Source organism: Winogradskyella thalassocola (assembly GCF_900099995.1).
GTDB classification, from domain to species: Bacteria; Bacteroidota; Bacteroidia; order Flavobacteriales; family Flavobacteriaceae; genus Winogradskyella; species Winogradskyella thalassocola.
The window spans coordinates 57,672-115,342 of sequence record NZ_FNCZ01000002.1 but is presented as its reverse complement, the minus strand read 5'-3'; the positions used below and the strand labels follow the sequence as shown (position 1 = coordinate 115,342).

59 protein-coding genes and 1 riboswitch (1 of these 60 only partly in view) are annotated in these 57,671 nt (G+C 32.7%); of the genes, 28 read left to right on the top strand and 31 right to left on the bottom strand.

The window, feature by feature from the left end; genetic code table 11:
- Positions 1–33, top strand: the 3' portion of a protein-coding gene (locus BLT80_RS07485; protein WP_092467001.1) for an SIR2 family NAD-dependent protein deacylase. The gene continues 645 nt to the left of window position 1, outside the view; the window shows 33 of its 678 coding nt (coding positions 646–678); its start codon lies off the left edge, out of view; it ends in the stop codon at positions 31–33.
- Between the two features lie 58 nt (positions 34–91).
- Here BLT80_RS07485 and BLT80_RS07480 read toward each other — a convergent pair whose 3' ends face one another.
- Positions 92–610 carry a hypothetical protein gene (locus BLT80_RS07480; RefSeq protein WP_139181032.1) on the bottom strand — a complete coding sequence of 173 codons (519 nt, stop codon included), beginning with the start codon at positions 608–610 and terminating at the stop codon, positions 92–94.
- A 151-nt stretch (positions 611–761) separates the two neighbouring features.
- On the opposite strand from BLT80_RS07480, the gene BLT80_RS07475 reads away from it, so the two are divergent.
- The 5 genes from BLT80_RS07475 to BLT80_RS07455 all read left to right on the top strand — a co-directional run bounded on the left by BLT80_RS07475 (position 762) and on the right by BLT80_RS07455 (position 5,975).
- Positions 762–1,067 carry an ArsR/SmtB family transcription factor gene (locus BLT80_RS07475; RefSeq protein WP_092466999.1) on the top strand — a complete coding sequence of 102 codons (306 nt, stop codon included), beginning with the start codon at positions 762–764 and terminating at the stop codon, positions 1,065–1,067.
- Positions 1,068–1,119: 52 nt separating this feature from the next.
- On the top strand, positions 1,120–1,356 hold the full coding sequence (locus BLT80_RS07470) for a thioredoxin family protein (protein WP_092466998.1): 237 nt from the start codon (positions 1,120–1,122) through the stop codon (positions 1,354–1,356).
- Between the two features lie 11 nt (positions 1,357–1,367).
- Positions 1,368–1,775, top strand: a complete 408-nt coding sequence (locus BLT80_RS07465; RefSeq protein ID WP_092466997.1) for an OsmC family protein — start codon at positions 1,368–1,370, stop codon at positions 1,773–1,775.
- On the top strand, positions 1,768–2,742 hold the full coding sequence (locus BLT80_RS07460; protein ID WP_092466996.1) for a permease: 975 nt from the start codon (positions 1,768–1,770) through the stop codon (positions 2,740–2,742). The genes BLT80_RS07465 and BLT80_RS07460 overlap by 8 nt, the downstream gene beginning before the upstream one ends.
- A gap of 272 nt (positions 2,743–3,014) precedes the next feature.
- Positions 3,015–5,975 carry a T9SS type A sorting domain-containing protein gene (locus BLT80_RS07455; protein ID WP_092466995.1) on the top strand — a complete coding sequence of 987 codons (2,961 nt, stop codon included), beginning with the start codon at positions 3,015–3,017 and terminating at the stop codon, positions 5,973–5,975.
- A gap of 10 nt (positions 5,976–5,985) precedes the next feature.
- Here the strand turns inward: BLT80_RS07455 and BLT80_RS07450 are convergent, their stop codons facing one another.
- Together BLT80_RS07450 and BLT80_RS07445 are read right to left on the bottom strand one after the other, a co-directional pair.
- Positions 5,986–7,218: a glycosyltransferase gene (locus BLT80_RS07450; RefSeq protein ID WP_092466994.1), complete on the bottom strand. Its 1,233-nt coding sequence runs from the start codon at positions 7,216–7,218 to the stop codon at positions 5,986–5,988.
- A 49-nt stretch (positions 7,219–7,267) separates the two neighbouring features.
- On the bottom strand, positions 7,268–7,741 hold the full coding sequence (locus BLT80_RS07445; protein ID WP_092466993.1) for a heme-binding domain-containing protein: 474 nt from the start codon (positions 7,739–7,741) through the stop codon (positions 7,268–7,270).
- Between the two features lie 40 nt (positions 7,742–7,781).
- Between BLT80_RS07445 and BLT80_RS07440 the strand changes: the two genes are divergently transcribed.
- The 3 genes from BLT80_RS07440 to BLT80_RS07430 all read left to right on the top strand — a co-directional run bounded on the left by BLT80_RS07440 (position 7,782) and on the right by BLT80_RS07430 (position 10,037).
- Complete coding sequence (locus tag BLT80_RS07440) at positions 7,782–8,348, top strand: adenylosuccinate lyase (RefSeq protein ID WP_092466992.1); 567 nt, start codon at positions 7,782–7,784, stop codon at positions 8,346–8,348.
- A gap of 105 nt (positions 8,349–8,453) precedes the next feature.
- Positions 8,454–9,797, top strand: coding sequence for an adenylosuccinate lyase (purB, locus tag BLT80_RS07435; RefSeq protein WP_092466991.1), 1,344 nt, complete (start codon positions 8,454–8,456; stop codon positions 9,795–9,797).
- Positions 9,798–9,809: 12 nt separating this feature from the next.
- Positions 9,810–10,037: a hypothetical protein gene (locus tag BLT80_RS07430; protein WP_092466990.1), complete on the top strand. Its 228-nt coding sequence runs from the start codon at positions 9,810–9,812 to the stop codon at positions 10,035–10,037.
- 21 nt (positions 10,038–10,058) lie between these two features.
- On the opposite strand, the gene BLT80_RS07425 is transcribed toward BLT80_RS07430, so the two are convergent.
- The 4 genes from BLT80_RS07425 to BLT80_RS07410 all read right to left on the bottom strand — a co-directional run bounded on the left by BLT80_RS07425 (position 10,059) and on the right by BLT80_RS07410 (position 12,324).
- Entirely contained in the window at positions 10,059–10,604 is a 546-nt protein-coding gene (locus BLT80_RS07425) for a DUF4252 domain-containing protein (protein ID WP_092466989.1), read from the bottom strand.
- A 93-nt stretch (positions 10,605–10,697) separates the two neighbouring features.
- The gene (locus BLT80_RS07420) at positions 10,698–11,324 is read right to left on the bottom strand and encodes a DUF4252 domain-containing protein (RefSeq protein ID WP_245710174.1); all 627 of its coding nucleotides are present in this window, start codon (positions 11,322–11,324) and stop codon (positions 10,698–10,700) included.
- Between the two features lie 18 nt (positions 11,325–11,342).
- A complete protein-coding gene (locus BLT80_RS07415) occupies positions 11,343–11,828 on the bottom strand; it encodes a hypothetical protein (RefSeq protein WP_092466988.1) in 486 nt (161 codons plus the stop codon).
- Positions 11,815–12,324: an RNA polymerase sigma factor gene (locus BLT80_RS07410; RefSeq protein ID WP_040756722.1), complete on the bottom strand. Its 510-nt coding sequence runs from the start codon at positions 12,322–12,324 to the stop codon at positions 11,815–11,817. Before BLT80_RS07410 ends, BLT80_RS07415 begins: the two co-directional genes overlap by 14 nt.
- A 326-nt stretch (positions 12,325–12,650) precedes the next feature.
- Between BLT80_RS07410 and BLT80_RS07405 the strand changes: the two genes are divergently transcribed.
- Entirely contained in the window at positions 12,651–14,165 is a 1,515-nt protein-coding gene (locus BLT80_RS07405) for a S41 family peptidase (protein ID WP_092466987.1), read from the top strand.
- A 67-nt stretch (positions 14,166–14,232) separates the two neighbouring features.
- Here the strand turns inward: BLT80_RS07405 and BLT80_RS07400 are convergent, their stop codons facing one another.
- On the bottom strand, positions 14,233–15,282 hold the full coding sequence (locus BLT80_RS07400; protein WP_092466986.1) for a YncE family protein: 1,050 nt from the start codon (positions 15,280–15,282) through the stop codon (positions 14,233–14,235).
- A gap of 10 nt (positions 15,283–15,292) precedes the next feature.
- Positions 15,293–17,143 carry a TonB-dependent receptor plug domain-containing protein gene (locus tag BLT80_RS07395; protein WP_245710172.1) on the bottom strand — a complete coding sequence of 617 codons (1,851 nt, stop codon included), beginning with the start codon at positions 17,141–17,143 and terminating at the stop codon, positions 15,293–15,295.
- 29 nt (positions 17,144–17,172) lie between these two features.
- A riboswitch (cobalamin riboswitch) is annotated at positions 17,173–17,411 on the bottom strand.
- Between the two features lie 190 nt (positions 17,412–17,601).
- Between BLT80_RS07395 and BLT80_RS07390 the strand changes: the two genes are divergently transcribed.
- Genes BLT80_RS07390 through BLT80_RS07380 form a run of 3 tightly spaced genes read left to right on the top strand, consistent with a single transcriptional unit; the run spans position 17,602 to position 20,628 of the window.
- A complete protein-coding gene (locus BLT80_RS07390) occupies positions 17,602–18,747 on the top strand; it encodes an ABC transporter substrate-binding protein (protein WP_092466985.1) in 1,146 nt (381 codons plus the stop codon).
- Complete coding sequence (locus BLT80_RS07385) at positions 18,748–19,779, top strand: FecCD family ABC transporter permease (protein ID WP_092466984.1); 1,032 nt, start codon at positions 18,748–18,750, stop codon at positions 19,777–19,779.
- 54 nt (positions 19,780–19,833) lie between these two features.
- On the top strand, positions 19,834–20,628 hold the full coding sequence (locus BLT80_RS07380; protein WP_092466983.1) for an ABC transporter ATP-binding protein: 795 nt from the start codon (positions 19,834–19,836) through the stop codon (positions 20,626–20,628).
- A gap of 2 nt (positions 20,629–20,630) precedes the next feature.
- On the opposite strand, the gene BLT80_RS07375 is transcribed toward BLT80_RS07380, so the two are convergent.
- Positions 20,631–21,371: a hypothetical protein gene (locus BLT80_RS07375; protein WP_092466982.1), complete on the bottom strand. Its 741-nt coding sequence runs from the start codon at positions 21,369–21,371 to the stop codon at positions 20,631–20,633.
- 472 nt (positions 21,372–21,843) lie between these two features.
- Between BLT80_RS07375 and BLT80_RS07370 the strand changes: the two genes are divergently transcribed.
- The 5 genes from BLT80_RS07370 to BLT80_RS07350 all read left to right on the top strand — a co-directional run bounded on the left by BLT80_RS07370 (position 21,844) and on the right by BLT80_RS07350 (position 26,759).
- Positions 21,844–23,355 carry a reverse transcriptase domain-containing protein gene (locus BLT80_RS07370; protein WP_092466981.1) on the top strand — a complete coding sequence of 504 codons (1,512 nt, stop codon included), beginning with the start codon at positions 21,844–21,846 and terminating at the stop codon, positions 23,353–23,355.
- Between the two features lie 56 nt (positions 23,356–23,411).
- Positions 23,412–24,800 (top strand): DNA recombination protein RmuC, encoded by a 1,389-nt coding sequence (gene rmuC, locus BLT80_RS07365; RefSeq protein ID WP_092466980.1) that lies wholly within the window; start codon positions 23,412–23,414, stop codon positions 24,798–24,800.
- A 102-nt stretch (positions 24,801–24,902) separates the two neighbouring features.
- A complete protein-coding gene (locus BLT80_RS07360; protein ID WP_092466979.1) occupies positions 24,903–25,514 on the top strand; it encodes an HMG-box domain-containing protein in 612 nt (203 codons plus the stop codon).
- The gene (locus tag BLT80_RS07355) at positions 25,511–26,227 is read left to right on the top strand and encodes a DUF3307 domain-containing protein (protein ID WP_092466978.1); all 717 of its coding nucleotides are present in this window, start codon (positions 25,511–25,513) and stop codon (positions 26,225–26,227) included. Before BLT80_RS07360 ends, BLT80_RS07355 begins: the two co-directional genes overlap by 4 nt.
- On the top strand, positions 26,220–26,759 hold the full coding sequence (locus tag BLT80_RS07350) for an acyl-CoA thioesterase (protein WP_092466977.1): 540 nt from the start codon (positions 26,220–26,222) through the stop codon (positions 26,757–26,759). The genes BLT80_RS07355 and BLT80_RS07350 overlap by 8 nt, the downstream gene beginning before the upstream one ends.
- A 49-nt stretch (positions 26,760–26,808) precedes the next feature.
- Here BLT80_RS07350 and BLT80_RS07345 read toward each other — a convergent pair whose 3' ends face one another.
- The 3 genes from BLT80_RS07345 to rpmH form a co-directional block, all read right to left on the bottom strand.
- On the bottom strand, positions 26,809–27,159 hold the full coding sequence (locus BLT80_RS07345) for a T9SS type A sorting domain-containing protein (protein ID WP_139181031.1): 351 nt from the start codon (positions 27,157–27,159) through the stop codon (positions 26,809–26,811).
- 167 nt (positions 27,160–27,326) lie between these two features.
- Positions 27,327–30,182: a carbamoyl-phosphate synthase large subunit gene (gene carB, locus BLT80_RS07340; protein ID WP_092466975.1), complete on the bottom strand. Its 2,856-nt coding sequence runs from the start codon at positions 30,180–30,182 to the stop codon at positions 27,327–27,329.
- A 130-nt stretch (positions 30,183–30,312) separates the two neighbouring features.
- A complete protein-coding gene (gene rpmH, locus BLT80_RS07335) occupies positions 30,313–30,474 on the bottom strand; it encodes a 50S ribosomal protein L34 (RefSeq protein ID WP_091426250.1) in 162 nt (53 codons plus the stop codon).
- Between the two features lie 171 nt (positions 30,475–30,645).
- Between rpmH and BLT80_RS07330 the strand changes: the two genes are divergently transcribed.
- Positions 30,646–31,224, top strand: a complete 579-nt coding sequence (locus BLT80_RS07330; RefSeq protein WP_092466974.1) for a tetratricopeptide repeat protein — start codon at positions 30,646–30,648, stop codon at positions 31,222–31,224.
- 3 nt (positions 31,225–31,227) lie between these two features.
- On the opposite strand, the gene cls is transcribed toward BLT80_RS07330, so the two are convergent.
- The 3 genes from cls to BLT80_RS07315 form a co-directional block, all read right to left on the bottom strand.
- Complete coding sequence (gene cls / locus BLT80_RS07325) at positions 31,228–32,676, bottom strand: cardiolipin synthase (RefSeq protein ID WP_245710171.1); 1,449 nt, start codon at positions 32,674–32,676, stop codon at positions 31,228–31,230.
- A 3-nt stretch (positions 32,677–32,679) separates the two neighbouring features.
- Positions 32,680–33,633, bottom strand: coding sequence for a lytic transglycosylase domain-containing protein (locus BLT80_RS07320; protein ID WP_092466972.1), 954 nt, complete (start codon positions 33,631–33,633; stop codon positions 32,680–32,682).
- Positions 33,634–33,770: 137 nt separating this feature from the next.
- Positions 33,771–34,433 (bottom strand): alpha/beta hydrolase, encoded by a 663-nt coding sequence (locus BLT80_RS07315; RefSeq protein WP_092466971.1) that lies wholly within the window; start codon positions 34,431–34,433, stop codon positions 33,771–33,773.
- Between the two features lie 162 nt (positions 34,434–34,595).
- Here BLT80_RS07315 and BLT80_RS07310 point away from each other — a divergent pair, with 162 nt between their 5' ends.
- Entirely contained in the window at positions 34,596–34,892 is a 297-nt protein-coding gene (locus tag BLT80_RS07310; RefSeq protein WP_092466970.1) for an N-acetyltransferase, read from the top strand.
- 74 nt (positions 34,893–34,966) lie between these two features.
- Here BLT80_RS07310 and BLT80_RS07305 read toward each other — a convergent pair whose 3' ends face one another.
- Positions 34,967–35,470, bottom strand: coding sequence for a hypothetical protein (locus BLT80_RS07305; RefSeq protein ID WP_139181030.1), 504 nt, complete (start codon positions 35,468–35,470; stop codon positions 34,967–34,969).
- Positions 35,471–35,555: 85 nt separating this feature from the next.
- A complete protein-coding gene (gene mtaB / locus BLT80_RS07300) occupies positions 35,556–36,890 on the bottom strand; it encodes a tRNA (N(6)-L-threonylcarbamoyladenosine(37)-C(2))-methylthiotransferase MtaB (RefSeq protein WP_092466968.1) in 1,335 nt (444 codons plus the stop codon).
- Positions 36,891–36,935: 45 nt separating this feature from the next.
- Here mtaB and BLT80_RS07295 point away from each other — a divergent pair, with 45 nt between their 5' ends.
- Positions 36,936–38,585, top strand: a complete 1,650-nt coding sequence (locus BLT80_RS07295; protein WP_092466967.1) for an ABC transporter substrate-binding protein — start codon at positions 36,936–36,938, stop codon at positions 38,583–38,585.
- A 9-nt stretch (positions 38,586–38,594) separates the two neighbouring features.
- Here BLT80_RS07295 and BLT80_RS07290 read toward each other — a convergent pair whose 3' ends face one another.
- The 3 genes from BLT80_RS07290 to BLT80_RS07280 form a co-directional block, all read right to left on the bottom strand.
- Positions 38,595–39,506: a TolB family protein gene (locus BLT80_RS07290; RefSeq protein ID WP_092466966.1), complete on the bottom strand. Its 912-nt coding sequence runs from the start codon at positions 39,504–39,506 to the stop codon at positions 38,595–38,597.
- 4 nt (positions 39,507–39,510) lie between these two features.
- A complete protein-coding gene (locus tag BLT80_RS07285) occupies positions 39,511–40,686 on the bottom strand; it encodes a GlmU family protein (RefSeq protein ID WP_092466965.1) in 1,176 nt (391 codons plus the stop codon).
- Positions 40,687–40,834: 148 nt separating this feature from the next.
- Positions 40,835–41,086: a type B 50S ribosomal protein L31 gene (locus BLT80_RS07280; protein WP_092467308.1), complete on the bottom strand. Its 252-nt coding sequence runs from the start codon at positions 41,084–41,086 to the stop codon at positions 40,835–40,837.
- 159 nt (positions 41,087–41,245) lie between these two features.
- Between BLT80_RS07280 and BLT80_RS07275 the strand changes: the two genes are divergently transcribed.
- From BLT80_RS07275 to BLT80_RS07245, 7 genes are all read left to right on the top strand, one after another.
- Positions 41,246–41,779 carry a DUF4199 domain-containing protein gene (locus tag BLT80_RS07275; protein WP_092466964.1) on the top strand — a complete coding sequence of 178 codons (534 nt, stop codon included), beginning with the start codon at positions 41,246–41,248 and terminating at the stop codon, positions 41,777–41,779.
- Positions 41,780–41,823: 44 nt separating this feature from the next.
- Positions 41,824–42,774 (top strand): glycosyltransferase family 2 protein, encoded by a 951-nt coding sequence (locus BLT80_RS07270; protein ID WP_092466963.1) that lies wholly within the window; start codon positions 41,824–41,826, stop codon positions 42,772–42,774.
- A 76-nt stretch (positions 42,775–42,850) separates the two neighbouring features.
- Entirely contained in the window at positions 42,851–44,578 is a 1,728-nt protein-coding gene (locus BLT80_RS07265) for a phospho-sugar mutase (protein ID WP_175455564.1), read from the top strand.
- Between the two features lie 3 nt (positions 44,579–44,581).
- Entirely contained in the window at positions 44,582–46,408 is a 1,827-nt protein-coding gene (locus BLT80_RS07260; RefSeq protein ID WP_092466962.1) for an ABC transporter ATP-binding protein, read from the top strand.
- Positions 46,409–46,793: 385 nt separating this feature from the next.
- Positions 46,794–47,336: an RNA polymerase sigma factor gene (locus BLT80_RS07255; protein WP_092466961.1), complete on the top strand. Its 543-nt coding sequence runs from the start codon at positions 46,794–46,796 to the stop codon at positions 47,334–47,336.
- Positions 47,337–47,407: 71 nt separating this feature from the next.
- The gene (locus BLT80_RS07250; RefSeq protein WP_092466960.1) at positions 47,408–47,911 is read left to right on the top strand and encodes a hypothetical protein; all 504 of its coding nucleotides are present in this window, start codon (positions 47,408–47,410) and stop codon (positions 47,909–47,911) included.
- A 7-nt stretch (positions 47,912–47,918) separates the two neighbouring features.
- On the top strand, positions 47,919–48,350 hold the full coding sequence (locus tag BLT80_RS07245) for a Spy/CpxP family protein refolding chaperone (RefSeq protein WP_139181029.1): 432 nt from the start codon (positions 47,919–47,921) through the stop codon (positions 48,348–48,350).
- 48 nt (positions 48,351–48,398) lie between these two features.
- Here BLT80_RS07245 and BLT80_RS07240 read toward each other — a convergent pair whose 3' ends face one another.
- The 10 genes from BLT80_RS07240 to BLT80_RS07195 all read right to left on the bottom strand — a co-directional run bounded on the left by BLT80_RS07240 (position 48,399) and on the right by BLT80_RS07195 (position 57,633).
- Positions 48,399–49,463, bottom strand: coding sequence for a WD40/YVTN/BNR-like repeat-containing protein (locus BLT80_RS07240; RefSeq protein ID WP_092466958.1), 1,065 nt, complete (start codon positions 49,461–49,463; stop codon positions 48,399–48,401).
- Between the two features lie 94 nt (positions 49,464–49,557).
- Positions 49,558–50,226 carry an SCO family protein gene (locus tag BLT80_RS07235; RefSeq protein WP_092466957.1) on the bottom strand — a complete coding sequence of 223 codons (669 nt, stop codon included), beginning with the start codon at positions 50,224–50,226 and terminating at the stop codon, positions 49,558–49,560.
- On the bottom strand, positions 50,223–50,849 hold the full coding sequence (locus tag BLT80_RS07230; RefSeq protein ID WP_092466956.1) for a toxin-antitoxin system YwqK family antitoxin: 627 nt from the start codon (positions 50,847–50,849) through the stop codon (positions 50,223–50,225). Before BLT80_RS07230 ends, BLT80_RS07235 begins: the two co-directional genes overlap by 4 nt.
- Before the next feature lie 12 nt (positions 50,850–50,861).
- Positions 50,862–51,656: a YHYH protein gene (locus BLT80_RS07225; RefSeq protein WP_092466955.1), complete on the bottom strand. Its 795-nt coding sequence runs from the start codon at positions 51,654–51,656 to the stop codon at positions 50,862–50,864.
- 209 nt (positions 51,657–51,865) lie between these two features.
- A complete protein-coding gene (locus BLT80_RS07220; protein ID WP_139181028.1) occupies positions 51,866–52,444 on the bottom strand; it encodes a hypothetical protein in 579 nt (192 codons plus the stop codon).
- Positions 52,445–53,521, bottom strand: coding sequence for a YHYH protein (locus BLT80_RS07215; RefSeq protein ID WP_217630754.1), 1,077 nt, complete (start codon positions 53,519–53,521; stop codon positions 52,445–52,447). It lies immediately after the preceding gene.
- Positions 53,522–53,593: 72 nt separating this feature from the next.
- Positions 53,594–54,718, bottom strand: a complete 1,125-nt coding sequence (locus tag BLT80_RS07210) for a YHYH protein (protein ID WP_092466953.1) — start codon at positions 54,716–54,718, stop codon at positions 53,594–53,596.
- 23 nt (positions 54,719–54,741) lie between these two features.
- The gene (locus BLT80_RS07205; protein ID WP_175455563.1) at positions 54,742–55,263 is read right to left on the bottom strand and encodes an EF-hand domain-containing protein; all 522 of its coding nucleotides are present in this window, start codon (positions 55,261–55,263) and stop codon (positions 54,742–54,744) included.
- 65 nt (positions 55,264–55,328) lie between these two features.
- Positions 55,329–56,081 (bottom strand): DUF6090 family protein, encoded by a 753-nt coding sequence (locus BLT80_RS07200; RefSeq protein ID WP_092466951.1) that lies wholly within the window; start codon positions 56,079–56,081, stop codon positions 55,329–55,331.
- 115 nt (positions 56,082–56,196) lie between these two features.
- Positions 56,197–57,633, bottom strand: a complete 1,437-nt coding sequence (locus tag BLT80_RS07195; RefSeq protein ID WP_092466950.1) for a CotH kinase family protein — start codon at positions 57,631–57,633, stop codon at positions 56,197–56,199.
- Between the last annotated feature and the right edge of the window lie 38 nt (positions 57,634–57,671).

Genomic DNA, 57,671 nt, shown 5'->3' with positions numbered 1-57,671 from the left:
GGCACAAAAGAGCTATTAAGGATTTTATCCTAAAAAAAGAAAAGCCATTAATTCAAATTAATTCATGGCTTTTAACCTAACTCAACCATTATTATTCTTTAATATAAATTAAGGTTACATCTTCTGTAACATCATAATAATCTGTACCATTATACAATTCCATTTGAAAGAAATTTGGAATAAAAACGGTCAAAGTGTTTCCTGTGATGGTTCCAAAAACATCATTACCTTGTAGCTGTATGGTAACGGTATTTCCCGATTGAGACCAATTCGTTTCTACATCGAAACCTGTGAGACATTCAAAATCATAAGAATAATCTGTTGCACTGATCACATTAGGAGAAATAAAAGTTAAGGCACTTACGACTCTGGCTTCGCCTTCACTTTCAAAGCTTACAAAATCACCATCATAGCAAGGTGTTTCTTCAAATAAATCTCTCGTAGCCGTACCATCGGTGTTAAAATCAAAAGCAGTTTCAACACTTAGTGACGTTAGTAACCACGTTCCTTCAGGACCTAAATCGGAGTCCGAATTATCATCATCTGATGAGCAAGCCATAAAGCATAAAACACAAACAAAGACGACGACATTTTTAAGTTTTGTTCTCATAATAGTAATTTAATTTTTAGATTATACTATTGTATCGTGAAACTGATTAAATGTCATCAAAAAACAAGATGAATTATAAAAAAACTTAACGACATATCCACTTACATATTATGAAAATTTAAAAATCAATCGTATCTTTACGATAAGAGATATGAAAAGAACTTTAGAAACTATAGAATACAAGGAGAATACCGAAGCATTAGCTAAATTTGCTAAGGCTTTAGCTCATCCAACACGTATAGCCATATTGAAACATTTAGAAAGTCAATCGTGTTGTTTTACAGGTGACTTAGTAGATGTATTTCCTTTGGCGCAATCTACAGTTTCACAACATTTAAAAGAATTAAAAAACGCTGGTTTAATTCAAGGCGAATTAAAATCACCTAAAATAAAATACTGTATTAATCAGGAAAATTGGAACATTGCAAAATCACTATTTCAAAATTTTTTCGATTGATATTTTTTTAAAAAATCAAATCGCTTATTGGCGATAAACAAATTCTAATGTTATGAGTAAAGTAATTAAAATATTAGGTACTGGCTGTCCAAAATGTAAATCAATGACTAGTGTTGTTAAAGACGTCGTTTCAGAAAACAGCATTGATGCCACGATTGAAAAAGTTGAGGATATTATGGAAATTATGAAATTCAATGTCATGACGACTCCTGCTTTAGTCATCGATGATGTTATTACAATAAAAGGCCGTGTCCCTTCAAAAGCTGAAGTATTGGCGCTTTTAAATTAAAATGAACGGTTATGAATTATCACATCAAAGCGTCCTCTCTTCCAAATGAGGATGCCATTATTCATATAAAAGAATCTGACATAGATTTTGGAACGACATCAAAAAAAGCTGATGTTTTACCCAATCCGGCAGAACTATTCTTAGGATCATTTGCGGCTTGCATGCTTAAAAATGTGGAACGTTTTTCAGCGATGATGAAGTTCAACTATTCAAAAACGGCACTTAATGTTAGTGCTACACGTCTTGAAAATCCTCCAAGAATGGAAAACATTAGCTATGATTTAACCATTTACACCAACGACGAAAAGTTGAATGTCGGTTTACTAAAAAAGAACATTGAAAAGTTCGGAACCATTTATAATACCATAAAATTATCGTGTTCTATTTCAGGCACTATTAAAACACAAAACGATGTTTGATTGGTTACAACATTTTGCAGATTGGCTAATTTATTCCGTATTCGGAATTGGTGCAGAATCCCATTTGGGAGTTGCCCTCAACTTCTTTGTTTACGATACACTAAAAATTCTGATTCTACTTTTCGTTATCGTTTTCATCATGGGCATTGTGAATACGTATTTTCCTGTTGAACGCCTAAAAGATTATCTGAACAGAAAAAAGCTTTACGGTTTAGAATACTTTTTTTCTTCTGTGTTTGGCGCCATAACACCTTTTTGTTCCTGCTCTTCTGTACCACTTTTTATTGGTTTTGTACAAGGAGGAATTCCTTTAGGGGTCACCTTTTCCTTTTTAATCACCTCACCATTAGTCAATGAGGTTGCTGTAGCCATGTTTATTGGCATGTTTGGATTAAAAGCAACATTAATTTACATCGTTTCAGGTATTTTATTAGGAACCATTGGAGGTTGGCTGCTGGGTAAATTTAATCTTGAACCTTTACTTTCAGATTGGGTAAAACAGATTCTTCACAACAAAATGCAGCAAGCCGAATTTCTAGAAGAGAAAAGAACGTTCTACCAACGCTTACCTGAAATCACAAACGGAGCTTGGGATATTGTAAAAGGTGTACTCGTTTATGTCATTATAGGAATTGCCATTGGTGCAGCGATGCATGGTTATGTTCCAGAAAACTTTTTTAATGCGTATTTAGGAGGTGGAGAATGGTGGACGGTTCCACTTGCTGTACTCGTTGCTGTCCCCATGTATGCCAACGCTGCAGGTATTGTGCCTGTTATCCAAGTTTTTGTAGCTAAAGGAGTGCCGTTAGGTACAGCCATAGCCTTTATGATGGCCACAGTAGGCTTGTCTATTCCAGAAGCAACCTTGCTAAAAAAAGTAATGTCATTAAAATTAATTGCCATCTTTTTTGGTGTGGTGACGCTGTGTATTATGCTTTCAGGCTTTGTATTCAACATATTACTATAAACTATAAATAACAAAATCACTAAAATTGAAAAAAGTCATGCGTATCGTATCTGGTGTTGTTTTTATTATCACAGGTTTATATTATGTGGCTATTTTTACTGGGGCACTAGCATAATTTACGATAAGAATATAAGGCCTTAGTCACAATCCCTTTTTCTATCTCCTTTTAATTAATCGATGTATTTATTTATTGTAGTTAATCGAAAAAAAATGAATTGATGTCTAAAGTTTGAACTAAATATGTTTATTATTGTCTCTCAAGCTACTAACCAATGAAACACTTTTTTCTTACATCATTCTTACTATTTTGCTTTTTAGATTTATTTAGTCAAAACGTGACTTTTGAAGATCCAAATTTCAAAAATTACTTACTAAGCTCTATCTGTGCTGATCTAAACAACGATGGATATCCAGAATCTGTTGTAGACATTAATAATGATGGAGAAATACAAATTTCTGAAGCTGAAGCTGTTTTTATGCTAGAAATAAATGAAAACTGCTTAGCAACATCAGCAGAAGGGATAGCGGCTTTTACTAATTTAAACGAAATTTTGTTAGAAAACACAAATTTAACTACTATAGACTTAAGCTTTATTTCTCAAATCAGTGAATTAGAAATTTCAAGCAATCCCAACCTGACGTCTATTAGTTTAGGACAACTTACATCTGTTACTAGACATATAACCTTTGATTTAAATCCTAACCTTGAATCCATAGATTTATCTAATTTAATAACTGTTGGTGGTCGCTTCGTTTATCGATATAACGCAACGACATCTAATACAACTATAAACTTAGACTTAAGCAGCCTAACTAGCATTGGTAGTAATTTATTTATTACAGACAATGACTCGGTACTACCTATGACTATTGATTTATCTAATCTAGTTACGGTTAATCAATCTATGATTATTAATGATAATAATATCTTAGATATCGATTTAAGTAACTTAACTTATATCCATGGCTTTAGGTTTAGAGGAAATGACACCGTAACTGATCTAAATCTAAGTAACGTTGTTTCGAATGAAATGTACATTACTTCATCTGATGAAATAAGTATTTATAGTACTAGCTTAGAAACCATAAATTTTTCAAGTTTAGAGTATTCTGTAGAAAGAATTCTAATTTATAATCCTGGTAATATTATGGATGTTAATCTAAGTAGTTTCAATAATTTAAGTGATGGTATGAATCTTAATTATGATTCTCCAATAATAAGCCTCCCTAGCTTCCAAAATGGTAGTGTATCAATTTCTGGAGATGTACAACAAATTGAATTAGAATCTTTAGAAACTGGAGGTGTATCTGTTTATACAACAAATGATGATTTAAATTCAATAAACCTAAACAGCTTAACAGATGGAGGCGTCTACCTTAACAATAATCAGCTTACAGAATTAAATCTGCCAAATTTAGTTACTGCGAGCAACTTAGATGTTAATTATAATTCATTAACTAGTATTAATGTCCCTCTATTAGAAACTATAGAAAACTTCAATTTAGTAGAAAACCAATTAGATAATTTTGAATTATCTAATGTAACGGTCTCAGGCACTTTAAACTTAAGTGGAAACCCATTAACAAATTTGAATCTTCATAATAATACCATTGATAGGCTATCCATTAGTAATACTGGATTCTCAATATTAGATCTGAGTAGCTCAGCTGTAAGCCGTTTTAGCATCACTAATAATTTAAATCTTCTTTATATAAACATTAAGAATGGACATATCATGGAACCTTCTATTTATTCAAATGCAATTACTTTAGTCAATGTTCCAAATCTAACCTACATGTGCGCTGATGCTGATGAAATAGATTTTGTAACTAACTTAATACCTCAAAGCTGTAATATAAATACATATTGCTCTTTTGTACCAGGAGGTGAGTTTTTCGTTGTAGAAGGCGAAAATAAATTCGATTCTAATTCTGATGGCTGCGATGCCACTGACCCAATATATCCTAATTTAATGTATTCAATTTCAGATGGTACCGTTGAAGGGATTAGCATTTCAAACATTAACGGAAGTTATAGCATTCCACTAGAAGTGGGAAATTATACTATAACACCAAATCTTCTTAATGATGATTACTTCTCAATTAGTCCAGAAAATATCTCAGTAAATTTTCCCGACGAAAGCAGTCCTTACACTCAGGATTTTTGTATTACTCCTAATGGCATTAAGAATGATTTACAGGTTTATATCATTCCATTATCAGCAGCTCGCCCAGGATTTGATTCAACTTATAAAATTATTTACAAAAATGTTGGAAACACAACTTTATCTGGAAATGTAACATTAACATTTGATGATGACTTAATGGATTTTGTAACTTCAATGCCAGCAATAACGACTAATCTTAGTAGTGTCCTAACATGGGAATACACCAATCTAGAGCCTTTTGAAAACAGCTCAATTTTGGTAACAATGAATCTAAATACACCAACACATCCAACTTTTCCTTTAAATAATTCAGATTATATTTCATTTCAAGCCATAGCAAACCCAATTGCAGATGATGAAACCGCTGTTAATAATATAATGTCATTAAAACAGTTAGTAGTTAACTCGTTTGACCCCAATGATATTACTTGTTTAGAAGGCCCTCAAATTATAGAAAGTGAAGTTGGTAGAGATGTACACTATAAAATTAGATTTGAAAATACAGGCTCTGCATCTGCAATAAACATTGTAGTAAAAACTATAATTGATGAAACTAAATTTGATATAACCAGTTTGGCACCTCTAGATAGCAGCCATAGTTACATCACCAAAATAGCAAATAGTAATGAAGTTGAGTTTATTTTTGAAAACATTGAACTTCCATTTGATGATGAAAACAACGATGGTTATGTTGTATTCAAAATTAAAACATTACCGACCTTAGCTTTAGGCGATACATTTGAAAGTAAAGCTGATATATTCTTTGATTATAATTTTCCAATAATTACCAATACTTATTCGACAGAAATTGTAAGCGAAAGATTAAATATTGATGACGTTAACAGAAATGATATTCAAATTTACCCAAATCCGGTTAAGGATATTTTGAGAATAAAAGGGACCTCTTCAATACAATCTATTTCCATGTACACTTTGTCTGGTCAATTACTATTAGAACAAAGAGAAAACACAAATGAGCTCGATTTAAGTCCACTTAAAGATGGTATTTATATTTTAAATCTAAAAACGCATTTCGGAGAAATAAATAAGCAGATTATAAAATAATAGCGTTAGTTTATTTATTCTTAGCCTCAATCCATTTACTCATATACTTAGAGCTCTGCATAGATTGGTGCATAAATAATTGCCCTATAAAGTTGTTTTCACGATGTGCATTTAGATTGGTAGACAGTTCTATTATTTTAGATGTAAATGCGTTTTCAAAATCAGTTTTATTAAAGCGTCGATTTAAAACCCCAAATCCATTTTGCTGCTTCTCTTGCCAAAGTTCTGCATTAGTATAAAGTGCTACGGCTTTCTCAACGAAAGTTTCAGGTTTATCTGCTATAAACCCATTCTCACTAAAATCACCAAACATACCCTCTGCTGCAATGTTCGTCATAACACAAGGAGTTCCGTTTTGCATCGCATCTACAAGTTTCCCTTTAAGTCCCGCTCCAAAACGCAGAGAAGCAAAACAGGCCTTAGCATTTTGCATAACCTCATTGACATCTTCTGCAAAACCTTTTATTAAAAACCCTTCTTTACTGTTATTGAGCTGTGTTACTTTTTGCGATTCATAAGAACCATAAATATGAAGTTCTGCTTTTGGTAATTGTTTCCTTACTAATGGCCAAATCGTTTGCTTTAAATACAACACGGCATCATAATTTGGAGCATGAAGAAAATTACCAATCGTTACAAAATGTTGTCTTTCTTCAAAAGTTGGTAATTGTTTTATGTCAATTTCAGAAATAGGATCTAATAGAAATGGTAAATAGTAGAGTAAGTTTTTATCAATTTTAAACTGGTTGGTTAAAATATCAATTTCAGCTTCTGAGATTATTAAGCTCAGATCACAACGATATATACTTGCTATTTCGCGTTTGGTAGTATCATTTTGCAAATGAGAGACACTAACGGTTTCATTTTGCTTTAGAGCCACTTCCCTAGCCTTTCGTAAACCATGAAAATCTTCAGTATCTAAAACACGAATTGCATTAGGACATTGCTCCGCAACTCTCCAACCATATTGCTCTTCGGACATAAAACGATCAAACAACACAACATCAGGACTCAAGTCTTTTACAAATGCATCAAAAGACGAATCGTTTAAAAGAATCGGTTTGGTTTTAACATTTATAGTGTTTAAGTCGAAGGTATTGTCAGACGTTTTAGCTGCAGAAGAAAACGTGACTTCAAATCCTTGGTTTTGAAATTGCAATAACAACTGAAGAATGCGCGTTCCTGCGGCAGAACTTTTAGGTTCTGGCCAAACAAAACCGATAACTAACAATTTTTTCGTCATGTATTAATTCTAAAATTCCAATTAGAATTGTTTTGGAATTTGGATTTATTTACTGAGGTTCTTTTAGAAATACATATTTTAAACGGACTGTATTAGCCCAAGCAACAACAGATTCAATTTGTTCTGCCGATAATTTAGCTTCACCATGCGTCCAAGTATAGCTATCTAACGGCATTTCTTTATCCTCAACCATTTCGATTAATTCATCGAGTTTATGGTCTTTTTTCTTATCGGAATAATCACTCCATTTAGACATGTCGAAATGTTTTTTTCCATCTTTTACATGATCTGCCAACCAATAATTTACAGGAGTAATGTTATTGTACCAAGGATAGCGTGTACTATCGCTATGACAATCTAAACAGGCATTTTTCAGAATCATTTTAACATCTTCTGGTGGATTGGTATCCGTAAAAAAAACATCTACAGAAGTCATATCTCCATCATTTTTATCCGGTCCGAAAAATTGAGCAACGACAAATACTATTAAAAGTAACAAGCCTATTTTTTTTATAATCTTCATAATTGATTAATTTTAAAGTTCTAAATTAATCATTTTTCTATTGACCAAAGCAGAACTTTACGAAGAATTGAACTATGTAAATCATTCGCGCGACATGCGATTGAAGTATGCAAATCTCGTTATTGACAATCCGGAATTGATTGCACCACTTTTAGACATTCTTTTTGATGTGAATAATAAAATTTCATGCCGAGCGGCTTGGGTTTTTGAGTTTATGTGTGGAGAGAATCTCGAGGCTATAATTCCACATCTCGATACATTTACCAATAATATTTCAAAAGTGCATTTAGATCCGGCTGTGAGGCCTATTGCCAAGATTTGCGAATACTTAACCAAAGCTCATTATTCTAAATCCGAAAATCTGATAAAAAAAGAACTTTCTGAAACCCATAAAGAAAGAATCGTAGAAGCATGCTTCGATTGGATGATTAATGATGAAAAAATTGCGACTAAAGCCTATAGTATGAATAGCTTGTATCTTTTAGGAACTGAATATGATTGGATTCATCCTGAACTCGCTATTATTTTAGAACGGGATTATGAGATGCAAAGTTCCGGATTTAAAGCAAGAGCAAAACATATTTTGAAGAAGATAAAGAATAGTTAGAAGTTGGAAACTTGGAGTTAGAAAATATCCTAAAAACTTCGTGGTTCGTGCTTCAAACTTCAAACTTACTTCCTTATATTTGATGCTTCTAAAAAACCAACATAAATGGCACTTTCACCTCTTAATGCAATTTCACCAATCGATGGTAGATACCGATCTAAAGTTGAAGCTTTAGGCAATTATTTCTCAGAAGAAGCACTTATAAAATATCGTGTTTTAGTAGAGATTGAATATTTTATTGCCTTATGTGAATTACCATTACCACAATTAGAATCTGTTTCTAAGTCTGTTTTTGAAGATTTAAGAGCTATTTATACAAATTTTACAGCTGTTGATGCTTCTGCAATTAAAGAGATTGAAAAAGTTACCAATCACGATGTAAAAGCCGTTGAATACTTTATTAAAGATAAATTTGATGCTTTAGAGTTATCAGCGTACAAAGAATTTATTCACTTTGGATTAACCTCTCAAGACATCAATAACACTGCAATTCCTTTAAGTATTAAGGATGCGATGAATGATGTTTACGTTCCTGAATATTTGGTGTTATTAGAAAAAATTGAAGGCTTAGCAAAAGATTGGGCACATATCCCAATGTTAGCTAGAACACATGGTCAACCTGCTTCACCTACACGATTAGGAAAAGAAATCGAGGTTTTTGCTGTGCGCTTAAAAGAACAATTCAATTTATTAAACGATGTACCTAGTGCTGCAAAATTTGGTGGTGCAACAGGAAATTTCAACGCCCATAAAGTAGCCTACCCTAATATCGACTGGAAAGCTTTCGGAACGAAATTTGTTCAAGAAAAATTAGGCTTACACCACTCGTTTCCAACAACACAAATAGAGCATTACGATCATGTTGCAGCTTTATTTGATGGTTTAAAACGTATTAATACCATAATCATTGACTTGGACAGAGATATTTGGACGTATGTGTCGATGGATTATTTTAAACAAAAGATTAAAGCTGGTGAGGTCGGAAGTTCTGCAATGCCACACAAAGTAAACCCAATTGATTTTGAAAATAGTGAAGGAAATTTAGGAATCGCAAATGCTATTTTTGAGCATCTATCAGCGAAATTACCATTGTCTAGATTACAACGTGATTTAACGGATAGTACGGTTTTAAGAAATGTAGGTGTCCCTTTTGGACATACTCTAATTGCTTTTAAATCTACAGTAAAAGGTTTAGGAAAGTTATTATTAAACGAACCAAAGTTTGCTCAAGATTTAGAGAATAACTGGGCTGTGGTTGCAGAAGCTATTCAAACCATCTTAAGACGTGAAAGTTATCCTAATCCTTATGAAGCCTTAAAAGGTTTAACGAGGACTAACGAAGCTATTACTAAAAGTTCTATTTCAAATTTTATTGATACCTTAGAGGTTTCTGATGCTATTAAATCGGAATTAAAAGCGATTACTCCAAGTAATTATACTGGAATCTAATTTAAAAAATCTGTGAAATTTTTACCAACATCACCAGACGCTATAGCCTTAACTTGCGTAACACTTATAACTCTAAGTTTATTTATAGCCGGTTTATTAGAGGTCCTCGATTATATAATTATAAAGGGACTTCTATTCTTAGGTTTTGGAACCATGTTTGTTTTTGCCGTTAACTATGCCTTAAAAAATGATAAAAAAGAAAATCGCCTTGAAGATACTCCTCAAGACGATTCACATTAACATTTAAATAAAATTGTCAGTTTATTTAAAAAAGTCTTTTAAACCATTTAATTGATTTTCATCAAAATCTGCCTTCTCCAATACGGAACCTAAGGACATTAATTTGCCTGCATTCATATCATCTCCTAAAATTCTGGCGATGATAAAACCTTTATTTTTAGCGTTTCCAAAAATAATGACTTCATCAATATTCTCTATATCGCCTAAAAACTTTACCACAAATTTTCCATCTGCAGCATTACCTCCACGCATTAACTCTTCATATTTAGGATCCTTAAGAATAGTATTAACCTTTTCTAATTCTAATTTATAATCTTCAGCATCGGTATCATCTTTCATAAACGTTAAGACATTCAACTTATCTACAGAATTATAAGCTTCTTTCTGTTCTTCGGTCAAGTCAACTTTTTCAACATTAACAAAACTTGTTGGCACATCAAACGAAGCAAAACCTGGTTTTAATTCGTTATCTACATAATAGGTCTGCAATGTAGGCCCTTGATTACAGCTTGTAAAAGCTGAAATCAAAAGCAACATTACTATTGATTTTTTGATTGATTGTATCATGGTTTATTTATTTTATTTTTTTAACGACTCATGCAGTTCGCTATTCGTCATTCGGTTAAATGATAAATCCTTTAGCATGCTCGTGTCTTCAGTTTACTTATTCTTTTTTTCTCCAGCTTTCTTTAACTGCTCACCACCTGGAATATCCATTGAATTCGTGATTTTAGAAATTTGTCTTAAATCAATATCACCAGTTAAAGACAATACGACCGTTTCAAATACACGTTTTTTACCGTTAATTTCGATGTCTTGTCCTTCCGTTAATTCCTTAAGACCTGACATAAACATCAACAACTCTTTTACATGGTTTTCGTCTTTACCTTCTTTTACGTAAAATTTCACCGTTTGATCACCATCTTTAAAACGCATTAACTCTTCAAGTTTAGACGATTTTAAATAAGAATCTACTGTAGCTTTCATATCTGAAGACACTTTATCATCTCCTGTTGTAAAAACTTTAAGACCTGTTATTTTCTTAACCATTTCCATAAACTCTTTCGCTTCCGGATCATCAATATCCATATCTATAGTGGCCAACATTCTAAATGCCTTCTGATTAATTACAAAGGATGCCACCTCTTCAATGTCCTCGTATTTATCGAATATACCTTGAGCGAACGTCAATACTGGTGTCAATAAAAGAGCCGTTATTACTATTATTTTTTTACTCATGGTTATTCTATTATTTAGGTATTCGTGAAAATTTTTCGAATTTTTCATAATTTCTAATTTTTAGTTTTACTTGTTTTTTAAAATTTTGTTTGTCATTGTACTAAATTGACTTAGCTTACTTGCTTGGTGAGCACCTTCGTTGATATTATCACCAACTAAAGCTAAGTTGTTAAATTGTTGTTTCCCTTCATTCATTCCTAAAGAAATTAAACTCAAAGCTTCCATTGTTTGGTTATATACCAAAAGTGCTTCTTGTTTTTCTTGTTCTGTAGGCCCCATAAAGCTTGGTACAACTAAACCAACCATAAGAACGGCAACAGCTGCGACAGAAATCCATTGATACAATTTTGTTTTCTTAGTGTTTAATGGAACGTCTTTGGTATACTGCTCTTTTTGTGATAGCGAAAAGTATTGAAACATGGGCTTGTAATGCTCAAATTCTGGCGCCACATTCTCCCCGTTGAAGTACGCTTTTAACTGCGCTTCTTCTTGCAGAGATGTTTCTGCGTTATGATACTTTTCTATTAATTTTTCTATATTATTTAATACCATGTTGATGTGTATTAGTTAATTTTTCTCGTATTGTTTTTCGTGCTCTCGATAGATTTACGCGAATCGCTGTTTCATTCATATCTAACATTTTAGCGATTTCTTCATAATCATATTCTTCAATATCTCTTAATTGCACTATTATTTTTTGTTGTTCTGGTAGGTCTTCCATTATTTTAGAAACCCAATCCACACTATCTTTTGCTTCAACCTGATGTTGTAATGACGAATTGTTATCCGTATAATTACTATGAACAATTTTTAAATTAGATGCTTGTTTTGATTTTAATCGGTCTAAGCAAAAATTCTTTGTCATCGTCATTGAAAACGCTTCTACATTTTTATAGTCCCCAATCTTTTTGTTATTCTTCCATAATTTCAACAATATTTCTTGCGTGGCATCTTCTGCTTCTTCACGAGAAACCAGTAATCGTTTTGCTAAACGAAATACTTTATCCTTAAATGGCATTACTAAGCTTACAAAATCTGCTTGCTTCATTAGATTTTTGATTGGTTGGTGAAGTCAATTTTACTCGCCTTCATTATTACGACGATACACTTTATGTTTTGTTACACGTTAAAGTCATTTAATCTTTTTCTTTTACCTACGAATTTGCATTATCCCCCCTAATTTTACCACTTTTTTAATTTCTAAGATCAAACTATGCAATCAAAAATTGATTGCATTAGGGCATAAAAGCCTTTATTCTCGGCTACAAATAAAAAGATAATATGACTTCATTTTTTTATTTTACAATATTGTAAGTAAATTTAGAGTTTTACAGTAAGAAAAGAAAAATTGCTACTTATTAAAGAAAAATAACTATGAAAAATTTTAAGGTTTTACTACTCACTTGTGTTGCCCTGTTTGCACTAACGAGTTGTTTTGAAGATATGGATGATAATCCTATTTCAACAATTGAAATTAATGACTTTGTTTGGAAAGGAATGAATGCAGTTTACGCCTATAAGGATGAAATCACAGATTTAGCAAACGATCGTTTTAATTCTAACGACGACTACACAAATTATCTCAATGAATATGCTTCACCCGAAGACTTATTTGAATCCCTACTCTATTTGCCAAATGATATTGATGAGTTTAGTGTCATTGTACCTAATTATTTAGACTTAGAGCAATTATTACAAGGCACTACGTATAGTAACGGGATGGCCTATGGCTTAGTAAAATTACCAAATGCCGCAGAAGACGTTATTGGTTATGTACGCTATGTTATGCCTAATACAGATGCAGAAGCTAAAGGAGTTACTAGAGGAATGATTTTTAATACGATTGATGGAGCAGCCATTACAGAGAGTAACTTCAGTGCGTTACTTAACCCTACAACCTACACTATTGGTTGGGCTGATTATGATAATAATGGCACAACAGTTACACTAACGGATGATATTATTACCTCAAATAACGAAACGTTGACACTAACGAAATCGCCATATACTGAGAACCCCATTTTAACCCACAACGTTCTTAATGTTTCGGGTAGCTCTATAGGGTACTTAATGTATAACGGATTTAGAATTGGTAATGAGAATTTAGATGAACTGAATAATGTTTTTGCTGAATTTCAATCTGCAGGTGTTTCTGATTTGGTTTTAGATTTACGTTATAATGGAGGAGGTAGCGTTGATACAGCGATATGGTTAGCGTCTATGATAACTGGCCAATATACAGGAGAGGTATTCTTTAAAGAAAAATGGAATACTGATATACTTACTGAGTTCGAACAAAGTAATCCTGAAGCTTTACTTAATCCTTTTGTTACCCAAATGACCAAACGAAATACTAACGGTGACATCACCTATCAACAATCTATTAATAGTTTAAATTTAAATAAGGTGTATATCATTACAACGAGAAATAGCGCTTCTGCTAGCGAGCTTGTTATTAACGGCTTATCTCCTTACATTGATGTTGTACAAGTTGGTTCTACAACAAGAGGTAAATCTCAAGCTTCTAGAACAATCTATGATTCACCGAATTTATCTAAAGAAAATGTAAACCCTAATCATAAGTATGCTATGCAGCCTTTAATCTACGAAGCACAAAATGCTGATGGTTATTCTGAATTCTATAATGGTTTGAGTCCAGATCCTACATTCCAAATATCTGAATACTATGAAAACCTTGGTGAACTTGGTAATATTGAAGAGCGTCTATTAGCAGAGGTTATTGCTGATATTACAGGCTTAAGTCGGGCGTCACTATCATCACAAGAACCAAGAGAACCTATAAAACAAATAAGTGATCAAAATTTTAAAAATCCTTTTAGATTTGATATGGTAGATGATCGACCACTAGAATTCAATCTTATAAATTAATAAAAATAAAAAGCCGCTTCTACAAAATGTAAAAGCGGCTTTTTTTTTTGCTTATTAGAAACTATAATTAATTGAAATATATTTTTGAAGCACCTACTCCAACACTGAATGAATTAGTTTCTGTTCGAGAAGATATATCATACACTAATAAGGTACTATTTCCTGTAAAACTAGCATCGGTTACAAACAACTGATTATCATCAACAGCTAAACCGTAAGTGTAACTTGTACTGATATCAAATAAAGACGTTGTAGGTAAACTAGTAGCATTATCAGCTAAACTATAAACTTTATTGTTTAAAACATAATAAGCAGCGCCATCATCGTATGCCATTAAACCTGGGTGTTGACCAGCAGGAAATTCTAAATTAGAAATTATAGAATTATCACTTAAATCAATTCTTGTGATTGCTGCTTCTGTTTCAACAGGTGGTGTTAACCAAGATTGATTAGCACCAGAACTCAATACTAATAAATCTCCAGATTCATCTATAAACATTTCATCTGGCACATCATTAACGGTAATAGTTTCAACTGAATTATCTGATATATTAATTACAGAAATGACGTTATTCACTCCATACCCTCCTTTGTGAGACACATAGATTTTACCCGACTTTTCTAAAACTTGTTCTGGACCTTCAGACACTAGAATTGTAGAAAATACCGTGTTAGTCGTTAAATTCACCACTGCTATATAATCATCCGTTGCATCAAAAGGATCTCCCCAATCTGATACGTAAGCTATATTATCATCAAAATCAATAAATCTTGGAGTCGTTAATCCTGTAGAAATTGTCGTTAATTTTTCAAATGTGTAACGATTAACCACAGTAATTGTTCCTGCATCTACAACAATATAAGCCTTATCATCATTAAAACCTATAGATTGTAAATACACACCTGTAGCTTCATTATTTGCATTAAAATAAATTTGGTTTTCTGATGTCATTAAATCTTCAGAAATAAAAGAAATAGAAGACGGTCCTCCTTCTCCACTAACTATAATTCCATCTTCGTAAGCACCTAATGGCTCAGATGATATTCCATCATCATCGCTAGAACAGGAAACGATTAATAATGACATTGCAAAAATTGATAACATGATTCTTTTCATTGTACTTGTTTTAAAATTTATATTGAATTTGAAAATTAAAATTACGATCTGGCATTGGTCTAAATGCCACGTTCTCGTATACTGTATTAAATAGATTATTCACGTTTAAGCTTACATCTATGTGCTGTGATTTTGTTTTGAATAACTGATAAGTCATACCAAAATTACTTACCTGATAAGCCTCTACGCTATAAAAACGGCCAGACAAATTTTCTGTAGTTGTATACACTTCTCCATTATATAAATGTTGAAAAAATAAGGACATACGCTTGTAGGCATAAGCCAAGTTTATATTTGCTTTATGATAGGGCACATATATCAATTGCTTATTGCTTTCTAAATCTTCAGAAACGGTAAATGCATAATTGAATTGCAGTGATAGATGATGCTCTTTAATTTTTTTAGAAACATCTAAGCTTGCTTCTGCACCATAATTTTGAGTTTCAGCAATGTTTTCCGGACTCCAAAATCCCGAAGTATTTGGCTTCCATTGAATAAGATCGGTTGTCTTTATATAAAAAGCGTTTAGATTAAGTTTAGCACTTTTATAGGATATGTCTTGTCCTAAATCAATTTGATAAGACGTTTCAGGCACTAAATCTAAATTACCTCCAGGCTGCCAATACAAATCGTTAAACGTTGGGACACGGTAGTTTTTAGACCCATTTAATTTCAAGGTATAATAGTCTGAAACCTCATAAGCCACATCAAAAGAAAACAACAACGGACTTTCAAAGCCTGAGGTTACATCCTGTCTTAAATTTAACCCATATTGCCATTTCTCATTAGGAGTATATTGAAGTAATGCCGTCGTTGAAAATTCTTTCCGGTTAGGGTCACCAAAACTGCTCCCGTTGCCTTCGTAATAATTATAAGACACTATCGGTTTTAATTTTAAATGAGTTAGCAAATTGATATCTGCCGTATAGTTAATGAGGTAAGTATTAATTTTTCCGAAGGTATAATTCTCCGTGTTTTTATTTCCAAAGTATTTAAAATGCTCTTGTAAATGTGCTACTTTCAATTTTGAAAAAGCCTTATCACCTTGACGCGACCATTCTAACATGGTTCTAAAATTTTGATCCTCGTATTTAGCTAAAGAAGGTGAACTTATGGTTCCAGAAAATTCGCGTTCCCCTAAAAAAGTTTGATGATAAAGTTTTATGACATCTTTAGGAGATATAACATAACCGACATTAGCATTGATACTCCCGTTATAATAAGCTCCGTTTGTATTGCGTTTATCTGTACTTAGGTATTTATAATCATTGTCAGAATCAATATAATTCAGCCCAATATTAAAAGACCATTTGTCTTTGGCATAAGATGACAGATAACTGACATTCTTAGTATCATAACTTCCATAAGATAAGGTCATGGTATTATCAAAATGAGGACTAAAACTTAAGGTATTATTTAAATGGATGCTACCGCCAATGGCACCACTACCATATTGAACGGATCCACCACCAGAACGTATGATGACACTTTTAAAATTAGTGGTATTAATGGTATTAAAATCAGTTTGACCCGTGAGTTGCGAATTAATAGAAATCCCGTTCCATATCACGGCCGTTTGTGAAGCATTAGTACCTCTAAATGATGGAGAAGACACCATACCATAACCATTCTCTTTAAAATAGAGATTGGAATTAAAACGTAAAATATCGGTAAATGAGCTTCTATTCTTTTGAAGTAAAGAATCATTAAGCACTGTTACTTTGTAGCCATGAGAATAGCGCTTTAATTTAACATCACTCAATACAACTTCATCCAGTCTCTGAATAGAATCAGTGGATGTTTGTGCCTTAGCAACGCTACCAAATAATAGCAATAAAAATAAGAGTACTACACGTATCATTCTGCAATCACTTTTATCCCGAAAGTTTGATTTTATTGTTGAATAAGGCAGGTCTCCTGACTTGCGTCTTGTTATTGGTCTTCCCATCCCTAAGTTTTAGGACAGTGACATTGAAGGTAATAACAAGCATCACACTAATGTGACTAAGCTTACAGTTGCGGGAACAGTACAAGAATGAAGAGTTCCGATTTTTAATCGTGCCTCTTTTCACTTGATTCCCTTTTAATCTAATCGGTTAACGATTAGAACCTAATTTCGGCGCAAAAATAGAACAAGTTATGAGATTAATCGTCATTTTTCTTATTCATTTTATAGATTAAATAAATGAAACCGATTAAAAAATGTGCTAGGATTATTCCTGCAACGATATATAGTGTTAAATTTGAATCGTCTCTCATGACCGTAGTTTTAACAAAGTTAAAAGTTCAATACTTAAATATTAGTTACAAAGGTTACATATGAAAATCATTAAGTTCTTAATTCTTCTGCTTATCGTTAGTGCATGTAAAAATGAAACTAAAAACGATACCATTTTACCTCAAACGGAAACCAAAGACATTGCTTTAAAATATGCTGAAGGTTTTAAAATTTCGCAATCAGATCAGAGTAAAACCATAGAAATCACTAAAGCGTGGCCAGAGGCAGAAAAAACATATACCTATTTATTACTCACAAAAGAGCAAGCTGCAAAAACCACTTATAATAAAGCCGATTATGATGGTGTTATTCTTACACCAATTACTAAAACGGTAGTGACGTCTACAACTCATATTCCGGCATTGGAACTTTTAGGAGTTGAAGAAACCTTAATTGGTTTTCCCGGTTCAGATTATGTGTCCTCAGAAAAGACCAGACAGTTGATTAACGATGGAAAGGTAAGAGAGCTAGGAAAAAATGAGGGTATTAATACAGAAGTTTTACTCGCTCTAAACCCAGATGTTGTTGTTGGCTTTGGCGTTGATGGTGTAAACAAAACCTTCGAAACCATAAAAAAAGCAGGTATTCCTGTCATTTATAATGGGGATTGGGCAGAATCTTCAGCTTTAGCAAAAGCGGAATGGATTAAATTCTTCGGTGTCCTTTTTAATAAAGAAAAAGAAGCCGATTCTATTTTTAATACCATTGAACGCGATTATTTAGCGGCAAAAGCAATTGCCAAACAAGCAAAACATCAACCCACAATTTTAAGTGGAGCGATGCATAAAGACGTATGGTATTTACCAAATGGTTCTAGTCCTGAAGCCCAATTTTTAAAAGATGCCAATGTTAATTATTTATGGAGCGGCACCACAGGTAATGGTAGTTTAGCTTTAAGTTTTGAAGTGGTATTAGACAAAGCTAAGGATGCTGATTTGTGGTTAAGCCCATCTTACTATTCTAGCTTAAAACAATTAGAAGAAACGAATGCATTATATACCAATTTTGAAGCTTTTAAAACCAAAAACATCTACAGCTTCGCCAACACAACAGGGGAAACGGGTGGTGTTTTATATTATGAGTTGGGAACAGCTAGACCGGATTTAGTTTTAAAAGATTTAATAAAAATTTGCCATCCCGAATTGCTAACAGATTATACTCCTTATTTCTTTAAACGTCTTAATTAATTGGGTGAACAAAAAACATATCGACTTCAATTTACCTTGCTCGCATTCGCTTTATTGGTTTGTTTTGTGGTGAATATCAGTTTGGGTTCCATCAATATTCCCTTAAAAAGTATATTTGGAAGCTTTTTTGGGTCTGTAGAATCTTCTTCAAACTGGAACGTCATCATCATGGATTATAGATTGCCAAAAGCCATAACAGCTATTATGGTTGGATCAGGTTTGGGTATTTCCGGATTATTGATGCAAACCCTATTTAGAAATCCCTTAGCAGGACCATTTGTTTTAGGTATCAGTTCGGGCGCTAGTTTAGGAGTAGCTCTGGTTATTTTAGGCTCAGGATTGTTTGGTGGCTTATTTGCTACTGCTCTAGCAACAAAATGGAGCATTGTTATTGCGGCGAGTTTAGGAAGTTTTCTAGTTTTACTAGCTGTTTTAGCGGTTTCTAATAAAGTGAGAGACACTATGGCTATTCTTATAATTGGATTAATGTTTGGAAGTATTACAGCAGCTATTGTGAGTGTACTTTCCTATTTCAGTTCTGCCGAACAATTACAACAATACATCTTTTGGGGATTTGGAAGTTTGAGTAATCTATCTTGGAGTGAGCTTTTAATTTTCTTCTGTATTTATGCTATCGGACTCATATTGAGTATCGCCTCCATAAAAGGACTAAACAGTTTATTACTTGGTGATAATTATGCCAAAAGCCTCGGTTTAAATTTAAAACAAAGCCGATTTATCATCATTGTCGCTACCAGTTTAATTGCAGGAACCATCACTGCTTTTGCGGGCCCAATTGCATTTATTGGTTTGGCAATTCCGCATTTAACACGTCAAATTTTTAAAACCACAAACCATAAAATATTATTACCTGCCGTATTTTTATTTGGTGGTATTGTGATGCTTATTTGCGATACTATTGCACAAGTTCCAAATAGTGATTACACCTTACCCATTAATGCGATTACCGCTTTAGTTGGAGCTCCGGTTGTAATATGGTTATTAGTAAGACAACGAAAAATGATGTTTTAATATTATGGAGACCTGTCAGGTTTTAAAAACCTGACAGGTCTGTAAATCAATTTAGTGAAAGAAAACAAGCAACATACCATCCTCAAAGCACATCAACTTTCCATTGGTTATAAAACTAAGAAAGCTGAAACTGTCATTGCTTCAAATATAAATTTTGAATTGCAAAAAGGGCAACTCATTGGCTTAGTTGGAGCTAATGGTATTGGTAAATCGACCTTATTAAGAACACTAATCAAAGTACAGCCAGAATTATCGGGTTCTATACGCCTTAATAATAAAGACCTTAAAACCACCACCACTTTAGAGCTTGCTAAACAATTGAGTATTGTATTAACAGAACCTTTATCATCTAAAAATCTTTCGGTTATTGAGCTTGTTGCTTTAGGACGGCATCCGTATACCAATTGGATTGGCAACCTAACCGAAAACGATACTACGATTATAAAAAAGGCTTTGACACTGGTCAATATTTTAGAATTAAAAGACAAAAAATGCTACGAACTTAGTGATGGACAGCTACAAAAAGTTATGATTGCGCGCGCTTTAGCTCAAGATACTGATGTTATTGTTTTAGATGAACCCACGTCGCATCTCGATATGTATCATAAAGCCTACATTTTAAAACTGCTTCAAAAGTTAACCAAAGAAACCGGTAAAACCATTTTATTTTCTTCGCATGAAATTGATTTAGCCATTCAACTTTGTGATACAATGATTGTAATGCAAAAGGATAATGTGGTCTGCAATCAACCTTGTCATTTAATTACTGAAGGTGTTTTTGAATCCCTTTTCCCTAAAGATCTAATTGTTTTTGATGATAAAACAGGAAGCTTTAGAGTGACGAAATAAGGTTATTCTTCCTCGTCACTATTGTGTTTGATTTCAGTAGGAAAAGGTTGTTCTCTCATAAAACATTCTTTAGGCAAGAAATGTTCGCTAAATTTCATTTGAAAACTATTAAACCACTTTACTTTAAAAAGTAATTCCGAAGTAATTTTTTTCCTGTCCCCATTTGGGTAAAATGAATCATCAATCATTTGCTTTTTTAAACCACTCAAAATAAAATCTGGTGAAGAATAATTAACAACGTACTGAGTTATTTCTTTCTTATGTTCCTTTTCTCTTTTCTTTTTATTTTTTAAATTCCTAACAACTCTTACAGAAATGCGTTTCTTAAAAATCTCGAATTTTTTAGTTTTAAAATAAACTACATTACCGTATTTATATTTAGGTGTAGTGTAGCTTTCAGCCTCTTTAATTAAGCTTTTATAATTATCATTGTCGTTTATACTATCGTTTCTTGCAATGCATATTGATTTATAATTTTCTAACATACTTTCATAAATACATACTTCATTGAATTGACATCTATTATCGTCAAAATAAACACATAAATATTTAATTCTTTCACCTATTATCTCGCCTAATCTTTCATCCACTATTATTTTCTTTTTACTTTCAAAATGGACTTCTGATACAATCATAAAAGGAGGCACTAATTTACCATCACCTTTAATGTAATAGTCATATAAAAGGGGGTGTGATTTAAATGTTACAATCTCACCTAAACTAAATTTGTTTTTTAATTTCATTTCTTTACTTATTTTAAACTGAAAATAATAAAAACCTTATATTTACCTGAAAGTAAGGAAGTTCTTTAGTTAAAAGGAATAAAACATTTGTTGAACTACGGTATTGGTTTTTAATCAATCACTTAACCCAACCTTTTTATATTAAAAAGGGATAATAAATATGGCGGTTAAGCACTAAGTAAGTTAATGCATTTAGATTTAACCTGCAAGAACTTTGTCCTGCCACTTTCGAAAGTGTTGAACAAATTCTTGCTAGAACACTGATTACCTTTAAGTAATTGAGTATATCTAAGGTTCCTAGAGATGCATAGACCATCAAAGAGATTATTGCTGTCATTATTGATATGTATTTAATTTTCACGTACAATTGCAGCGTGAGTCGAGAATTTGGCTAATGGTTCAATCTTCTAATAGATGTAAGTTTTATTCTGTTATAAATACGTGCGAGAACTTCTCTTACTTTTATTTAACTATGAGAGCTCAAAAAGATTGGTTTAAAGACAGAGGTTATCCACATTTTTCTAATAAGACACCTTTGTCTGTTAGAAAAAGCATTGAACGCTATATTACAAATCAAAAAAAGGTATCTCATCATTCTTTTTTCCCTTTAATTTTTAAAGAAATTAAACAAAGACGTTATAAGCTATCTGATTTTGATGGAGAAGAAAGACGTTCTCATAAAAAAGTAAAAAACGGAAAGGTAGTTTCTAATACAAAAATCCGCGAAATTCTGTATGCTACTCATATAGATGCTCACCTATATTCATATTACACGCAACAAATTATTACGCCTAAATATGAGGCTTATCTAAAACGAAACCCATTACTTTCTAATTCTATAACTGCATATAGACAAATTGAAACTGACGACAAACTAAAGTACAAGAACAACGTACATTTTGCAAAAGATGTCTTTGATGAAATAAAACGAAGACAAAATTGCGTTGCTTTAGTTTTAGATATTGAAAACTTCTTCCCTAGCCTTAATCACAAAAAATTAAAATTAGCATGGGCGAAAATATTAGGTCATAAAACATTGCCAAAAGATCATTTCAATCTTTTTAAAGCTACAACTAGATTTTCTTATGTAAAACTAAAAGACTTAAAAACTAAGAATGGTCATTTTGATGAAAAGGAATTATCAAAGCTTAAAAAAGATGGTAAACACACCTTTTTTAATAATATAAAAGACCTCATTAATTCTGATGTAATAATTCATAAAAATCAAAAAAAAGATACTGATAAAAACTTAATGGGCATACCACAAGGGTTGCCAATTAGTGCATTATTAGCAAACATTTATATGCTTGATTTTGATAAGTCTGTGATAAATGAATTATCAATAAAGCAAAACGTATTTTACCGAAGATACTCTGATGATATTGTTATGATCTGTAAAGAGAATCAAATAAAATTAATTGAAGATTTTGTTGAAGAAGAAATGATAAAGAATAAATTGACTGTTTCACTGGAGAAAACAGAAAAAACGCTTTTCAAATTAAACAAAGGTCGCTTACAATCTTATAAAATTGAAAAAGAAGGTAGTTTAAAAGAAAACCTTCCTTTAAATTATCTAGGCTTTGAATTCTATGGATATCAAACATTGATAAAATCAAAAAATCTTGCAAAATTTTACAGAGAAATGAAAGAAACTGTAAAACGCAAACATAAACGTGTCGAAATAATAAAAGAAAAGCATCTCATTGATGAAGCACCACTTTTTAAACGAAAAATTTATAGGCTTTTTAGTTTTAAAGGTGAACAATCTAGAATGCTTCCCGCTAAGAGAACTGTATTTATTAATGGTAAAGCAAAAACTGAATATTTCGAGCGAAAATTTAGAGGTAATTATTTAAGATATGCATACAGAGCTTCTGATGATTTGGAGGCACCTGAAATCAAAAGACAGCTTCGTAATCATTGGAAAATCTTACAGAAAACATTGAAAAAATACGATTTTTCTAATGTTAGAAAAGATTCATAGTCTAAAAAATCAATCCCTATAATTTATTACTTTTACACCAATACATAATTCAAACTATGAACGACTCACTAATTCTATTTTTAGCTATTATTATTTCCGCAGGTATCGGTGCATTTATTGGTCTCAAATTTTCGCAATTAAAGAGTAAAAGTGACAAAAGCACTTTAGAAGAGCGTAATGCTAATTTGCAACAACAATTCAATGAATTTAAAACCTATTCTGAAACTGAAAACCAAAAACAGAATCAATATTTCACCCAACAATTAACGGAATTAAAAGAGACGATTTCTAAAATTGAAATTGAACGTGAAGCGATTAGACGAGAAAAAGACTTTTTAAACACAGAACTTTCTAGACGTAATTCAGAATACGAGAATCTTGAAAAAGCAAACTTAAAACGCGACGAAGAACTCGTCTTACAACAAGAGCAATTGCGTAAGGATTTTGAATTAATGGCTTCTAAGATTTTAGATGAAAAATCTGAAAAATTCACACTTCAGAATAAAGAGAACATCAAAAATATCTTAAATCCTTTACAAGAAAAAATACAACTCTTCGAGAAAAAAGTTGATGATACACAAAAGGAAAGTATCAGTATGCACTCGGCTTTAAAAGAGCAATTAGTAGGGCTTAAAGACCTTAACCAAATCATGGCTAAAGAAGCCACAAATCTTACTAGAGCGTTAAAAGGTGATAGTAAAACGCAAGGAAATTGGGGCGAATTAGTCTTAGAGCGTGTCTTAGAAAAATCTGGACTTGAGAAAGATAGAGAGTATTTTGTACAACAAAACTTTCAGCGCGAGGATGGTTCTCGTGTGATGCCAGATGTGGTATTACATCTACCGGATTCTAAAAAAATGATCATCGATTCTAAAGTGTCCTTAACTGCTTACGAGCAGTTTGTAAATGCTGAAGACGACCAACGCCCATTGTTTTTAAAAGCGCATGTGAATTCTATTAAAAAACACGTCGATCAACTTTCTGCGAAAAATTATCAAGATTTATATGATATTGAATCTCCTGATTTCGTTTTAATGTTTATTCCTATTGAACCTGCTTTTGCAGTTGCCATAAATGAAGACAATTCATTATATAATAAAGCTTTTGAACAAAACATAGTAATTGTTACTCCTTCTACCCTACTAGCAACCTTGCGTACTATAGATTCCATGTGGAATAACGAAAAGCAGCAACAAAATGCTTTAGAAATTGCGAAGCAAGCTGGTGCACTCTACGATAAATTTGAAGGCTTGGTCATTGATTTAACTGGCGTCGGCAAAAAGATTGATGCTGCTAAAAGTGACTATTCTTCTGCTATGAATAAATTGGTGGACGGAAAAGGTAATCTTATTTCTCGTGTCGAAAAGATTAAAAAAATGGGAGCTAAAGCTAAGAAATCACTTCCGGAAAGTATTATAAAACGCGCTACCGAAGATGATTTATAAAATAGTCCCATTTAAAGGCATAACCGTAAATATGCCATAATAAAGGCATAAATTAGATTATTCCGTTTTAAAGGCATATATTTGAGTATAATATAAGAATATATGACAAGTATAATTACTGGTGATATTATAAAATCTAGAGAAGCAACGAGTCAAAGTTTATGGTTAGACACCTTAAAAACGACTTTAAGCACGCTATCTACGCGTACTTCTGACTACGAAATCTACAGAGGAGATAGTTTTCAAATTGAATGTAGTGACGCGCTCAACAGTTTTAAAAATGCTGTATATTTAAAAGCATGTATTAAAACGATAAAAGGTTTAGATGTGCGGCTTGCTATTGGTATCGGAGACAAAACGTATCAAGGTAAAACGGTAAGCGAATCTAACGGTGAAGCTTTTATATATTCTGGTGAAACTCTTGAAACCTTAAAAAAAGAGAAAGTCAACTTAAAACTTAAGACCAACAGCGACGTAATAAATACTGAGTTTAATCTTTACTTTAAACTTGCTTTAATTGCCATGGATAATTGGACGGTAAACTCTGCAGAAATTATGAAACTCAGCATAGAACATCCAAATATGATTCAATCTGACCTTGCTAAGCTCATTGGTATAAGTCAAGATGCCGTAAGCAAACGCCAAAAACGAGCGTATTTAGATGAAATTTTAGAATTAGATGATTTATATAGACAGAAAATAAACCAATTATGATACTACTCATTTTAAAACTCTTTTTGGCGCACCTCATTGGTGATTTCTTTCTTCAACCTTTAAAATGGGTAAAACATAAAGAAAAGAAAAAACTAAAATCAGTTTGGTTGTATGTACATGTTGCGGTTCATCTGGCCTTAATGTTTGTATTCGTTTGGGATTTATCCTATACTCCATTAATATTAGGTATTGGTTTGTTACACCTAATTATCGATGGCTTAAAGCTTATTCTTCAACGTAAAAAAACAAAACGCTTATATTTTTTATTGGATCAGGTATTTCATATTATTTCAATTGTTGGGTTAACAGCACTACTATATGTTGATGATTTTGACTTCTCCATAATCTTAGATGCTCAGCTCCTACTTTTGGTAATTTGCGTGGCCTTTTTAACCAAGCCTACATCCATAATAATGAAAATCATTTTTTCTAAATGGAACATTTCAAAACTAACCAAAGACAACGAATCCTTAAAAGATGCAGGCACCTATATTGGTGTTTTAGAACGCCTTTTAGTATTTGTCTTTATTGTACTTGGCCATTGGGAAGCCGTAGGTTTTTTAATAACAGCTAAATCCGTTTTTAGGTTTGGAGACCTTACCGCCTCTAAGGAACGAAAACTCACCGAATACATTTTAATAGGTACATTAATCAGTTTTGGCATTGCTATAATGACTAGTTTGCTATACTTAACTCTTATAAAACATGTTTAGACCCACTGAAGATTCTAGAATACAGATATCCGAATTAATGAAACCATCTAATGCCAATTTTGGTGGAAAAATCCACGGAGGTTATATTTTAAGTCTAATGGATAACGTGGCTTTTGCTTGTGCATCAAAACATTCTCGCAGCTATTGTGTCACAGCATCCGTTAATAAAGTAAACTTCTTAAATCCAATTGAAGTGGGAGAATTAGTAACCATGAAAGCGTCGGTTAATTACGTTGGTAATTCGTCTATGGTTGTAGGGATAAGAGTAGAATCTGAAAACATTAGAACCGGCGAAAAGAAACATTGCAATTCGTCTTATTTTATAATGGTCGCAGTTGATGAAGATGGAAATAAAGTTTCGGTTCCTGGTCTTATTTTAACTAATAAATTAGCAGCGAAACGCTTTATTAAATCCATAATTAGACAAGAAAGTGATACTAAACGCAGTATGGATTTAGAAAATCTCTATAAAAATTTAGACCTACATTTAGAAAAATTAAAGGATTACAAAGTACAAGTTGACTTTAAATAAAAAAAGCTAGTTCAAAAATGAACTAGCTTTTTTTTATGTTATTGTTATTTTACTGCTTTATAAAGCGTTTAGTTTGCGTTTCCGTATCATCAGATATTCTGACTAAATAAACTCCACTCTTCCAATTAGAAACATCAATTGATGATTCTAACTTCGTAATTAGACCTTTGTAAATTCGTTTTCCTAAGACATCAAAGACTTCCAATTTTAAATCTTCACTCGTATTTTGCAACTTAATATTAAGTTTATTCTTAGCCGGATTAGGCGCAATTGTAAATTCATTACTTTGAATTTCAATTACATTTAGGCCTGTTCCCTTATTATCAATTTGAGTTGCAGAAGGCTGAGCAAATGAGTATGCTGCTATAAAAAATAGTATAAAAAGTAATTTTAGTTTCATGTGTTTGAATTTATCGATTTCCAACCGTCACATGTTACATCCATATCAAATTTAATTTGGGTGACTTTATTTTTTGTCATGGATGTTTCATATAAGTAGGGCATTAGTTAATGCTAAGTTAGTAATTATTAGTGAATAACAATAACAGTTCATCGAAAACTATGCCACTATTTACTTAAATACATTTTTCTTCTTGCATATAAATCATAAAACTGATCATCCTTCAAATTCTCTATAAACAGGATACTTTCTCCTGTACTTTTCATTTCTGGCCCCAATTGTTTATTCACATTAGGAAACTTATTAAATGAAAATACAGGTTGCTTAATAGCGTATCCTTCAAGCTGTGGATTAAAATTAAAATCAGTTACTTTTTTGGCACCTAACATTACTTTTGTTGCATAATTTACATAAGGTTCTTTATACGCTTTTGCGATAAAAGGAACCGTACGTGATGCTCTAGGATTCGCTTCAATGATATAAACAACATCATCTTGTATAGCAAATTGAATATTAATTAAACCAACGGTATGTAACGCTCTTGCAATGGTATGTGTATGATCTATAATTTGCTGCATTACCAAATCTCCTAAATTGAAAGCAGGTAATAATGCATTACTATCTCCAGAATGAATACCACAAGGTTCTATATGCTCCATAATACCTATGATATGAACATTACCATCGGCATCACAAATCGCATCAGCCTCTGCTTCTATTGCTCCATCTAAATAATGATCTAACAACAATTTGTTACCAGGAATCGATTTTAATAAATCGATAACATGAGATTCTAACTCTTGTTTATTAATCACAATTTTCATCCCTTGTCCACCTAATACATAAGACGGTCTTACTAATATTGGAAAGTCCAATACATCTGCAATGGCTAAGGCTTCATCTGCTGATTCAGCCACATCAAATTCTGGATAAGGAATATTATTTTCTTTTAATATATTTGAAAAACTTCCTCTGTCTTCAGCTAAATCGAGTGATTTAAAGCTGGTTCCCATAATCTTAATTCCCCATTTTTCTAGCTTCTCTGCCAATTTTAATGCTGTTTGACCACCTAATTGAACAATAACACCTTCTGGTTTTTCATGCTGAATGATATCATAAATGTGTTCCCAAAATACAGGTTCGAAATATAATTTGTCCGCAATATCAAAATCAGTCGACACCGTTTCAGGGTTACAGTTAATCATTATGGTTTCGTAACCACATTCAGAAGCTGCTAAAACACCATGCACACAACAATAGTCAAACTCAATACCTTGACCAATTCTATTTGGACCAGATCCTAAAACAATAATTTTCTTTTTATCTGAAACAATACTTTCATTTTGAACATAACGTGTTCCGTCTGGCTTCTCTACTTCACTTTCAAATGTTGAATAATAATATGGTGTTAGTGCTTTAAATTCCGCAGCACAGGTATCTACCAATTTAAATACACGATTGATGTTAAGATCCATTCGTTTTTTATGAACTTCACTTTCTAAACACCCTAACATGTGTGCTATTTGTCTATCTCCGTAGCCTTTTTGCTTTGCTTCGAGTAGTAAATCACGTTGAATAGAATCTATTTTAAAAGTAGAAATCTCTCTTTCAATCTGAAATAACTCTTCATATTGTTTTAAAAACCACATGTCAATCTTTGTGATTTCGTGAATACGACTTAATGGAATTCCGATTGCAATAGCATCATAAATCACAAATACACGATCCCAACTAGCGTAAGTTAATTTTTCAATAATGGTGTCATAATCCTTGTAACCTTTACCATCTGCACCTAAACCATTACGTTTAATCTCTAAAGATTGTGTGGCTTTATGAAGTGCTTCTTGAAACGAGCGGCCAATTGCCATAACCTCACCTACCGATTTCATTTGTAATCCTAGTGTACGGTCTGAGCCTTCGAATTTATCAAAATTCCAACGTGGAATCTTTACTACGACGTAATCTAAAGTAGGTTCAAATAACGCTGAAGTCGATTTTGTAATCTGGTTATCTAATTCATCCAAATTATAACCAATGGCTAATTTCGATGCAATTTTAGCAATAGGATACCCCGTTGCTTTACTCGCTAATGCTGATGAACGTGATACTCGTGGGTTAATTTCAATCGCAATAATTTCCTCTTCATCATCTGGACTCACTGCAAATTGCACATTACAACCACCAGCAAAATCACCAATACTTCGCATCATATGGATTGCCATATCTCGCATTTTCTGAAATGTCTTATCAGATAACGTCATTGCTGGCGCTAAAGTTATAGAGTCCCCCGTATGAATTCCCATCGGGTCCATATTTTCAATCGTACAGATAATAACAACATTGTCATTTTTATCGCGTAGTAATTCTAATTCGTATTCTTTCCAGCCGATTAAGGCTTTATCTATCATGACTTCGTGAATTGGAGAAACTTCCAAACCACGCGTTAGCATTTCGTCAAAGTCTTCTTCTTTATAGACAAAAGAAGCCCCTTCACCACCTAATGTATAGGATGCTCTAATAACTAAAGGGAAACCAAATTCTTGTGCAATTTCCTTTCCTTTAAGGTAAGACGTTGCTGTTGCTTGAGGTGCCATACCAACACCTATCTTCAACATTAACTCTCTAAACTGCTCTCTATCTTCAGTAATATTAATAGCATCGATATCTACACCGATAATATCTACATTAAAATCTTTCCAAATTCCTTTTTCATCAGCTTCAATACATAAATTCAAAGCGGTTTGCCCACCCATCGTTGGTAATACAGCATCAATCTGCGGGTGATCTTTTAAAATTTGAACTAAAGATTTGGTATTTAAAGGCAACAAATACACATGATCCGCCATTGTTGGATCTGTCATTATTGTTGCAGGGTTAGAATTGATTAATATAGTTTCAATTCCATCTTCTCGTAATGAGCGTAATGCTTGAGTACCCGAATAATCAAATTCACAGGCTTGCCCAATAACGATAGGACCTGAACCGATTAGTAAAACTGATTTTATGTTATTATTTTTAGGCATGAGATTGAGTGTTTGATGTTGTAATGTATAAACGTTATTAATTTTGGCTGTGCAAAAATAGTTAAGAATAGGATACAAAAAAAGGCGTTACACCTAAGTAACGCCCTAATATATTAACAATTGTTAATCATTATTTTTTATGTCTTGTTTCTGTAGATACAGACAATTTTTTTCTTCCTTTAGCTCTTCTACGTGCTAAAACTTTTCTTCCGTTAACAGAAGCCATTCTTTCTCTGAAACCGTGTTTGTTTCTTCTTTTTCTTTTTGACGGTTGAAACGTTCTTTTTGGCATGTCTTATATATTTTATAAACTAATAATCTTTTTGATATTGAGAGGTCTCTCAAAACTGCGTGCAAATATACAACAAGTTTTTACTTTAGCAAGAAGCAAAAGAAAAATTTTGTTTAGAATTTAAACTCTTAGATTTTATTATCTTTGCGCTCTGCAAAAATACACAGAAATATGTTTAATAAAAATATAAAATTAGTCATCGCCGCTTTAATTATTGGTTATGGTATCTATCAATTCACTGAAGGTTACATTGGTAATGGTATTATGTACCTCTTACTTTCTACGATATTCATTTTTCTTTACTTTAAGAATGAAATGATTTTACTAGCATTTTTAAAACTTAGGAAACAAGATTTTGTTGGTGCAAAAAAATGGTTAGACAAAATAAAGAACCCAGAAGGTGCTTTAGTTAAAAAACAACAAGGGTATTTAAACTACCTTAATGGTATTATGGTATCTCAAACTAATATGAATGAAGCTGAAGGTTATTTTAAAAAAGCAATCGATTTAGGCTTATCAATGGACCACGATTTAGCTATGGCTAAATTGAATTTAGCTGGAATTGCTTTTTCTAAACGCAGAAAACCAGAAGCTCAAAAATTATTAGCTGAGGCTCAAAAACTAGATAAAAGAGATATGCTTGCTGAGCAAATTAAGATGATGAAAGAGCAAATGAAAAAAGCATCTATGCCTAAACAGCAATACGGTCAGCCAACATCTGCGAGACAAAACCGAAGAAGTAGACGATAAACTTTATAAGATAGGAGCCATAAGACGCGCAACCGCTTCTATAAGTTTTGTGCGTTTAGAACGGGCTTGCCAAGATTTTAGTTGTAGCTTTTCACAATGTTTTAAGTCATCATTAAAGAATTCTGTTAGCTCACTGCTTATGTTCTTATTGTAGATTAAAGCATTGACTTCAAAATTAATATTGAAACTTCTATAATCCATATTGGTTGTGCCTACAGTACAAAACACACCATCTACAACCATTGTTTTTGCATGAATAAATCCTTTTGTGTATTGATACACCTCCACTCCAGCTTCTAAAAGCATTTCTAAATAAGAATTAGTAGCATATTCTGCTATCCAAGAATCTGAAGTTTTAGGTACAATAATCTTAACTTCTTTATTACTTCGTGCTAAAACTTGAAGTGCAGTTACGATTTCGCTATTCGGAATAAAATATGGTGTTGTAATATAAACATGGTCATCAGCATTTGTAATCGCTACAAAAATAGCCTCCATAATATTAGACCAATCTGTATCTGGACCACTTGCAGCAATTTGAAGCGGTATGTTTTCTTTACAATTATGTTCTGGAAAATACGCTTTTGAAATTTTTAATTCATCTCCACTAACAAAATCCCACGTTGTAAAGAATAATATTTGAAGTTGTTTTACAGCTTCCCCAACGATTCGAACATGAGTATCTCTCCAATACCTATCATTATTAGCATTAACATAAGCGTCCGAAACATTAACACCACCAACATACCCTATCTTTCCATCTATTACAACAATCTTACGATGATCGCGATAGTTCATCTTCCCTGTGGAATTTGAAAATCGAACAGGCATAAAGGGATACATTTCTATTCCACAATCCTTTAACTTCCGTTTCATCTTAGATGTTATAGAACTTCCAACATCATCTATAGCTATTCTAATTTCGAGACCTTCACTTGCTTTTTTACATAATAAATTAAGAAGTTCAGTTCCTATTTTATCATCTTTAATTATAAAATATTCAAGATGGATGTGATGTTCTGCGTCTTCAATATCCTTAAATAATAATTTGAACTTTTCGTCACCATTTTTAATAAGCTTTATATCATTATTAATAGTCAGTTTAGATTTTTCATTATTATATAACAAAGGAATCACTTTCGATTTTTGATCGAGTAAATCGTCAACCACATTAATCTCCTTGGCATCAAGTTCTAATTCATTTTGAATCCTTTTAATCGTCGACTGATTTAGAACCTGCTTCCTAGAGAATATTTTATTCTTTCGGTATTCTTGTCCAAAAAGATAATAAATCAATAAACCTAAAAAAGGTAAAGCCAAAAGACCAATAATATAACTTAAAGCCTTTGTTGGATTTACCTTTTTAAGTAAAATAGTAAGTACAGCAGATAGTGCAACCGTATAATTGAGGACAATTAAAATCTGCCAAATATGGTTTTTAAAAAACTCCAAAATTTATGGATTGGTATTGTAATACCCTTCCTTAGGAATTTCTATAGAGTACGATTTTCTGGAACTATTATTTAAATGTGGCTCTCTTAACCAAGGATTATGAAGTTTTAGAATTTTGTAGTTAATTCCGAATTTCTTTGCAAATCCGGCAAAATCAGCTACCGCAGTATCTACTTGAACCTTATACGTTGGTACTTCTTTATATAAATGCGATTTATTGAAGTTAAATCCATATTTGTCTGGGTTAGAAAGTATTTCCTTTAAAGCTACAATTCTAAACACATAACGACCAGTTTCTTCTCCTAATAGCAAATCGTAGTAACCCGCAACATCTTGTTCTTTTAATCGTCTCGACACACCATAATTCCCAGCATTATACGCTGCAGCTGCCTTCGTCCAAGACCCTAAGCTTTCTTTTGCCTTCTTTAAATAATCGCAAGCCACTTCAGTCGCTTTTTCTAAATTATAACGTTCATCGACGTTAGAGTTCACCTCTAAACCATTTTCTTTTGCTGTTGCTGACATAATTTGCCAAACACCACTTGCTCCTGCTGGTGATTTTGCAGTCTGAACTAATCCACTTTCAATAACAGCTAAGTATTTAAAATCATCTGGCACTCCATTTTTCTTCAAAATAGGTTCTATTATTGGAAAATACTTTTGAGCACGTTTAAACATTAAAAGTCCATTAGATTGCCAATAGGTATTTACTAACAATTCTCTGTCCATACGTTCATAAATATCAGGATCATTAACTGGTACAGCTTCACCTGCAAAGTTTAAATTTTCTGGCATTTCTAAGGCGTACACATTATAACTATTTACAATGGGATCTTCTTTTCCTATTAAATGATCTGGTATCGCTATTTCATCTGGCGACTTTTGCATTGAAAAAATAAATAAGCCTGATATACAAATCACACCTATTAGTGCTAAACTATTTTTTATGATTTTCATGTGTTTTAATTTTAAGTTAATTGAATGCCATATATCGTTCACAATTATTCATTCCTTTGAATAACAGCGTTTTTAATATAAGCTTTCATCATTTTTCTTTTTTATAAATGTAATCAATCTAAGAACAGAATTCAAGTTCAGGCTTCAATAAGTTTTGGTAAATTTTCGTTAAACCATTTATACTTACTAATGACCATAATGTGGGTTCCGCCTTTAACTACGGTGCAATTGCCTCCACAAGAATGTGGAAAAATGGCATCATTATCACCGTGAATATAAACCGCATCTGGATTTGGTTCTTCTTGATCCCAACAAACCACTTGCTTTATGGCCCAATCCAAATAGGTCTTATCACTTACTGAAAGATACTTTTTGTATAAATCTACACGTTTTTTTACCGTTTCTCCAAAAGCATATTTAGCTAGTAAATCTACGTTACTTATTAACTGGGTAGGAAGAATTTTATAAGCTTTAGTAACTTTAAGCAACTTTAATCGTTTAGGAAGTTCGTGATGAGACTTAACGCTAGAGACGACTATTAATTTTTTTAAGTTTAAAAACTTACTCATTTCCTGAACCAAAATACCACCAAAAGAGACACCCAATAAAACGATATTATCATGCTCTATAAATTTACACATACGCTGTGCGTAGGCATTAAGTGTTTCGTTAATATCGGGAATTTGCCACTCTAACCAATGAATTTCATAATCTTCCTCTGGTAATTTGATATGCTCAAATATAGTTGGGTTCGCAGCCATACCTGGCATTAAATAAACATGTGTTAAGTTACTGTTCATAGGTCTTAAAACTTTTTTATTGGGTCGTCTTAATTAATTACAATTTAAGGTTTTAACACCGACAACCTAAAACATTCGTTGATTTTTTGTACCTTTGCACAGCAAAACTATATAAAATATAGTATCTACACTGCCAACCGCTGAATTTAATAAAAAGAAATTATGACAGAAACTGCTGAATTAATTGACAATGACTTCTTGCGTCAATTTGAATTAAATGTTGAAAACGAAATGGCAATTATTGAATATTCTTTACAAGAAAGGAAGATATTCTTAACAAAAATGGTTATTCCTGATACTATTAGGACAGAAGAATTTGAATTAGAGTTTATTGATTTAGTTTTTTCTAATATTAAAGAACGAAACATTAGCGTGGTACCAACAAGCCCTGAAATAGCGAAGTTTGTGAGACGTAACAGAAAATATAAGCGTATGCTTCCTGTAGGAATTAGAATATAACTTCTGAAAACAAATTATAAAAAAAACCGAAACTTTAAAAGTTTCGGTTTTTTTTATATCCAAAATTGAGATTATTACTGTTTCGTATAAATCAATTTTAAATCTTTCGTTTCTATAACTTCTGTAAAATCCTCGTTATAAATTTTTATCGAATTTTCATAGATAGTCGTTAACGTGTCTCCACTGATTACATATACTCTATCATAAATTTTAATTGTACTTTCTTCTGTGATTTCAAACTCTGAAGCGAAACTAATAATACCTTCCGTATTACAGTCCGAAATAATTCTGTACACATTTGTACCCTCTTCTTTATAATACTTTAGCGGATTAGAAAATTCATTACCAGAAGATACGGTTCCATTATTTTCAAATGTTAGTGTTTCTGTTTTATTACAATCTATTTCTGCTACAAGATTCGTATTAGAGACACCATCTTGGTTTACATCAAACGGAAGATCAATGGTTCGCGTCGTTAATAACCAAACTCCAATAACATCATGCTCACTTTTATCTGAACAAGACATCATAGACCCCAATAAAACAATAAGTAGTGAAGCTAATACTATTTTTTTCAATGTACAATCCTTAATTAGAATCAAATATAAAACGAAATAACTTATTTATAGGAAAATACATGTTATTAAAACCATAAAAATTCGACTAGTTTAATGCCAAATCTTCTTGAAATTCAAATCGCACCAAACCATCGTCATCAATTTTCGTCAATCTCACTTTTTCTAGTGTATTTACCAATTCAGGATTCCAAGGTGCTTTAACTTTTACATAGTTTTCTGTAAACCCATGAATATACCCTTCTTTGTTTTCACTTTCAAACAACACAATGCGATCTGTATCTAATTGATTCTCATAAAATGCACGACGTTTTTTAGCAGATAAACCTCTTAACATTTTACTGCGTTTTACTCTTTTTGCCTTAGAAACGACATTCGGCATTTTTGCAGCTTCTGTATTATCGCGTTCTGAATATTGAAACACGTGTAAATATGAAATATCTAATGAACTTAAAAAGTTATATGTTTCTAAAAACAATTCGTCTGTTTCACCAGGAAATCCAACGATAACATCCACACCAATACAAGCGTGAGGCATCACTTCATTTATTTTTGAAACTCTATCTACATACAATTCCTTCATGTAGCGACGTTTCATCTTTTTTAAAATTTCATTACTTCCGCTTTGTAACGGTATATGAAAATGAGGAACAAATGCTCGTGAATTTGAAACCAAATCAATGATTTCATTTTTCAATAAATTGGGTTCTATAGATGAAATTCTTAAACGCTCAATACCTTCAACCTGATCTAACTCTTTAACCAAATCTAAAAAAGTATGCTCGTGTTTTTTATTCCCGAATTCGCCTTTACCATAGTCACCGATATTAACTCCTGTTAATACAATTTCTTTGATACCTTGTTCTGAAATTTCTTTAGCATTCTTCAAAACATTAGTCATGGTATCACTACGAGAAATCCCTCTAGCCAATGGAATTGTGCAATAGGTACATTTATAATCACAACCATCTTGTACTTTAAGAAAGGCTCTAGTTCTATCGCCAATAGAATAACTACCAACATAGAAATCTGCTTCTTCTATTTCGCAAGAATGCACTTCGCCAAAATCGTTTTTAGTTAAGTCATTTAAGTAATCTGTAATCTTGAATTTCTCTGTGGCTCCCAAAACCAAATCTACACCGTGTACATCTGCTAACTCTTTTGGTTTCAACTGTGCGTAACAACCAATAGCCGCAACAAAAGCGTCTGGATTGCTTTTTTGAGCTTGCTTTACAATGGTTTTAAAACGCTTGTCTGCATTTTCGGTTACCGAACAGGTATTTATGACATAAATATCTGCTGTTTCCTTAAAATCTACACGATCAAAACCTTCATCTGCAAAACCTCTTGCGATTGTAGATGTTTCTGAAAAATTCAGTTTACAACCTAATGTATAAAATGCGACTTTTTTTGTTGGATTCATTCTTGTACTTTTACCAAGTTGGCAAATTTACAACATATAACTTATATGCTAAAGCTCGTACGATTCTTATTCAATAGTTTACTTTTTGGAGTCTTATTTTTAATGACATTTTCTTGTACTTCAAAAGAAAGCGCGCCATTAGACCATCTTGTATTTAGATATAACGAACATAAAAACATAGGCTCTTTAGATCCGGCATTTTCTAAAGACTTAGCCGACATTTGGGCTACAAATCAGTTATTTAATGGATTGGTGCAGATGGACGACGAACTCAATGTAAAACCTTCTATTGCTAAACATTGGTCAATTACCGATAGTGCAAAAACCTACACATTTACACTTAGAGATGATGTGTTTTTTCATAAACATGAATTATTTGGGACTAAGACTTCGCTCAGCAACCAAGATTCTACAAGGCTAGTAACGGCATCTGATTTTGAATATAGCTTTAACCGTTTAAGAAATAAAGCGATTGCGTCACCAGGAAGTTGGGTTTTAAATAAGGTTGAAGACTTTTCTGCTATAAACGATTCTACATTTCAAATTAAACTGAAACAAGCTTTTCCTGCGTTTTTAGGCTTGTTAACCATGAAATATTGTTCTGTGGTGCCAAAGGAAATTGTGGAACATTATGGGAATGATTTTAGATCTCACCCCATTGGAACTGGCCCTTTTAAATTTAAACGTTGGGAAGAAAATTTAAAATTAGTATTCAGAAGAAATAATAATTATTTTGAAACCGATTCTCTTAACCAACAGTTACCATATCTTGAAGCGGTTGCTATTACTTTTTTACCAGATAAGCAAAGTGAATTTCTTCAGTTTGCGCAGGGTAACATTGATTTTGTATCGGGTTTAGACGGCTCTTATAAAGATGAAATTTTAACTACCGTCGGGCAATTAAAATCGAATTATACAGCTGATGTGAATATGATTCGTGGTCCCTATCTCAACACCGAATATCTAGCCTTTTTTATGGAAAGTGAGGTTAGTACTATTCAATCTTTAAAACTGCGAAAAGCGATTAATGTAGGTTTTGATCGCAATAAAATGATGATGTATTTGAGAAATGGTATCGGAATTCCTGCAAATGGTGGTTTTATTCCCAAAGGTTTACCTGGTTTTGATGCTACAATTGGTTTTAACTATCAACCCGATTTGGCTAAGCAATTGGTGTCCGAATTTAAAGCAGAAACAGGAATTAAAAATCCTGAAATTACATTAACGACTACAAGTAATTATTTAAGTTTTTGCGAATTTATTCAACGAGAGCTCCAAAAAACAGGCCTAATGGTTTCTATTGATGTTATTCCGCCATCAAGTTTGAAAGATGCTAAAGCTAATGGACAGGTCGATTTTTTCAGAGCGAGTTGGATTGCCGATTATCCTGATGCTGAAAACTATTTATCCTTATACTACAGCAAAAACTTTGCTCCGAACGGTCCTAATTACACGCATTTTAAGAATGATGCATTCGATGACATGTATGAAGCTGCGTATTTAGAAACGGATTATAACAAACGTATAGAACTGTATACTAAAATGGATTCTTTACTTATGGCTTCTGCACCAGTAGTGCCGATGTTTTATGATGAAGTCGTTAGATTTACGAGAAAGAATGTCACTGGTTTGGGTATTAATGCGACTAATTTATTGGAACTGAAATCTGTTAAAAAAAGTGAACTCAAAAATTAAAGATGCCAATTAATTTTTGCTCTTAAATCCTGAAAAATAATACAAATCATCTCTGCCCTCACCTCTAAGGCGTCGCGACGATAAATACCCTGTAGATAAATCATCATTGAGGAAGAATGAAAAATCATCACCAATACTATTAATAGGCTCATCTAAAGACACTGCAATTTGTTCAGGATCATCATTCTCTAAATCATAAGAATACACATCTAAAGAACCTTTTCCACCTTTTCTATCAGAAGAAAAGTAAAGTTTGTTATCTGTGCTTACAAAAGGATAAAGCTCTGTACGAGAAGAATTAATACTATCAGATAATTTTGTGACTTCACCATAACTTTTATGGTCAGACACTGAAACTTTATATAAATCTGATTTCCCCTTTGTGCCTTCAACATCTGCAATAAAATACAAGGTTGAACCATCTGGAGATAAGGCCGGATGAGCATAATTAAATGCAGGATCACAAAATGGTAAATCTACAAAGTTTGTCCACCCTTCATCTTCAACATATTCAGCTCTTGTAATTAAAAGATTATAAACTTTTTCATCCTTTAACTTATCCTCTCCCTTTTTACTATGATTGCCGGTGAAGTACATATATTTCCCATCTCTAGAGTGGGTTGTAACAGACATATTAAACTGACCATATTCTGTTTTCTTTATCATTTCGGCATCCTTTATCTCACCATTGTTACCAACTGTACCCGAATATACTCCAAAGAGTTCTTGAGAGAAGTGATCTGATATTGCTCTCCCTCTTTTTGTGACAAGATTAGAGCTAAAAAATACTTTATCATTTACAACTCTAGCTGCAAAATGATCTAGTTTGGTGTTAATTTCAAGTTTTTTAACTTCAATCTCTTGTGAAAATCCGAAACTTATAAAAAATAAAAAAAGTAAGGTAAATTTGAGCTTTAACATGACTTTAGTCTTTTCTATATTGCTTTGATTCTTCGAAAATATGATTTAAAATTGCTTTGTCTATTTCTGTAAATTCCTCTTTGCGTCTACCCATCACTACTTCTGCAACTTCAAACGCCTTGTCTGTTTTATAAGTCACAAAACCTTTGCTTCCGCCCCAAGAAAAACTTGGTACAAAGTTTCTCGGAAAACCACTTCCAAAGATATTAGCACTAACACCAACAACGGTACCTGTATTAAACATAGTATTAATACCACACTTACTATGATCTCCCATCATTAATCCACAAAATTGCAGGCCAGTTCTGGCAAAGCCTTCTGTTTGGTAATCCCAAAGTCTAACTTCTGCGTAATTATTTTTTAAATTACTAGTATTCGTATCTGCACCCAGATTACACCACTCTCCGATAACTGAATTCCCTAAAAAGCCATCATGCCCTTTGTTCGAAAATCCGAAAATCACAGAATTACTAACTTCTCCTCCAACTTTACTGTGTGGTCCTACAGTTGTTGGTCCATAAATCTTACTAGCCATTTTTAACGTCGCATTATGACATAACGCAAAAGGACCTCTTACAAGAGAACCTTCCATAACTTCAGCATCTCTACCAATATAGATTGGTCCAGAACTCGCATTTAAAGTCGCGAAATTTAAGGTAGCTCCTTTTTCGATAAAAATATTTTCAGGATTGATGGTATTAATTGTCGCAGGAATTGGTTGCGAATCTCTATCCTTAGTAATTAGATTAAAATCCTCGATGATTGCCTCACCATTTAGTGCAAAAATATCCCACGTATGTTCAATTTTTAAAAGATCACCTTCAAACTCTATAGCTTCAAACGTTGAAAAGTCATTAACTTCCTCGCCTTCTTTAATATAAAATGCAATGACATCTTCACCTTTAAATAAAGCTTGATTTTCGCTTAAGTTTTTTACAACCTCTGCAACTTCCATATTTGGTAAAAAAGAAGCATTGATCATAATGTTATTTTCCATTTCTACCATAGGATACTTATCTGACAAGTAATCTTCGGTAACCGTTGTCGTTGTGTATTCTATATACGATTCCCATTTTTGGCGTATGGTTAAAATACCAACTCTTAGGTCTGCAACGGGTCTTGTAAATGTAAATGGTAAAAGATTATTACGATAAGGGCCGTCAAATAATATGTAGTTCATGGTGAAATTTTAAAGTTTGAAGTTGGCACTAAGAAGATTATCGTTCTAAAATCCAACTCAATTATGACATCAAAAATAACTTAATTGCTGAAAATAAAAAAGCCTTTCTGATAACAGAAAGGCTTTTATTTGTATTGGTAAGCGAAGTTTATTTTTTAAACTTTGCGTATTTGTTTTTGAACTTGTCAATACGACCAGCTGTATCTACTAATTTAGATTTACCTGTGTAGAAAGGATGAGATGTTCTAGAAATTTCCAATTTTACTAATGGATATTCAGTACCATCTACATCGATAGTCTCACTTGTATCTGCTGTAGACTTAGTTAAATATACCTCTTCATTAGACATATCTTTAAATGCTACTACTCTATAATTTTCTGGATGTATTCCTGCTTTCATCACTAAATGCTTTAAATGTATTCGATTTTTCGAGGTGCAAATTTAACCATTTTTTATAAATCCACAATCTTTTTGGTAAATTTTATTTAGTAAAAGTATGTAACATTTATGTAACTTTGGATACTAACTGATTAATTAACCAAAAACTTATAATAAATTATGGATAAATCTTTGAAATCTTCGGCGCTTAATTACGGACTGTATTTAGCACTTATACTATCATCTTTCACTATAATTGGCTATGCTGTTTATCTTGATTTATTTACGGAATGGTGGTTTGGAATTGGTCAAATGTTTTTAGTTATAATTTTTGGAATTGTATCTGCAATTAAAGCTAAAAAATTATTAGGAGGCTTTATTAGTTTTAAAAATGCTTTTACAGCTTTTTTTATAACAATTCTTGTTGGAGTTGCAATTCCTGCTCTTGTAGGCTTTATTATTTTTAATATCGTTGACGCGGAAGCTGCTAGTATTCTCCAGCAAAAAATCATAGATAATCAGTTAGCAATGATGGAAAGATTTGGTGCACCACAATCATCAATTGATGAAGCCATGGAACAAATACAAAAAGAAGAAAGTTTCTTCTCTTTAGGAAACACGATAAAGTCTATTGCATATCAACTTGTAGGCTTTAGTATTATTGGTCTTATTGTTGCTGCAGCTACTAAAAAAAATGATCCGGACGCAGCTTAAATAATTTCTTTATTTTTGGAGACTAGAAATTAGACTAAAATCATATGGATATATCAGTAGTAATTCCACTACTTAACGAACGCGACTCTTTAAAAGAATTACACGATTGGATAGTTTCAGTGATGCTATCCAATCAGTTTTCTTATGAAATTCTTTTTATAGACGACGGTAGCACTGATAAATCGTGGCAAATAATTTCTGAACTTGGTGAAATTAATCCCAAAGTAAAAGGCATTAAATTTCTTAAAAACTTTGGAAAATCTCAAGCTTTACATGCTGGTTTTGCTAAAGCTGAAGGAGATGTCGTCATTACAATGGATGCCGACTTACAAGATAATCCTGAAGAAATCCCAGAACTCTTTAAAATGATAAAAAGTGATGGTTTTGATTTGGTTTCTGGCTGGAAAAAGAAGCGTTACGATTCTTATTTTTCTAAAAATTTACCTTCAAAATTATTCAATTGGGCAGCAAGACGTACGTCTGGTGTTACCTTGAATGATTTTAACTGCGGCTTAAAAGCCTATAGCAATACCGTTGTAAAACATATTGATGTGTATGGCGAAATGCATCGCTACATCCCTGTCCTCGCAAAAAACGCAGGGTTCACTCATATTGGAGAAAAAGTAGTACAGCACCAAGCTCGTAAATATGGGCATACTAAATTTGGAATGAACCGTTTTGTCAATGGTTTTTTAGATCTCATCACCATTTGGTTTGTATCTCACTTTGGTAAAAGACCAATGCACTTATTTGGTGCACTTGGCGTCATCATGTTTTTTATTGGTTTTTGTTTTTCTTTTTATTTAGGAATTGATAAGCTCTTTTTAAATCCAACAGGACGTCTCATTACAGACCGACCACAATTCTACATTGCGCTTTCAACTATGATTATTGGTTCGCAATTATTTATCGCAGGCTTTTTAGGGGAGCTTATTCTACGATCCAACCGACAGCAACAGCGTTATTTTATAAAAGAAAATTTGAATCTGTCGTAATAAGACAATTTTGTTGCACTACAAGACATATTAAAATATTGAATTGTTTATTTTTGTTAATAAATCCATTTTACCCATGATACATATTAAACCAGAAATTTTAGAACGTGTAAATTCTTGGCTAACACCAACTTTTGATGAAGACTCTCAAAAGGAAATTAAAAACATGATAGCTTCTAATCCTAAAGAATTAGAGGAAAGTTTTTATAAAGATCTTGAATTTGGAACTGGTGGAATGCGCGGAATTATGGGATTGGGTACTAACCGAATCAATAAGTATACCTTAGGAAAAAACACACAAGGTTTAAGTAATTATTTAAAAGAATCGTTTCCTAATGAGGATATAAAAGTTGCAATTGCTTACGATTGTAGACATAATAGCCAATCATTCGGAAAGCTTGTAGCTGATGTATTTTCAGCCAATGGAATTAAAGTGTTTTTGTTTGAAGAATTAAGACCAACACCAGAATTATCATTCGCCTTAAAACATTTAAACTGTCATTGTGGTATTGTATTAACAGCATCTCACAATCCACCAGAATACAACGGATATAAAGTTTACTGGCAAGATGGAGGTCAATTAGTCCCGCCTCAAGATTCAGCTGTAATAGCTGAAATAAATCGTTTAGATTATTCTGAAATTAAGTTTGAAGCCAATTCTGATTTAATTCAATATATAGGAAAAGACGTTGATGATGTTTTTATTGACGCCTGTGTTAGTAATGGTAGTTTTGATACGCCTAAAGCTGCCAAAGAAAATTTAAATATTGTATTTACTTCATTACACGGGACGTCTATAACGGCGATTCCTGAAACTTTTAAACGTGCTGGTTATTCTAATGTTCATATTGTTGAAGAACAACGTGTTCCTAATGGAGATTTTCCAACGGTAGTATCTCCAAACCCGGAAGAGCCTGCGGCTTTAAAAATGGCTATGGAATTGGCAGAAAAAGTAGATGGAGATATCGTTATAGGTACAGACCCTGATTGTGACCGTTTAGGTGTTGTCGTTAGAAACTTAGACAATGAATTGGTAATTCTTAATGGGAATCAAGCTATGGTTTTAATGACGAACTTTCTCTTAAAACAATGGAAAAAAGAAGGTAAAATTAATGACAATCAATTTATAGCATCTACAATTGTATCGACTCCAATGATGACCGTTTTAGGTAATGCATATAATGTTGAATCTAAAATTGGATTAACAGGATTCAAATGGATTGCTAAAATGATCAAAGACTTCCCACAGCTGGATTTTATTGGTGGTGGTGAAGAAAGCTTTGGATTTATGGTTGGTGATTTTGTACGCGATAAGGATGCAGTAACTTCTACCCTTTTAGCTTGCGAAATTGCGGCACAGGCAAAAGCAAATGGTAAAACATTATATCAAGAATTAATTGATTTGTACGTTGAGCATGGTTTCTTTAAAGAACATTTAGTGTCCTTAACTAAAAAAGGCATCGAAGGAGCACAAGAAATTAAACAAATGATGGTTGATGCTCGAAATAATCCTTTAAAAGAAATCAATGGTGAAAAAGTAGTCTTAATTGAAGATTACCAATTGTCTATTTCTAAAAACCTTCAATCTAACGAAGAAACAGCTATAGACATCCCGAAATCTAACGTATTAATTTACTACACTGAAAATGGAAGTAAAATTGCACTACGACCTAGTGGAACGGAACCAAAAATAAAATTCTACATCAGCGTAAACGCACAATTAGACAATTCGTCAGACTTTGCGACAACGGAGCAATTGTTGGACGATAGAATTAATGCGATTTTAGCAGACATGAATTTATAGTAGATGAATTATATAAAAAAACTCATACCTTTTGCACTACCTTACAAGAAGTATGCGTATTTAAACATTTTTTTTAACATCTTATATGCCCTTTTTAGCACGCTTTCATTTGTTGCTTTAATACCGGTATTTAAAGTTATTTTTAGTGATCAACGCGAAGCTACTGACAAACCTGTTTGGCAAGGTTGGTTAGAATTGCAGAATTACGGTGAAGATTATCTTAATTATTTTATAGTCGACAATATTGAAAAATATGGTGACTTTAAAGTCCTAATGATGATGGTTGGTGTTATCATAAGTATGTTCTTACTTAAAAACATTTCAAATTATCTCGCCATGTATTTCATTACATTTTTAAGGAATGGAGTATTAAAAGATATCAGAAATAAGTTATACGACAAGATTGTAACACTACCATTGGCTTTTTATTCTGAAAAGTCAAAAGGAGATACCATTTCTAGAGTAAGTGCCGATGTAAATGAGGTTAGAAATTCATTCCTTGCTATACTAGAAATGATTGTAAGAGAGCCTCTTACCATATTGTTTTCGTTAATTACAATGCTTATACTTAGTCCTAAACTTACCTTATTTGTACTTGTATTTATTCCTATTTCAGGTTTTATTATCTCTAAAATCGGTAAATCTTTAAAGAAAGGGTCGTTAAAAGTTCAAAAAGAACAAGGAGTCTTTTTATCTGTTTTAGAAGAAACTATGGGAGGTTTAAGAATTATTAAAGCCTTTAACGTAGAAAAGATGTTTGCTGGAAAATTTGAAGACAGTAATGCTCGTTATTATAAGTATTCTAACAAATTACTCAATAGACAAAACTTAGCATCACCTCTAAGCGAACTATTAGGAATTATTGTTATTGGTGTGTTACTCGTTTATGGAGGTTATCTGGTCTTTGTAGATAAAACTATGGATGCCAGTTTCTTTGTTGGGTATATAACCTTAGCTTATAACATTCTTACGCCTGCTAAAGCAATTGCCAAAGCAAGTTATAGTGTAAAACGTGGTGATGGTGCCGCCAATAGAATTCTCGAGTTTTTAGAAACAGAGAATGACATTAGAGAAATTGAAAACCCAATCGAAAAGCAAAATTTTGAAACGGAAATTACAATTGAAAACATTTCCTTCAAATACGAAGATCACTATGTTTTAAAGAACTTCAGCTTAACAATTCCTAAAGGAAAATCTGTAGCTCTTGTTGGTCAATCTGGAAGTGGTAAAAGTACTATCGCTAATCTCGTAACTCGCTTTTACGATGTAAACGAAGGTCAAATTTCAATTGATGGTGAGAATATTAAGAATCTTTCTAAGAAATCTTTACGAGGTTTCTTAGGCTTAGTGAACCAAGATTCTATATTATTTAATGATACTGTAGCAAATAATCTAAGAGTCGGAAAAGAAGACGCTAATGATGATGAAATTATTGAAGCTTTAAAAATCGCAAATGCTTGGGAATTTGTTAAAGACTTACCTCAAGATATCCATACTAATATTGGAGATTCTGGTGGTAAAATTTCTGGTGGACAAAAACAACGTATCAACATTGCCAGAGCAGTACTTAAGAATTCACCAATAATGATTTTAGATGAAGCCACCTCAGCTTTAGATACTGAAAGTGAAAAATTAGTGCAAGATGCTTTGGAAAACATGATGAAAAATAGAACTTCTATTGTCATTGCACATAGACTTTCTACTATTCAGAATGCAGACCAAATTGTGGTGATGCAAAAAGGAGAAATTGCAGAACAAGGTACACACGCAGCATTGATTGCTAAAAATGGAGTTTATAAAAAGCTTGTTGATATGCAAAGCTTTGAGTAAACTTTGACTTTTTTAGATCATTTAATGAAAATGCAACCTAGTTCTTTATTATAAAATAAACCTCAACTAAGTTAGTCACTCAAAACTTTAATAATCTTATTTTTTTCAAACAATAAAAAAGGATGTATAATCAAATACATCCTTCTCTATTGTTACCAGATTTGGGGAACTGATAACGTTTAATAGGTTAAGCTTAAAACAAACATATAATAAATAAAACTCTCAAACAAGAAAAACATGCATTTTATCGTTGATTTTTGTATTTAATCGAATTTACAGGTTATAAAGCACTGATTGTCAATAATTACAAAAAGCATTACGTTTAATAAAAAAACCTAATTAAACTTTTACTAATTTTCAGAGTCTTAATTACAAATACTATCAATTGGTTAACGAAGCGGAATTTATAACGCGTTTAAAAAATCCTTTAACAAAAGAAGCGGCATATAGAGAATTATTACAACTCTATAAGGAACGTTTGTATTGGCATATTCGTAAAATTGTAATTAACCATAATGATGCAGATGATGCGCTTCAGAATACATTTATAAAGGTGTATCGTAGCATCGATAATTTTAAAGGAGAGAGTCAATTGTTTTCTTGGTTATATAGAATAGCAACAAACGAATCTATTACGCTTATAAACAAAAATGCAAAACGCTTACAGATTTCTAACGAAGAGCATCAAACAAGAGCGATTAACAATTTACAAGCAGATGTTTATTTTGAAGGCGATGACATTCAACTAAAATTACAGAAAGCCATAGCTACGTTACCAGAAAAACAGCAATTAGTGTTTAATATGCGCTATTTTGATGATTTAAAATATAAAGATATGGCAGATATTTTAGAAACAAGTGAAGGTGCTTTAAAAGCCTCCTATCATATTGCAGCTAAAAAAATTGAAGCCATTTTAACTTCAGATTAAACCATTTTAATAATTTGGAGTCTTATTAGTATATACAGTTTAAATGATTTCGGATATACCGAAAAATAAGCATGAAAAAAAATAATTTACATAACGTTACATCTTCAGGTTTTAAAACACCAGATAATTACTTTGAGTCGTTTGAAGCTAATTTATTTGAACGCTTAAATGAAAAAGAAGTCATTAAAGCTTCAGAAACTTCAGGTTTCACTGTTCCTGAAAATTATTTTGATGCTGTTGAACATACAATTTTAGAAAAACTTCAAGATAAACCAGAAAAACCGGTTATCAGGTTAAAACCAAAAAGTACATTTTACTATTTTTCTGGTATTGCAGCAAGTATTGTACTATTATTTAGTTTAGTATTTAACAATGATAATATAACTATAGACAATTTAGAAACCGAAATTCTTGAAAGTTATTTATTTCAGGAAGATTACAGTAATGACGATTTGGCCACGTTGCTTAAATCCGATGATATTTCGGTAACCGATTTTATAGATATAAATATTTCAGACGAAACACTCGATCAATACTTTGAGAACATCGAAACAGAAGACCTAATTTTTGAATAAAAAGATTATGAAAACCATACACACACTCATACTTACTTTGTTTATTTCTGCGAGTATATTTGCGCAAAAATATGATAGAGAAAAAATTAAAGCTTTGAAAATTGCCCATATTACTGAGCAATTGGACTTAACTGAAACTGAAGCACAGAAATTTTGGCCCATTTACAATGCCAATGAAGATGCCGAAAACGAATTAAGAGAAAGTTCTACAAATAGAAGAAAGGATAAAAAGCCAGAAGAACTATCTGAAAGCGAAGCAAAATCACTTTTGTTAGCCATGGAAAAAATGGAAAAACGGAAAGTAGAGTTACATTCTAAAATGCTTAATGAGTTATTCGAAATTTTACCCGCAAAAAAAATAATAAAACTATATCAGGCAGAGCGATCGTTTAGACAAAAAATATTTGACGAATACAAAAAACGCCACTCTAAAGAATAGTGTGCTCTAAAAAGCAATAAAAAAAGGAAGCTCTCGTGCTTCCTTTTTTTATTCTCTAAAAGTAAGTTTAGAAATCCTACCCTTTCCTGCGGCATAAGCCACAGAATCATTTAAAAATCGGATGGTGTAAAAGCCTTCATCACTTAAATGAGACCATGTGCTACCTGCATCGTTACTATAATCAATGCCTTTAAATCCTACTGCAACTAATTCTATAGCATTAGAATTTGGAACGTACTGCACACAACTTCTATAACCAGGACCTTTTCCGTTAGCCACAACTTGCCAAGTTTTACCACCATCACTAGTTCTTATTTTGTTATTTAAAGTATCGTTTGGTTTGGTGTAATCTCCACCAATAGCGAATCCGTTTTTATCATCGTAAAAATCTAGCGAATATATACCTGTGGTTTCTTTTCCTTGAGTAATCGGTGTTTCGTATACTTCCCAAGTTTTTCCTTTATCTGAAGAATATAGTACTCTACTTGCTTTTCCTCCTGTAGCAACCCACGTATGATCACCAATTATTGCAATATTAGTATCACTTGCGGCAAAAGCGGCTTCACCTTTTTTGGCTTTTGGTAAATCCTCGCAAGATAATTTTGTCCAAGTCTCTCCTCCATCTCTTGTGATGATGATACTCATACAATCGTCTGTTGGGTCACCAATAGCAATGCCTTCATCATCGTTCCAGAAGTCCATGGCATCGTAGAACGCTTTTGAATGGTTTTCTTGGTAAACTAAATTATGAGACAAATAAACTTCATTATTTTTGTGATAGTCTAATTTATAAATTAAAGCAGGGGATTCAATACTCATAAAGAATAAATTTCTCTCGTTAAATGCTGAAGATCTAAAAGCGTAATCCATAGTGTCACTATAAACTAAACCATGCACCCTAGATCCATCTTCTAAAATTATTCCATTCTTTCCATCTCCAGAAGCATAGTATACATTACCATCTATAACTTCAAAGGCTCTAATGCTTAATGTAGAATCTACAATAATATCCTTCTTCCAAAATTTAGCATATTGTCTTTGTGGTATTTCCTCTTGTTTTTTACAAGAAAATAAAAAAGAGATCATTACTATTATAAATAGCATGTTTTTCATAGGTTGTAATTTCCCCTAAAAATAGAAAAGCTTTGCGATATAACCGCAAAGCTTTTCAAATCAATAATCAATCAAATAAAACTAGATCATCACTCTAGCTTTCTTTTTTTAATGCTTTAATATCTACAATTAATTGTGCTATCGAAGCTCTATTTAATCCGTTATAAATTCCTCTAATGTGTTTATTTTTATCAATGAGCAAAAAGTTTTCGGTATGCAGAAAGTCATCATTAGTTTTAACTTCACCTAAATCACTTTCAACAAAATAATGATCTCTTCCAAGCGCATAAATTTCATTTCTATCACCTGTTACTAAATGCCATTTCTGATCAATGACATCATTTCTTTTAGCATAAGCATTTAAAACAGCAACTGAATCTGTACTCGGCATTACCGAATGTGATAATAATAAGACGTCCGTGTCGTTTTTAAATTCTTCCTGAACTTTAGACATATTACCAGTCATTTTAGGACAAATACCAGGACAGGTTGTAAAAAAGAAATCGGTTACATATATTTTATCTTCAAACGTATTTTGAGTAACTGCTTCTCCTAATTGATTTGTTAATGAAAAATCTGGAATTTTATGAAACGCTCTTTCTTCTTCCGTATTTGGCGTTAACCAATGTGGAGTAAATGAGTCATCGTTATAATACGGCAAATACTCTACTCTGCTGTTTTCAACAACTTTAATAGTTTCTTTCTTTACCTCATCCTTACAGCTTGTAAACACAAACAGTACTATAATACATAAGTATTTCATAAAATTATTTTTTTTCTAATAATGACTTCATCCTCTAATCTTACACATGAACTTGCTCTTCTCATACCAAAAATCCTCCCATTTTTGGCTTCATAATTAACATATAATTTACCGTTGGCTAACCAAGCTTTTTGAAAACCATGTTCTTTTCCATCAACAAAATGTCTTAATTTAAACAGTTGTCCATCTGAATACCATTTTTTTTCAACACCTTGTTTCACTCCGTTCTCGTAATTCGTTTCTCCTGATAAAACTCCATTTTCCCACCATGTTTTATAGACGCCTACTAACCGATTATTTTTATAATACGATTCTAATTGAAGGTTTTCATTTTTAGTCCAGCTCCTCGCAACACCTTCCCTTTTTCCATTATAAAAACCCCATTTTTCTTCTAAAGCACCATTAGGGTAAAACTTTAAAGAATACCCATTGTACGGTTCTCCTTTATAATACCATTTGCCTTTATTTCCATTAAGAACCAATTCACTTTTTAACACTTCAACAGTATCGATAATGATAGGTTGTTCCTCATCAGTAATAGCAATATCACTTTTATGCGTTGATGTTTCATTACAACTCGTTACTGATAATATAATAAGTATTAAAAAATAAATTGATCTCATAATTTTTATAGTTTAATAGCCTTGAAAAGGTCCAGCAAAAAGAACATACGCTGGGTCATATGCATAATTACCTGCAGGATACTCTTCATTAACTATATGATAATGATACTCTTCCGCTCCATCTGTATATTGCGTTGTAGACGTGTGACCACCTGAAGCATCTAAATCTGTAGGATATGTTCCTGTTGAACTGCACTGTCTTCCATATATGAAAACACCATCAAGTAATATACCGACTAAACTTTCATCATCGTTAGTGATTGGTGTAGGCTCTAAATGATAGTGATACACACCAGGGCCTTTGTGAGCTCCTGCCCAATCTAAGCTTCCTGCAGCTTGATCTAAATCTCCCATGCCTTCTTGGTCATTAAATATAGATGCGCCACTTACTGCAATACCAATAGTGTTTAATTGTGTAGTAACTGTACTGCCTGTTAAGTTTGGAGTGGCATCTACTGTAAAACTTGCTGCTTCACCTTGCCCTCCTCCAATATAAGTATCTTGAGTTGTTTTAGAAACACCTGGCTCATCCATGTAAAGCGCATTGTCTGTTTCCCAATAAATTGAAGTGTGATCTGGAAATCCGGTAGTTTCGATATAAACTTCAGTTCCATCATCAGATAAAATAGCGGTAACTGCATCTAAATTAAACGCTGCAAATGCGGCATGTAATTCTGTTACTGCTACGTCATCATCATCATCATCGTTACCACCACTATCATCGCTAGACGAATCATCACTGCTGCAAGAAAATAATGCAAAGGCAAAGATTGTAATGTAGGTTAAAGGTTTAAAATAAATTTTCATGTTATTAGTGTTTTAAGGTTATTTAATATTTAGATGCCCTAACAGAAATAAACTTGTGCAGCTTTTTATTTTTAATATTTATTTAACAAAAAAAGCGTCAAATCAGAACACTAGCATATAAATAATGATTTACGAAAACAAATAATTTCTGTTTCCCATTATGGAATTATAAAGTGTCACATTAAAATGGTCTCGACTGTAATTCTGAATTAAGATTTCTTCCGCTGACTCCAAAGACTGGTGCCTAAAACATAAAAAGCGACTACGATTAAACCTATAGTTATACGATTCCTAAAACTTCCTTCAGAAATGGATTGTACTACAACTATCGATGCGTCTGGTGATGTAATGCATTTTAAATGTTCATCATCAATAAGAACATCATGGTAGTTTTCTTGATCTTTATAGATATTAAACATCAAGGTGTTTTTAATGGCATCAAAAGCATGTCCTTCAAATAAAAAGACAAAAGCATTGGCATGTGAATGTTCATTATGCAGGACCTCTTCAACAGCGATTAATTTTAGAATAGAATCACCATTTCTTAGTTCAAAATTAGTTTTAACGTAGTCAAAAAAAGCAGTATCAAAATCAGCTTTACTTTTAGAGTTTTCCAATTCAGGATAGGCTTCTAGAAGTGCATTTCTAATGCTCCAAGGAAATTCAGATTTGACTTCAACCAGATTACCTTTTTGTTGAATATTAAAAAAAGCTTTATTGGCGTCGTGAGCAAATACTGAACTTGCGAAAACCATAAATAGTAATATGATACAACTAGATAATTTCATCTAATTGTTACCTATTTTGAAATCATTAGAAGGAGTTCCTTTAAAGAATCTTGGGATACTAGGATAGTCGTCGGTTATCACATAATAATACGTTCCTGATGGATATTCTGGAGTGACACCAGTTCTACCATTGGCTTCATCTAAAGTTCCTAGCCCGGAAACATATTCATAATCATTAGAATAAACACCATCGTAATCTCCGCAAGGATCTGTAACTCCATCACCACCTCTATTACCCGACTTTAATTGGTAACTTGAAGTCATAGCAACAACAGAAGAATTAGTGTTTAAACCTTCGGAATACGCATATTTATAATAAATAGGAAAACCATCGGCTGCATAGCCAATTAAGGTCATCGCATCTGTTGGGACACTTAGTGATTCTAAAAAGAGCACAGGCGAACCATGGTAATGGTATTTACCGGTTGGTTGTACGTGTGCACTATTACAATCTAAACCAAGATTCACATTTAACGCCTCTAAATTCCACTCCCAATTTACATTTGGACTCATCACACCTTCATGCGGAAAAGGCTCTGCTGCAACCGGATCTAATTCCACTCCATTTAATAAAATACCAAATGAATATTGTGGTCCTGCGTTGGCACCAACTCCTGTTGTTGATAACAAAGGTGTCAGAACGTTAACTTCTGTTGGATTCATTGTTAGCGTATAACTTTCATTTTGCTCAGAAATAGCATTCGGATTTAATGATCCAGGACCCATTCCAAAAGTCCCTACAAGATGATCTGGAATGCTATTAGACGTAATGACTCTAGTTGCTCCTGTAATCGTTTGGTTATAGGACGCGGTAAATGCTAAGGTCTGATTACAATCTCCTCTTGAACCATCTAAAATTTGGTCTGACAGACAACCAGAATCATCCGTATCTGAATTATTAGCGACATAGCCTGTTGGTTGTTCACAAGCCTCTATGCTAACATCAGGATTCCCTAAGTTATCCTCATCAAAATCTTGATACCAAGTTAATTCTGTACATGTGCTATCGTCATTGTCTGAACATGCCGCGCTTACGGCTAGTACAATTACCAGTACTAATTTTATTCTATTTTTCATTAATTGATTGGTTGAGTTCTTCTTTAGAATGAAGCGTCGCTTATTTGTTTAGTTGTTCTAATAAATCTTTTCTTAATTTCGCCTACCCCTAAGTCTTCTTCCTTGAGATTCTTGTTTTCCTTGAGTTGATCCTCCTTCTAATTCTTCTTTTGAAATAAAACCATCCTTATTTGTATCTATCTCTGAGAATTGGTCAGACAACGGCCCTTTTACTTCATCTTTAGATAGCTTACCGTCTTTGTTAGCATCCATCTGACTCATTAAATCCTTAATACTTGGTCTCTGTTCTTGCGCTCCATTTGGTGGCCCTTGTTGCTCTCCTGATATTTCTCCCATTAAACAACGTCCTACATATGGAAATTCACTCGTTACCAAATACATATAGTTATCATTTATGGTTATGCCGTTACATTCATCTAAATCACCAGAGCCTTCTACATATTCAAAATCTGAAGTAAAAGTACCATCATGATGGCCTCCAACAGAAAGGTCCATAGATTGATGTGGATTTTCATAAGTACAATCTTCGCCCTCTCTATTCCCATCTAGGGCTTTATAACTCGGCTTATACTTCCCACTTTTAGAATAATACATTGGAAAACCGTCGTGAGCAAAACCAATATGAACCATATCTTCTCCATTATCAAAATCGTTAATTACAGACGTTGGTGTGCCGTGATAATGATAAGCACCTGTTGGTTGCACATGCGCATGATTAAAATCTAAGCCTAAATCTATAACATCTTGAAGTGCTTCTACACGATAGTTTTCTCCCGTATCACAAACCACAACTTCTGCTGTACCTGGTTCAAATTTAATACCGTTTAAGGCTACTCCTGGCTCTCGTGACCATGTTGCTTTTCCTGTATATTTTGGGTGTAAAGGAAAACTATACGTATTATTCTGAGCGGAAATTGTATTTGGATTGCCTTGATTAGGAAACGCACCTGTTTTATGATTTGGTAATGCATTGGTGACCATTATACGTTCGTCTTCTGTAAGTGTAACCTTAGTTTTGGTTCCAAAATTCTCATCTTCTAAATCATAAGCGCCAAAATAGTTCCTAGCAATATTCGAATGTGAATTTGAATGTGCTTCACCACCATCATGGCTATGTTCACTAGTTCCCTTATGACCATTACAAGCCAACAAAAGACCTAATAAAATGACACCAAAAAATTTATGTATCTGCTTCATATTCTAATTGTAAATATTTAAACCTAATCTTTATTCTTTCGCTTTCTCTTATCCGTTTTTGAGTAGAACGCTTTCAATTCCTCTGCATCTAATTGACTATCATCATTGGTATCAATCTCAGAAAAATTATCCATTAAATCGCGCTTGTCTTTTGCGGCGACCTCCAACTCATTTAATTGTCCATCTTCATCTTGATCTACTTCTTTTAAAAGTTTCTTTATAGATACTTTTTTAGGTTTTGAACTATCTAAAGACGCTTCCAATTCTTCCAAATCTATAAATCCATCTTCATTAGCATCTATGGAATCAAAATCCTCAGAAATTTTTCCTCGCTTATCTTTAGAAGCTTCCTCTTTATCTATTTTATCATCATTGTTTGTATCCAATAATTTCAATATTTCTGAAGCATCTGGCTTTTCCCCTTTTGGAGGTCCACCGCCTTGCCTTCCACCTCTACCACCACCTGGAGGTCCTTGTGCAAAAGTGGCTAAACCTAATAGCATTGAAAACATTGTGATTGTTAGTTTTATGTGTCTCTTTTTCATCTTAATTATTCTGGTTTTATTTTTAGATGCCATAACAAATAAAAACTTGCGCTACTTTTTAAAAATTAATTTGAGAGTTCTTTATGTAACTGAAACGCCATGATTTGCGTTTTTTCTCTTAAACTTATAGCATTTGTTAATTGAATTTCAGTTTGTAATAACCGATCTACCAAACAGTTCTGATATTCTCTACTTTGAAGCAACTGAGCATAATTAGATTTCACAGAAAATGTTTGTAGTTTGTTTAAATTAAATTCACGCTTCGTAAGAATATCAATCAACGATACATACTTTTCTATCGCAGGCTGTAATCGGTTAACAATGATGTTCTTGATTTTTGCTTCTTGATTTTCAAAATTGTCTAATTCATTAGGATAGGCTGCAATTAAATTTTTCAACAACACACCTTCTATAAACTCAAATTTATTAGTTGTATTCACTGAATTTATAGCACCTGTATGCAGTTGTGTTGGTTTATAATCGACATTAATAATTGCATTTCTTTCATCTGTTCCCAACTGGTCTTCTTGCGCTTTCATAATGAGATCTATAGTCGCTTCTATGGCTTCCCTGTTTTTAGTATAACTAGCAATGGAAGAATCTAAAAGCACTAAGTTTGAATTTAGCTCTTCATGTAAAGATTCGTATATTTTTACTTCTACAATTCTATTCTTTCTTAATTCGTTTAAATTGTTAATTTTCCAAGCTATCAGAACACCAATAACAATAAGTAAAATCTCTCCAAGCGCATAAACCACATAACTTTTGAATTTACCTGAAATCAATAATTTCTTTCTAATTTTTCTAAATAATCTCATATCACCAATTCTAAATTATAAGTCTTATCCTTTTATTCTTGAATAAAAAAAAAAGCTTCGCAATCTCTCACGAAGCCTTTAATAAACAACCAAATCAATCAAAAAAACCTATCTATTAATTTATATAATTACTTACCGCATCTGCCCGAGAAACCACATGTGTATTTAACTCATTAACGGCCGCTTGAAAATCTGAACTACTATTTAAAAATGTATAACCTGTGAGTTCTGACGTTGCATAAGGCTCTATTAAAGTTGAATATGTTGCATACTGCGATTGAATAGTATTGACATTAAATGCACCATTCACCACCTCTTGAAGATAAGAATCGTATTGTGCTTTATAAACCTCATCTTGATAGATGTAACCTATTAATGGCCACTCTTCACTACTTAATCCTGAAAAATCCAAAGGCAATACACCTAAATTATTTCCTTCTTGTAATGCTTCATTATTATCCCAAGGAATCCAAGTTAATTTACTCGTATCAGGATTGTTGTAAAGAAAATAATTATGTGTCATTCTACCGTAAGTATCCCAATTCTGAATCACTGTATTTGTTGCTAAATACTTTAAAAATGTATCCGTATCAAATACGGTTTCTAAGTTCGTTCTCCATGTTGAAGCATCCGTTGTTCTTACATCATCGTGTAACGCTGAAAATAAACTTTGGATGTCTGACCAATCGTTATCGTCTTCATTTGTTTTCTTAACAAAGACATCTTCTGTAAACGAACCATAGGCAAAACTTGCTCCATCACCATCTGGCTTATACAAGTTTCCGTCATCATCAGAAAACTGAGTGTCTAAAACGGTATCATCAACTTCTTCAACCATTGTATAAAGTCCGAAGTATGTTGGTCCATCTCCATGATCTACATATACCGTATAAAAAGCGGTGTGAGAACCTGCCAAACCTGCATTTCTAAATACGTCTCCTGCTACTTTTTCTCGTAACATCGATTTGTCGTTATAATTATTTTTCAGACTTAATTTTTTAAAGCCATAAAAACGCTGGTTATCGATCTGAGGGTAATCATCTTCATATTCGTCAAAATCTAATTTAAAAGATAGTTTCAATATCCCATTAGACCAGCTAGATTGTAGACTAGAATTCCCTTTAAAACGCACACCAACTCTATACCATTCTTTCCCATTATAAAACACTTCTGCAGGTACAAAAACAGGATCCTCATCGACTTCCACTAAGTCGTTTGGACCTCCAGGACCTCCTGAACTCGTTCCAAATGTGCCATATAAATCAGTCATGTCATTTAACATGGTCTGCCAACGTGCTTCAGTAATAACAATATCTAGTCGTTTTACAGCAGTATCTTCAAAGACTTCATCAAAATTTGGATCAGCATCTTTACTATGTGTTTCTGTAGTCCAATCTGTAGCTTCAAAATCCGTATCATCGACGTCTACTCCACCTACCTCTTCAGTTTCTGTTGCGTCATCATCATTACTACATGCATTAAAAGTTACTATAGACATACTAAATAATAATGCGATATATAACACACTTAATTTGTTTTTAACGTCCTTCATATTTATCTAAGTTTTATTGTGTTAGTTTTAATTTATGC

Coding starts and splice junctions, on each gene's coding strand:
- BLT80_RS07275 (WP_092466964.1), top strand. CDS start 41,246: ATGGATAAATCTTTGAAATCTTCGGCGCTTAATTACGGACTGTATTTA.
- BLT80_RS07260 (WP_092466962.1), top strand. CDS start 44,582: ATGAATTATATAAAAAAACTCATACCTTTTGCACTACCTTACAAGAAG.
- BLT80_RS07425 (WP_092466989.1), bottom strand. CDS start 10,604: ATGATACAATCAATCAAAAAATCAATAGTAATGTTGCTTTTGATTTCA.
- BLT80_RS07280 (WP_092467308.1), bottom strand. CDS start 41,086: ATGAAAGCAGGAATACATCCAGAAAATTATAGAGTAGTAGCATTTAAA.
- purB (WP_092466991.1), top strand. CDS start 8,454: ATGGCACTTTCACCTCTTAATGCAATTTCACCAATCGATGGTAGATAC.
- BLT80_RS07410 (WP_040756722.1), bottom strand. CDS start 12,324: ATGAAGCAAGCAGATTTTGTAAGCTTAGTAATGCCATTTAAGGATAAA.
- BLT80_RS07405 (WP_092466987.1), top strand. CDS start 12,651: ATGAAAAATTTTAAGGTTTTACTACTCACTTGTGTTGCCCTGTTTGCA.
- BLT80_RS07310 (WP_092466970.1), top strand. CDS start 34,596: ATGACAGAAACTGCTGAATTAATTGACAATGACTTCTTGCGTCAATTT.
- BLT80_RS07345 (WP_139181031.1), bottom strand. CDS start 27,159: ATGAAACTAAAATTACTTTTTATACTATTTTTTATAGCAGCATACTCA.
- BLT80_RS07250 (WP_092466960.1), top strand. CDS start 47,408: ATGAAAAAAAATAATTTACATAACGTTACATCTTCAGGTTTTAAAACA.
- BLT80_RS07270 (WP_092466963.1), top strand. CDS start 41,824: ATGGATATATCAGTAGTAATTCCACTACTTAACGAACGCGACTCTTTA.
- BLT80_RS07455 (WP_092466995.1), top strand. CDS start 3,015: ATGAAACACTTTTTTCTTACATCATTCTTACTATTTTGCTTTTTAGAT.
- BLT80_RS07355 (WP_092466978.1), top strand. CDS start 25,511: ATGATACTACTCATTTTAAAACTCTTTTTGGCGCACCTCATTGGTGAT.
- BLT80_RS07295 (WP_092466967.1), top strand. CDS start 36,936: ATGCTAAAGCTCGTACGATTCTTATTCAATAGTTTACTTTTTGGAGTC.
- BLT80_RS07445 (WP_092466993.1), bottom strand. CDS start 7,741: ATGAAGATTATAAAAAAAATAGGCTTGTTACTTTTAATAGTATTTGTC.
- BLT80_RS07370 (WP_092466981.1), top strand. CDS start 21,844: ATGAGAGCTCAAAAAGATTGGTTTAAAGACAGAGGTTATCCACATTTT.
- BLT80_RS07320 (WP_092466972.1), bottom strand. CDS start 33,633: ATGAAAATCATAAAAAATAGTTTAGCACTAATAGGTGTGATTTGTATA.
- BLT80_RS07200 (WP_092466951.1), bottom strand. CDS start 56,081: ATGAGATTATTTAGAAAAATTAGAAAGAAATTATTGATTTCAGGTAAA.
- BLT80_RS07245 (WP_139181029.1), top strand. CDS start 47,919: ATGAAAACCATACACACACTCATACTTACTTTGTTTATTTCTGCGAGT.
- BLT80_RS07400 (WP_092466986.1), bottom strand. CDS start 15,282: ATGAAAAGAATCATGTTATCAATTTTTGCAATGTCATTATTAATCGTT.
- BLT80_RS07360 (WP_092466979.1), top strand. CDS start 24,903: ATGACAAGTATAATTACTGGTGATATTATAAAATCTAGAGAAGCAACG.
- BLT80_RS07330 (WP_092466974.1), top strand. CDS start 30,646: ATGTTTAATAAAAATATAAAATTAGTCATCGCCGCTTTAATTATTGGT.
- rmuC (WP_092466980.1), top strand. CDS start 23,412: ATGAACGACTCACTAATTCTATTTTTAGCTATTATTATTTCCGCAGGT.
- BLT80_RS07350 (WP_092466977.1), top strand. CDS start 26,220: ATGTTTAGACCCACTGAAGATTCTAGAATACAGATATCCGAATTAATG.
- carB (WP_092466975.1), bottom strand. CDS start 30,182: ATGCCTAAAAATAATAACATAAAATCAGTTTTACTAATCGGTTCAGGT.
- BLT80_RS07205 (WP_175455563.1), bottom strand. CDS start 55,263: ATGAAAAAGAGACACATAAAACTAACAATCACAATGTTTTCAATGCTA.
- BLT80_RS07460 (WP_092466996.1), top strand. CDS start 1,768: ATGTTTGATTGGTTACAACATTTTGCAGATTGGCTAATTTATTCCGTA.
- BLT80_RS07220 (WP_139181028.1), bottom strand. CDS start 52,444: ATGAAATTATCTAGTTGTATCATATTACTATTTATGGTTTTCGCAAGT.
- BLT80_RS07480 (WP_139181032.1), bottom strand. CDS start 610: ATGAGAACAAAACTTAAAAATGTCGTCGTCTTTGTTTGTGTTTTATGC.
- rpmH (WP_091426250.1), bottom strand. CDS start 30,474: ATGCCAAAAAGAACGTTTCAACCGTCAAAAAGAAAAAGAAGAAACAAA.
- BLT80_RS07450 (WP_092466994.1), bottom strand. CDS start 7,218: ATGACGAAAAAATTGTTAGTTATCGGTTTTGTTTGGCCAGAACCTAAA.
- BLT80_RS07395 (WP_245710172.1), bottom strand. CDS start 17,143: ATGATACGTGTAGTACTCTTATTTTTATTGCTATTATTTGGTAGCGTT.
- mtaB (WP_092466968.1), bottom strand. CDS start 36,890: ATGAATCCAACAAAAAAAGTCGCATTTTATACATTAGGTTGTAAACTG.
- BLT80_RS07210 (WP_092466953.1), bottom strand. CDS start 54,718: ATGAAGCAGATACATAAATTTTTTGGTGTCATTTTATTAGGTCTTTTG.
- BLT80_RS07265 (WP_175455564.1), top strand. CDS start 42,851: ATGATACATATTAAACCAGAAATTTTAGAACGTGTAAATTCTTGGCTA.
- BLT80_RS07470 (WP_092466998.1), top strand. CDS start 1,120: ATGAGTAAAGTAATTAAAATATTAGGTACTGGCTGTCCAAAATGTAAA.
- BLT80_RS07240 (WP_092466958.1), bottom strand. CDS start 49,463: ATGAAAAACATGCTATTTATAATAGTAATGATCTCTTTTTTATTTTCT.
- BLT80_RS07285 (WP_092466965.1), bottom strand. CDS start 40,686: ATGAACTACATATTATTTGACGGCCCTTATCGTAATAATCTTTTACCA.
- BLT80_RS07225 (WP_092466955.1), bottom strand. CDS start 51,656: ATGAAAATTTATTTTAAACCTTTAACCTACATTACAATCTTTGCCTTT.
- BLT80_RS07390 (WP_092466985.1), top strand. CDS start 17,602: ATGAAAATCATTAAGTTCTTAATTCTTCTGCTTATCGTTAGTGCATGT.
- BLT80_RS07290 (WP_092466966.1), bottom strand. CDS start 39,506: ATGTTAAAGCTCAAATTTACCTTACTTTTTTTATTTTTTATAAGTTTC.
- BLT80_RS07215 (WP_217630754.1), bottom strand. CDS start 53,521: ATGAAAAATAGAATAAAATTAGTACTGGTAATTGTACTAGCCGTAAGC.
- BLT80_RS07315 (WP_092466971.1), bottom strand. CDS start 34,433: ATGAACAGTAACTTAACACATGTTTATTTAATGCCAGGTATGGCTGCG.
- BLT80_RS07375 (WP_092466982.1), bottom strand. CDS start 21,371: ATGAAATTAAAAAACAAATTTAGTTTAGGTGAGATTGTAACATTTAAA.
- BLT80_RS07420 (WP_245710174.1), bottom strand. CDS start 11,324: ATGAAAAATTCGAAAAATTTTCACGAATACCTAAATAATAGAATAACC.
- BLT80_RS07230 (WP_092466956.1), bottom strand. CDS start 50,849: ATGAGATCAATTTATTTTTTAATACTTATTATATTATCAGTAACGAGT.
- BLT80_RS07415 (WP_092466988.1), bottom strand. CDS start 11,828: ATGGTATTAAATAATATAGAAAAATTAATAGAAAAGTATCATAACGCA.
- BLT80_RS07475 (WP_092466999.1), top strand. CDS start 762: ATGAAAAGAACTTTAGAAACTATAGAATACAAGGAGAATACCGAAGCA.
- BLT80_RS07235 (WP_092466957.1), bottom strand. CDS start 50,226: ATGAAATACTTATGTATTATAGTACTGTTTGTGTTTACAAGCTGTAAG.
- BLT80_RS07195 (WP_092466950.1), bottom strand. CDS start 57,633: ATGAAGGACGTTAAAAACAAATTAAGTGTGTTATATATCGCATTATTA.
- BLT80_RS07465 (WP_092466997.1), top strand. CDS start 1,368: ATGAATTATCACATCAAAGCGTCCTCTCTTCCAAATGAGGATGCCATT.